This window comes from Granulosicoccus sp. 3-233, assembly GCF_052681095.1.
In genome coordinates, this window is record NZ_JBQYLE010000008.1 from 1 (window position 1) to 51456 (window position 51456).

Here is a 51456-nt window from a genome sequence, read left to right on the forward strand (position 1 = left end):
ACTCAAGATCATCGCATCATTCCTGCCGCCACTACCCAAAAACGCCCAAATCAACCCACACGAATCCGCGTAGACCCATAATAGTTATGTATTGCCTGCATATCTATCGCTTGTCGTGTTTCAGGGACAGAGCTAGCATTTTTTCAACACGATGAAGAACGGAAGACGCCTGTGAATGTAGAGCTCGCCAGCATTGATTCCCCTGTACTGAGCTACGCGACCGAGCGCACGGAGTTGGCCATTGCATTTCGCTCGACAGTACGGCTGAACCTGCATGAGGCGGTGGCCAATCATTTTTCTCTTGCTGTGGATGAGAGCGGCAAACGATTTCTGATGAACCCGAATCAGAAGCATTTCGCCACGATTCGTGCCTCAGACATGTTGTTGCTGGATGCGGACGATGACGAGGTCATGAATCAACCGGGCGCGCCGGACCCCACCGCCTGGGGGCTGCACGGCATGGTCCACAGACTGGTTCCCCACGCGCGTTGTCTGATGCATGCGCATCCGATCTTCTCGACGGTGCTGGCCAGTCTGGCAGATTCACGGCTGCCTGCGATCGATCAGAATACGGCCACCTTTTACAATCGAGTCGTCATTGACGAAGGGTTCGGAGGGCTGGCTTTCGAAGAAGAGGGGCGGCGCATTGCAGCGCAACTGCAGGACCCGAGCAAGCTTGTCATGGTCATGGGGAACCATGGCGTTCTGGTGGTCGGTAGCACCGTCGCAGAGACCTTCAATCGTCTGTACTACTTCGAACGCGCTGCGGAGACCTATATTCGAGCGCTGCAAACCGGTATGCCTCTGAGGGTGATGCCGGACGACATTGCTGCCAGAACGGCAGCTGAAATGGCGGACTACCCCGGACAGGCAGATATGCACCTGGCTGGGCTGCGCGCCCTGCTTGAAAGAGAGGGAAGTGATCATGCTCAATAGACAACAGGCTGACGAATACACCACCATGCTTGATACGGATGCCATTGCCGGCAATGCAACCACGCTACTGCCAGGTGAAAAAGGGCTGAATGTTCCTCTGTCATCGGGTACGCATTACTTCAACTACTACTGGCTGCGCGACGCAGATCCGGAAGCCATGGATCCGGCGACACGCGAGCGGGTTTTCGATATCGCAGAAATTGCCGGTGGACCACGTGCCAGCTCGGCTCGTCTGGACGGAGATTCCCTGCTCATCAACTGGGCCACCGAGGAGCATGAGTCACGCTTGCCACTGGCCACACTGGATGCGTTCGTTCTCGAGGGGCGTACACCTGATCCGGCAGCCATCCCTCGGCGTCTCTGGTATGCCGATTCTCACACGAATTTTTCACGCTTCAAGCAGGCAGAGATCGAGTCGTCCGATGCCCTACGACATGACTTCTCGCGCGCGCTCATTGAAGACGGTGTGGCGCTGGTGACAGAGATGGAGAACAGTGACGAGAGCCTGACGCGACTGGCCAATCAATTGGGACAGGTCACGCCGACAACGGATGGATACTATTTTGACGTCAGGCTGGAGATTGCGCCCACCAACCTGGCCTACACCGCCAGAGCGCTGGAGTTTCATACCGATCTGCCATCGGAGGACGAAGCGCCGGGCATACAATTCCTGCATTGCCGGGAGAACAGTGTTGTTGGCGGTTGCAGCCTGTTTCTGGACGGTGCTGCAGCGGCCGAGGCTCTTCGAGAGGAGGACCCGGCAGCGTTCGAATTACTGGCTCATCACGAGATCCCGTTTTTCCGACGCCACGATGGCTGGGATTACCGGGCGCACCAGAGAGTGATCGAGCTGGATCGTGATGGTCGGGTGTCAGGCTTGACCATTTCACAGCATCTGCAGGATGCCATGGATCTGCCCCAGTCATTGCTGGATGACTACTATCCGGCCTTCTGTCGCTTTCTGAGCATGCTCAGAGAAGAGCGATTCGTGAACCGTTTTCGACTGGAGGCAGGCACTTGTATCGTCTTCGACAACCATCGAGTGGTGCACGGTCGTGAAGCCTTCGAGGCCCGCAGTGGCAAGCGTCATCTGCGTGGTTGTTACGTGAGTCGAGGTTCGGTGCGCAGTACCTGTCGGGTGCTGAGCCGACGCCTGGGCCAGACGTCGCAAGTCGCCACGAGTGACGCTGAACATTGATCCGAGGGCCGATGATGTACCGGGCAGGACTGTCGCAGACGCCTTGCCCGGTGAGTTCCTGACGCCTTTGCGTCTGTACGGCGCGAGCTGATCAGTCGATCGTTTCCAGCAGCGCTCTTGGCGACAGCGCCGTTGGGCTGACCTTCAGATCCAGTATGCTGGGCCTGTTGGCCGCTCGGGCACGTGCAAGCGCAGAGACGAATTCCGCCTGGTTGTTCACGGTTGCGCCAAAGCCTCCATAGGATTCGGCGAAGGCTGCGAAATCCGGATTGACCAGATGGGTGCCGCTGGGCCTTTTCGGATAACGCTTTTGCTGATGCATTCTGATGGTGCCGTACATGCCGTTGTTGGACACCAGCACGATGACATTGGCGCCGTATTGCATGGCGGTACCAAATTCCTGAGACACCATCTGGAAGCAACCGTCGCCTGCCAGGCAGATGACGTCTCTGTCCGGATACTCCAGTTTTGCCGCAATGGCCGCCGGTAGTCCATACCCCATGGAGCCGCTGGTCGGGGCCAGCTGCGTACGCCAGGAGCGGTATCGGTAGTAGCGGTGCAGCCAGGCAGAGTAGTTGCCGGCACCATTGGTCAGAATGGCATCATCTTCCAGCACCTCGTTCAGGTGGGTGATGACTTGCTCCATCTTGAGATCCCCTGGCGTCTCAACCGGCTTTTGCCACGTGTCGAAATCGTTGCGGGCATCGCTCATCCACGACGAGGCTGGCAGCGCAGTGGATGGGGCGGCCGCTGCCAGTTGCTTGGCGAACTCACCGGCGTTGGCAACCACGGCAAGTTTCGGTCGATAAACGCGGCCGATTTCCGACGGGTCCGCGTGTACATGAATCAGCTGCTGGCTGGCAACAGGCGGGGTCAGCAGGGTGTAGCCGCTGGTGGTCATCTCGCCCAGACGTGTTCCCAGTGCCAGTATCACGTCTGCCGACTTGACACGCTCGGCAAGCGCCGGATTGATACCGATACCAATGTCGCCGATATAGCAGGGGTGACGATTATCCAGATAGTCCTGACATCTGAACGATGCGCCAACAGGTATGCCGGTGGCCTTTGCAAATTCGCCCAATGCAAGTCCTGCGCTTTCCGACCAGGCTCCACCGCCAACGATGATGAGTGGTCGTTCGGCTTCTTGCAGCATCTCCAACACGCTTGTCACGTCGGATTCGGCGGCTCTGCCGCTGGGTAGTACCGCGACGGGTACGGGCATCGCGTTCGTATCGGCAGACAGTATATCTTCGGGCAAGGCCAGAATGACGGGGCCGGGCCTGCCGGATTGCGCGACGTGAAAGGCGTGGCTGATGTATTCGGGCAGGCGATCAGTGCGGTCGACTTCACCGACCCACTTGGCCAGGGGGCCGAACATGGCCCGGTAATCGACTTCCTGAAAGGCTTCCCGGTCTCGCTGATCGCTGGCGACCTGGCCGATGAACAGAACCATGGGTGTGGAATCCTGAAATGCCACATGTACACCGGATGAGGCATTGGTTGCACCCGGGCCGCGCGTCACGAATGCCACGCCTGCCTCACCGGTGGCCTTGGCATGGGCTTCCGCCATCATGGCGGCGCCACCTTCGTGTCGGCAGATGATGGTGTCCACATCACTGTCGTAGAGTCCGTCCAGCGCCGAGAGGTAGCTTTCACCAGGCACACAAAACACACGTCGTACGCCCTGGTTTTCCAGGCACTCGACCAGTACTTTTCCGCCATGCCTGACGCTTGAGGTAGTCATCGTTGAATCGGGTTCCGTGTCGTGAACTTGATGATGGAGGTGGCGGGGCAGCCTGAATCAGGCAAAATCCTTGCGGCTGGCCAGGCTTCTGGCCGAGTGCTCGAACCTGAGCCGGGTTGCAACGCGGGCGCCTTCGACATCCTTTGCCTGCAGTGCCGTCAGCACCGCGTGATGTTCAGCAAGTATGTCCGGCCCGAATTCCGACGTCGCAGCGTTCTTCAGAAAGGCCGATCTCAGGTTGGTCTGAAGATTCGACTCGATCATGCCAACGACATCTTCGTAATACCGGTTGGATGATGCCTGCGTGATGAGACGGTAGAACAGTAATTCCGAGTCGACGCGCTCTTCCAGTGCTTCGGAAGGGCCTGTCTGGTCAGCGAGTGCAAGCCGTTCGTAGGCGCTCTCGATTTTCGCCATCTGCTTGTTGGTCCGCATTTCAGCGGCCAGTGCCGATGCGCCAGCCTGCACACCGGTTCTGAGCTGTAGCAGCTGAACGATCTGTTTTCTGATCTCGAAGCAGGCCGGGCTGATTCTGAAGGCCGAGCGATTTTCACTCTGGGCGATGAAGGCGCCCACCCCGCGGCGTGAATCCACCACGCCATCGAATTTCAGCAATGAAATGGCCTCGCGTATCACGGTTCGAGCGACACCGAATTGTTTCGACAGTTCGTTTTCGGAAGGCAGTTTGTCTCCCGGGTTCAGCTGTCTGCTTTCGATGGAGGCCAGGATGGATGAGGCGACCTCATCGGGCAGGCGACGGGGTCGATCGATTCGATCAAAAAGTCCGGTAGTGCTCATGTCGACAGCTCCCGTGTTTTGTAGTCAATCGCTAATGTACCAAAAGCAGATTCCAGATCGTGAGTTAATCACATTTACAGTTGTCAGACAACTGACTATATGATTTACTGGTTTGCAACTGAGAGGAACAGCACTATGTCGAAAGAGAAGGTCGGTTTTGTTGGTCTGGGTGGAATGGGCAGTGGCGTGGTCAAGAACCTCGTCGCCAGATCGGGTTGTCCCGTCACGGTGTTCGACCTTGACGATGGCAAGGTGGAGGCCGCCGTGAACAACGGGGCCGAGCGCGGCAAGAGCATCAACGACATCGCCGCGAATTGCAGCATTTTCGCTATCTGTGTCACCACGGCAGAAGTTGTTCAGGAGTTGTCTCTGGGGCCGAACGGGGTGCTGTCTGCCATGCAGAAGGGCAGCGTGTTTCTCGACCATACAACCGTGTCCCCCGAACATGTGGATGTGATGAGCACCGCCTGTGCAGAACACGGGGTGCTCTATGCAGAAGCGCCCATGACGCGTACGCCGATTCATGCGCAGCGCGGTGAGGTCAATGTGCTGTTTGGCGGTGAGGAGTCATTGCTGGAGCGCTTGCGCCCGGTGTTCGATGCCTACGCAGAAAACATCTTTCATGTCGGTCCCATCGGGCACGCAACGCGTCTGAAGCTGATCCACAACTACATCGCCTTTGCCAATGTCGCGTCCTGGTGTGAGGGCTTTGCGCTGGCAGCTCGTGAAGGTCTGGACATGTCCAAGGTCATCGGCATCATCTCGGCCGCAGGTGGCAAGTCCGGCATGATGGATCTGTACGGTGAGGCGACGTTGAAGCGCGACTTCACACCGCATATGTCGCTGTCCAATGCGCAGAAGGACGTTCGCTATTACGCCGAGTGGATCGAGCAGGCCGGGCTGCCCGGCTTCATGGCGCAGACCGTCCACCAGACCTATGCACTGGCTTCCATCATGGGGCACGGCGATGAAGGATGCTCCGCTGTCATCAAGGCCTATGAATCCCTGTCGGGTGTTGAAGCTTGCCTGGAGGATGAGAAACAGAGCTAGCCCGATCTCTGTCGAACGGTCCGGACCATCGCAGGCATGAATCCCGAGGAATAACCATAAAGCGATTGCAATACACACCACACCACTGGAGATAACGATGTACATGAGAACGATATTGAGCGCAGGCGTGATGCTCGCCGTAACCACTGGCGCCATGGCGCAGGATGTCACCCTGCGCCTGGCGCACTTTGCCGCCGAGAGTCATCCGGGACATACGGCTGCGGTGCAATTTGCAGACAAGGTAGCCGAACGAACCAATGGTTCCGTCACCATCGAGCTGTATCCGGCAAACCAGTTGGGCTCGCCACCAGAACAGTTGGAGCAGACCATTCTGGGTGCCATCGACATGAACCTGCCGACCCATGGCGGTCTCGACAAGTACGAGCGAGCGTTCGGCACGGTCATGACGCCATTTGCCTTTTCAAGCTACGAACACGCCCACGAAGTGCTCGATGGGCCTTTCACCGAATGGACGGCGCCGCTGCTGGAAGCGCAGGGTCTCATCATGCTCTCTCACTGGGAGTACGGCTTCAGGAACATCACCAATTCACAGCGACCCATCAACAGCCCGGACGATGTCAAGGGCCTGAAACTGCGTACTCCGCCAGAACTGCAGATAGTCGCTGCCATGGAAGGCCTGGGGGCTGCCACGACCCAGATTGCCTTTCCCGAGTTGCCCAATGCCTTGAATCAGGGCGTCGTGGATGGTCAGGAAAATCCCATTGGCGTGATCTACCACTACAAGCTGGACGAGTTCCAGAAACACCTGGCTCTGACTCGACATGTGTACAACTCGATGGTGCACGTGGTGAACAAGAACAGCTGGGACAAACTGAGCGCCGAGCAGCAAACCATTCTGCGAGAGGAAAGTGCAGCTGCGGCACAGCTGATGCGCGATGCTGTGCTGGCGCAGGAGAAAGCGGAAATAGCCGAACTGGCAGAGCGTGGTATGGATGTGACCGAACCCGACCTTGCACCATTCGCAGCCTTGATGGGGGCGGCACGAGAACGTGTCGCTGAATACAGCGGCGAAGAGAACATGACAACCTTTCTGGGACTATTGGAATAGTGGCTCGTCCACCTGAGAATTCCGGCTTCGAACCGGCAATCATCAGGTGGACATATCACTACCATCAATCCGGTAGTGGGCTGCATTCCGCTGCCCGCTACCGTCAATCGGAGCTGAATTCCAGATGGTTACCTTCCTGATTCTGGGTGTATTGATCCTGCTGATATTCGCCGGAGTCCCCATCGCGATAGCCCTGGGTCTGACGGCGGCAGGGTTCTATATTTTCCTGGGTGATTACAACATCCTGATGATGCTGCCGCAGCGCATGTACTCGGCGACCACCGGTTTTACCCTGCTGGCCATCCCGTTCTTCATTCTGGCCGGCAACCTCATGAATACCGGTGGAATCACACACCGTATATTCCGGTTTGCCGATGCCGTGGTCGGACAGATTCGTGGCGGTCTCGGGCAGGTCAATGTGCTGGCTTCGCTGTTCTTCTCGGGCATGTCGGGGGCGGCCGTGGCCGATGCTGCAGGTCTGGGTCAGGTTGAACTGAAGGCGATGAAGGATCGGGGTTACGATCCCGAGTTCTCGGCCGCGATCACGGCTGCGTCTTCCACCATCGGTCCCGTATTCCCACCGTCCATCCCGTTTGTACTGTATTCCTCGATAACCGGGGTGTCTGTTTCCAAGCTTTTTCTGGCAGGCGTGGTTCCGGGTTTGCTGATGGCTGTGGCACTCATGTGTGCCGTGTACATCGTGGCTTTGAAAAACGACATGCCACGCCGGGATTACACGGACTGGCCGGAGATCTTTCGCAGCTTTCTGGACAGCGTACTATCGCTCGTCACGCCGATCATCATCATTGCCGGCATATTCGGTGGCCTGTTCACCCCGACCGAGGCGGGCGTTGCTGCATCGGCCTACGCCCTGTTTCTTTCCATGTTCGTGTACAGGGAAGTGAAGCCGGGTGATTTGCCAGTCATCCTGTGGGAGACCCTGGTTCATACCATACGCGTCATGTTCGTGATTGCCTGTGCCGGATTCTTCGGCTGGCTTCTGATTCATCAACGCATTCCTGATCAGCTGGTGAGTGGCATGCTTGCATTTTCAGAGACTCCCTGGGTGGTGATGGCGATCATCGTGATTACCTTGTTGATACTGGGGATGTTTCTCGAGGGGATTGCCGTTATCGTGCTGACCGTTCCCCTGTTTCTGCCGGTTGTGAACGAGCTGGGTATGGACCCCATTCAGTTTGGTGTCATCATGATCATGTGTTCCATGGTCGGTCTGTTGACACCGCCTGTGGGCATGGTGCTGTTTGCCGTGTCGTCCATAGCGGAACTCACGGTGGCCAGACTTTCGAAGGCGTTGACGCCTTATCTGCTGGGCATCATGCTGGTGCTGTTGGCGGTCATCTGCATACCTCAAATATCAACCTGGTTGCCGTATGCGGTGATGGGACAATGATGCTGCAATACATCGATACGGTCGCGGGCAAGACTCTGCGCGCCATCGCCATGTTGTGCCTGGTGAGTCTGTTCTTGCTGCTGTTCATCAACGTGCTGGCCAGAACCTTTCAGTTTGCAGGCTTCGCCTGGTTTGATGAGGTGGTGCAGGGCCTGTTTGCCTGGATGGTCTTCATCGGGGCTGCCGCGTTGTGGCGAGAGCGTGATCATTTCGTGGTCTCCTGGCTGCAGGACTCACTGGGTGATACGCGTCTTGCTGCCGTACTGCGACTACTGGTGACTCTTCTGTGCCTGTGCTTTCTGCTGGTCATGACGTACTACGGCTATCTCATATGGGATCGAAACACCGCGCTGACGCCCATTCTGCAACTCCCCGGTTCGTTGCTGTATGTCGTCATTCCCATCGCCGGCACAGTCATGACCGTCTATTCAGCACGTGACCTTGTTGTTTCGCTACTCGATATTTTCAACTCAAACGGAGATTCCGACGCATGATCTACGATCTACGAACCTATGTCTGCCGGCCAGGTACCATCAAGAAGCACATGAAGCTCTATGAGGATAATGGCTGGGCTCCTCAGTCGAGGCATCTGGGCTATCCGGTTGTCTATGGCGCAGTGGAAACCGGAAATGTGAATTCCTACGTCCACATCTGGGTATACGAGAGTGCGGCAGACCGGGCCGAGAAGCGCAAGGCCCTGGCGGCTGATCCGGATTGGCAGAAGTTCCTGAAGCTCAGTGCCGAGGCAGGCAATCTGGTCAGCCAGACCAATACCATTCTGACGCCGGCTTCTTTCTTTACGCCGCCGACATCGCCGTCCTGACGGCGAATCCCGTCTACCATTGAATTGGTTCGGATTCGGCAAACCGACGAACGGGGCGGGTGGTTGTAGTCCCGTTCGCGCTGTCTGTGCGGGTAGTCTGCAGGATCGTTAGCGAAGGTAGTGGGTGCGGGTATTCGGCAAGAATCGGCCGCGAAGGTAGTCGGTCGAGCCGTTCAGTGAGGCTCGTTGGCAAGAGAAGCCTCAGTCAGGGCAGTCTGTTACGGCCTATCACTCAGCTTCCACGGGCAGGCAGTCATCCACATAACAATGACTGCACCCCGCGACATCCTCAACCGTGTGGGTGTTCTCGCCAGTCGTCGTCAGATATTGCGGACCGATCGGTACCTTGCCGGCGCCACCCGGCAGGTCCAGCACGTAATGTGGTTGGCACAGCCCTGACACCGGTCCGCGTAGTTCCTTCATCAAGGCCTGGCCTTGTGCTATGGATGTGCGGAAATGGCGTGTGCCCTTCGCCAGGTCACCGTGGTGCAGGTAATAGGGTTTGACCCTGTTGACCAGCAGTTTTCTGAACAGTCTGGTCAGCACATCGGCATTGTCATTGATGTTCCTGAGCAGTACCGACTGGCTCAGCAGGGGAATACCGGCATCTGCCAGCAAGGACAGCTTCTCGCACACCGGCGGTGTCAGCTCGTCTGGATGGTTGACATGCAGAACCAGATAGACGGCAGGATGCTGTTTCAAGGCCGCGATCAGTTCGTTGTTGATCTTCTCCGGGGCCACCGTGGGTACTCGGGTATGGAATCGGACAATGCCGATATGCGCCATGTCTCGAAGCTGGCTGATGATGTATTCCAGTCGGCGTGGTGACAGAGTCAGCGGGTCTCCGCCACTGAGAATGACTTCCCACAGGTTACTGTCCGCGCGGATGTAATCCAGCGCATGCTCGAGTTGGGAGGGTGTCAGTCCGGCGTTACCGGAGCCGACATTCTCGCGTCGAAAACAGTACCGGCAGTAAACGGCGCAGGTCTGGACCACATTGAGCAGGAGGCGGTCCTCGTAGCGGTGGATGATGCCGGGGACAGGCGAATGAGACTGATCACCAATGGGATCACTTGATTCGGCGGATGATTCGTCGAGTTCGGCCACCGAAGGCAGGAACTGTCTGGAAAGCCCGGAACCTTCCTTCTGCAACAGGGTGTCCATCACGTGCGGCGTGATCGCCACCGAGAACTTCCTGATCACCTGATTGATCTCGTCGCTCTGACCAGGGGTAATGACGTTATTGTCCAATAACCCTTTCACGTCACGTACCGTTTGTTTCTTCACGACCAATACCCGTTATGTCCGACGATGAATGCAACTGCCGCCGAATGCATGGCCATGTTCAGTTGAAGCGACTGTCGCCGTTTCCGTTACTGTGCATGCCCGCTCATTGGCGATGGGGATGCACGGTACCGCAGAAACCGGTCAATTGGCGTCTGGCACTGTCAGAACCGGGGATATTCCTTGTGAATTGTGTGACACAGAGGCCAGGCTGTGTGCGGTATATGCGATTCTTCCGGATCTCGGCTTCCTTCTATCGGGTCATTGTCTGCTGATGCAGAAGCCCGGTGCATCGTTCCCGGGAAATGCAGACCACCGGCCATCAGCCGGAGAACACGATGAGCGGGTCGAGACCGGACAAGGGGAGGGCAGCCAGCGCTTGCGCTGGTACAGACTGATCAAGAGCGGACGACCCTCAAGGCCGTCCGCAATCTCTGGCCTTTTTCTACTGGGGCGTGCTAGCCCACCAGGCCGTTGTCATCACGCTTGACGGTGATGATGGAAGAGCGCGGCAGCGAGCCGGCATCCGGGAACTCACCACCGGGATGCTGGATGCCGACAAACATCGTGCGACGATCCGCAGACCAGGCCAGTCCGGTGACTTCACTGCCTTTCGGTCCGGTCAGAAAGCGGGCGATTTCACCGGTTGCCGGGTCACCCACCAGCATCTGGTTGTTGCCCATGCCCGCGAAATCCTCTTCATTGCTGTCGTCGCCATCGGTCTGGATCCACAGCAGACCATTGCTGTCGAAGGCCATGCCGTCGGGTGAGTTGAACAGATTGCCGGCGGTGATGTTCTCCGAGCCGCCGTACTGGTTGTTGTACAGCTCCGGATTGCCGGCCATGACGTACAGATCCCAGTCAAAGGTCTCGCTGGCGTGATCATCGTTGTGTGGCCGCCAGCGCACGATCTGTCCGTAATGGTTGGTTTCGCGGGGGTTGGGGCCATTGACCGATGTATCGTCGCCGCCGGCATTGGGCTGGACGCCGCGGTTCTTGTTGTTGGTCAGGCAGCAGTACACCTCGATGGCATGCGGGTTGGCAGAGATCCATTCCGGGCGATCCATGGTGGTTGCGCCAACGGCGGATGCTGCCTGACGGGCGAAAATCAGCAGCTCGGCCTGTTCCATGCCGGTGCTCTCTGGCGTCAGCGCGACCCATTGGCCAGTCTGATCGTCATTGAATTTCGCGGCATACAGGATGCCATCGTCGAGCAGGCCTTCGGTGCTGGCACCCGGTGCATAGGTGCCGTTGGAGACGAATCGGTAGATGAATTCACCGCGCTCGTCATCTCCCATGTAGACAACGATACGACCATCGTGTGCCACAACCACTTCCGCGTTCTCGTGCTTGAAGCGGCCGAGTCCCGTGTGCTTCACCGGTGTGGATTCAGGATTGTTCGGATCGATCTCCACAACCCAGCCGACCCGATGAGGTTCGTTGGGTGTCTTGGCGGTATCGAATCGCTCGTCCCACTTGTGATAGTCGTAGCCCCAGCCATCGGCACCGATGCCGTAGCGAGAATAGCCGGCGCCTACCAGTTCGGAGGCAGGGGCCTTTTCCGCGTCAGTGGAGCCGAAGTAGCCATTGAAGTTTTCTTCGCAGGTGAGGTAGGTGCCCCAGGGAGTGCGTCCAGAACCGCAGTTGTTCATGGTTCCCAGGGACTGGGTGCCACTGGGGTCGGCAGCGGTCTTCAACAGGTCATGCCCCGCTGCCGGTCCCGCTATGCGCATGGGTGAATTGTGAGTGATGCGACGGTTGTACGGGCTGTCCTTGACGATCTGCCAGCCATTGTCACCTTCGGTGATCTCGATGACGGAAATGCCCTGCAGGTTCTGCAGTTTCAGTACATCGTCGGCACTGGCGGGTGTCCCTTCCTGGGCTGCAGGCAGGTTGATGTCATTGTTGGTGTACTCGTGATTGACGACGAGCAGTTGATGACCCTGATAGACGAAGGTTTCCATGCCGTCAGTGTTTTCACCGAAAATGCGATCGGACAACTCGGGCGAGCCGCCGTCAGTGATGTCGTAACCGTCGGCATCGGTGAACAGGGGGTCGCCCCAACGCGTCAGCACTTTCCATTGATAGCCTTCGGGAACATGCACGGTGCCATCAGTCTGGATGTCGATGGGCTTGAACGGGAAGCGGGATACACTGGCAAGTTCTTCGGCGCGCGCTGCACTGGCGCTCAGCAGTCCGGGGCCCATGACGGCAGCGGCCGATCCGAAGGCCAGAACGCCACTGAGAAAGCCACGTCGTGTCAGGGTTGTTTCAAGAACACGGTCGAAGTCGGATTCCGCGCAACGTGGGAAATTCACTTCATCCCAGTCATCGGCGGAGAGGCGGTGCGTATGCTTGTCGGTCATTGAATTCTCTCGAAAATGACAATGAATGGCGTTTGCGCCAGTCACTGCAGGTGTTGGCTGCCTGGACTTTGCAGGCATGACAAGGAAGTGTCACCGCCCAATGTATGACAAATAAATGACAGGTTTGCTACAACCGAAGCAGAGTCAGAACTCTGTGCGCTGGTTGATGGCAAGGGTGGCTGTCTGCGCCGAAAACTGCAAGGTCTGCGCATTCGCCGGCCGAGGCGCGCCAGTCATCGCGGCGGCTCGGCGGCGCATTCTCCCGGGTCGAATACTTGCGAAAGCGGTCCCTTGCGAAAGCGACCACTGGCGGCAGGGCCTGATCAGCAGGAAGCCGGTTTCAAGCTTCCTGACATGTATCGTCTCGCCATGTCCGAGAGCGGAATGGCCGGGATCCTTGACGCCATTCCCGCGCAACCGAACCGTTCAAACCGGTCGAAGCAGACCGCCGACATGGCCTCGACACCCGGTGCCAGGTATTTGCGCGGATCGAACTGCCCCTTGTCTTCTGTCAGCACCTTGCGAATAGCGCCGGTCAGTGCCATGCGCAGGTCGGTGTCGATGTTCACCTTGCGTACCCCGTTCCTGATACCCAGTTCTATCTCTTCCAGGGGCACGCCCCAGGTGGGGGCAATCTCACCGCCATACTGGTTGATGATGTCCTGCAGCTCCTGCGGAACAGAGGATGAGCCGTGCATCACCAGGTGCGTGTCTGGCAGTTTTGCATGGATCTTCCTGAGCGCATCCATTGCAAGGATATCGCCATCGGGTTTGCGGCTGAACTTGTAGGCACCGTGGCTGGTTCCGATGGCTACAGCCAGAGCATCGACCTCGGTGCGTCGCACGAATTCCGCGGCTTCATCGGCATCCGTGACCAACTGGTCACGGCTCAGTTCGCCCTCGAATCCGTGGCCATCTTCCGCCTCACCCTTGCCGGTTTCCAGCGAGCCAAGATGCCCGATCTCGCCCTCGATCGATGCTCCGACCAGGTGGGCCATTTCGCTGACTCTGGCCGTGACGGTGGCGTTGTATTCGAAGTCCGACGGTGTTGAGCCGTCCTCACTCAGGGAGCCGTCCATCATCACTGAAGAGAAGCCGTTCATCAGGGCTGACAGACAGGTTTGCGGTGAATTGCCGTGGTCCTGATGCATGCAGATCGGCAGATGAGGGTACATCTCGATCGCCGCGCGGATAAGGTGTCCAAGAACGATGTCGTTGGCAAATTCCCGAGCGCCGCGACTGGCCTGCATGATGACCGGGCTATCTGCCTTGTCAGCCGCCTTCATGATGGCCAGCATCTGTTCCATGTTGTTGACGTTGAAGGCGGGCAGGCCGTAGTCGTGCTCGGCGGCATGATCGAGCAGTTGGCGAAGGGATATCAGGGGCATGACAGGGGGCTCCTTTGTGGCGCCGCGCGCCAGTGAAGGTACAGGGTTCGGAATGTAGCGCCGGTCAGGCGTCGCGGTGGTATCGGTTCAGTACATCGACTTCTTCCCGCGAACCGAGGATCACGGGCACACGTTGATGATGCGAGCTAGGCTGCAGGTCCAGAATGCGGTCCGAACCGGTGGTGGCCGCGCCACCGGCCTGCTCGACAATCAGTGCCATCGGATTGGCCTCGTACATCAGCCGAAGCTTGCCGCCGGCGTCGGCATTACCAGCGTCTTCTGGATAGAGAAAGACGCCGCCGCGTGTCAGAATCCGGTGCACCTCGGCCACCATCGAGGCTGTCCAGCGCATGTTGAAGGTCTTGCCACGCGGGCCGTTGGTGCCTGCGATGCATTCGTCGTAGTAGCGCCGCACCGGTGGCTCCCACAGCGTGTATCGCGAGGCGTTGATGGCGAACTCACTGGTGGTTTCGGGGATCACCATGTCGGGAAACGTCAGGCGGAATTCGCCGGTGCCCTGCTGGTGGGTGAAGCCATTGACCCCGCTGCCGGTGGTAATCACCAGTGAGGTCGATGGCCCATAGACCGAGTAACCGGCGCAGATCTGTGCGGATCCGGCCAACAGGACCGAGCGGTCGTCGCTGGCGTCGATTGCCGAGGGCAGCTGTGAGATCGAGAAGATCGAACCCACGGAAAGATTGACGTCGAGGTTCGACGAACCGTCAAGCGGATCGAAATAGACCAGGTAGTCACCGGGCTGCGGCCTGGCCTTCAGCCAGTAGACCTCGTCGACCTCTTCGGAGACCAGGGCTGCTACCCGGTTGCAGTTCGAACAGTGTCGGACGAAAACCTCGTTGGCGATCACATCGAGCTGCTTCTGCGTCTCACCCTGCACGTTTGTCGAGTCGGTGGCGCCAAGCTGGCCGGCAAAGGCACCGCCGCGGATCTGGTGCGAGATGACGCGACAGGAGGTCGCGATATCCTCCAGCAGGAAGATCAGGTCCTTGTCCAGCGGGTGCTGACCTTGTTTCGACAGCAGGAATTCGCGCAAGGTGATCTGTTGGGCAGTCATGGCAGGGATTCCTGTATCAATGGTGGCCTACACACTGTCGGCTACCGGCCTGTTGAGCCAGCCAAGCGTGTCGTCGGTGTTGCCACCAGGCTTGTATTCCGCGCCGAGCGGGGAGTCATAGCCTAGCCGACGGGTGAGCTCGAACACGTGGTCGTAGTTGATCTCGCCATGATCGGGAGCACCACGATCCGGCACCGAGGCAAACTGGATATGACCGATCCACGGCAGGAGCGCCTCGATTCTGTGGGTCAGATCGCCCTCCATCAGCTGAACATGGTAGCAATCGAACATCAGCTTGAGGGTCGGCGCCGCCACCGCCTCGATGATCGCCAGCGCCTGCTCGGTCGTGGTCAGAAAATAGCCGGCTGCATCGTATTTGTTCAGCGGTTCGATCAGGATGGTGATGTCGTGTGGGGCGGCTTGTGTGCAGGCGTATTGCAGGTTCGCGACAAAGCATTGATGGGCCTCGTGACCATTGGCAAAACCTGCCATGACGTGAATCTTCGAGGTGCCGATGGCGGTGGCATAGGCGATGGCCTCGTCGATCGCGGCCCGCGCCTCGGCCTCGCGTCCGGGAATGGCGGAGAGGCCGTTGTCGCCGGCGTTGACGTCGCCGCGACGGGTATTGAGTCCCAGCATTGGCAGACCTGTCTCGCGCAGGGCAGCCTTCACCTCGTCGGCGGGTATATCGTAAGGCCAGTGGCATTCCACGGCGTCGAAGCCGGCCGCCTTGGCGGCGCGGATGGCCTCGGGCAAGGGCCGGTCATTCCACAGAAAGCCCAGATTGGCAGAAAATTTCATGCGTCCCACTCCACATCGAATTTGGTGATCAGGTCCCGGACCTGAATCTCGGTCAGGGCGCGCGGATTCATGCCGCGCGTCAGCATTGCCAGGCGCGCGGTGTCTTCAAGTTCCTCGATGGCATTGCAGGCAGCCTCGATGTCCTTGCCTGCCACCACGGGGCCGTGATTGGCCAGCATCACCGCCGTGCGTTTGCCGGCCAGCCCGCGAACTGCCTCGCCCATCCCCGGGTCACCCGGCAGGAAGAAGGGCAGGAGCTTGACGCGGCCCAGTTTCATGATGCCGTAGGGTGTGAGCGGCGGCAGGAAGTTGTCCTCGTCCACATCCGGCATCATCGACAGCGCCACCGAGTGGCAGGAGTGCAGGTGCACCACCGCGCCGGCGGTGCTCCTCGTGTCGTAGAAGGCAGAGTGCAGCGGCATCTCCTTGGTTGGCTTGTCGCCTTCGATGTGCTTGCCTGCTGCATCGAAGCGACTGAGTCGGGCAGGATCGAGCCGCCCGAAACTGGTGCCTGTGGGGCTGACCAGCAGCCCTCCATCCTCGGTCCGAGCCGAAATGTTGCCGGTACTGCCGCCGGTCAGGCCGCGGTCGAACATCGACCGGGCCAGCAGGCAGATCTGCTCTCGCAGGCGCGCCTCGGTGCTCATGATGCAAGCCTTTCCTGGGCGTCGGTGAAGAAAGTCTCGCTGCCGAAATTGCCGGATTTCAGGGTGAGCGCGATCGGGTGCCCGCCCGAGTTGCAATAGGTCCAGGGTACGCCCGGTGCGATCTCGATGCCGATGTCGAGTTGTGTGACCCCCAGCGCCTTGGTGACCGCGCCCGAGGTCTCGCCGCCCGCGACGATCACCCGGCGTGCGCCATTGTCGCGCGCCGCCACCGCACAGGCCGAGAGCGTCGCCTCGACGATCTCGCCGGCGCCGGCGACACCGAGCTTTTCCTGTGCGGCGCGCACGCTCTCGGGATTGGCCGTGGCATAGATCAGCGGGGCCTTTTCCAGGTCTTGCTTCGCCAGCCAGTCCAGCGCCTTCTGCGGGCCGTTCTCGGCCAGGGACAGCGGGTCAAGCTGGAAAGCGGGCACGCCGCGGCTGGTATAGTCTGCCACCTGCTTGTTGGTCATCGCCGAGCAACTGCCCGATAGCACGATGGTTCTGGCGTCAATCTGCGGTGTCTCGGCCTTGGGCGCATCCGCCGACAGCGTGCCATCGGCCAGGTACAGTGCGGGCAAGGGCATGGCGACGGCACTGCCGCCGGTCATCAGCATCATGTCGCGGCAGGCCTCGGCGATGACCGTGAGGTCCTCATTGGCCACCGCGTCGACCACCACATGCGCCACGCCCTGCGCCTTCAGCGCGTCCAGTTCCGCCCGCAGTGCCTGCGGCCCCCGAGACACTGTCAAGCGGTCGGCCAGCCCGACTGCCCGGGTGACTTGCGGCTCCAGAAGCCGCATCAGGTTGCTGTCGCGCATCGGTGTCAGCGGGTGATCCTTCATCGGGCTTTCCGCCAACGGCTGACGCCCGACGAAGAGATTGCCCATGAAGATCGAGCGCCCGTTTTCCGGGAAGGCCGGGCAGTAGATCGTCTGGTCGGTGCCAAGCTCTGCCATCAGCGCTTCGGCGACGGGGCCGATATTGCCCTCCGCCGTGGAGTCGAAGGTGGAGCAATATTTCCAGAAGAACCTTTGCGCCCCGGCCTCCCGCAACCATGTCAGTGCTCTGCGGGTTTCCGCCACGGCCTCATCCACCGGGGCGGTACGCGATTTCAGTGCGATCACCTCGAAGGCGGCCGGGTCGGCAGGGGGCTCGGAGGGCACCCCGATGCGCAGAGAGACACGCACGCCGCTGCGGGCCAGGAGGCCGGCCAGATCGGTAGCACCGGTGAAATCGTCGGCGATACAGCCAAGAACCGTCGTCATTTCTCTTCTCCCGGCAATGTCAGCCCGGCATTGCGGGCATACACCTTGGCCACGGCGGCATCGTCTTCCCAACCATGGCCCATCCCGGCAGCGGCGAGAAACTGCTGCATCGCTGCGGCCGTGATCGGAGCGCTGAACTGCGCCGATTTGGCAATGTCGAGCACGATGCCCAGATCCTTTGGCCAGATATTGACCGAACTGAGCGGCGTGTAGTCGCCGGCCACGATATGTGGCGCGCGATTTTCCAGCATCCAGCTGGTGCCGGCGCACTTGCTGATGACCTCGACGAACTTGTCCGGTGCCACACCCTGGGTCATGCCGAAGGTCAGTGCCTCGGCCATGGTGGCAATATGCACCCCGGCCAGCAGCTGGTTGACTGCCTTCATGGCGCTGCCGGCACCCGGCTCATCGCCGAGCTCGAACACGGTCTGGGCAATGCTGTCCAGCAGCGGCCGTGCGGCGCTGAACGCTTCAGGTGTGCCCGAGGCCATGATGGACAGTTCTCCGCTGGCGGCCTTGGCCGCCCCGCCTGAAATCGGCGCATCGAGGTAGTGGACACCGGTGTCGCTACAACGCGCCGCCATGTCACGGGCAAACGCCGGTGGCACGGTGGCACAGGCCAGAACAACCGACCCGGGCTTCAGCCGAGCCACGATGCCATCTTCACCGAACAGAACGCTTTCGGTCTGGGCGGCGTTCAGCACGACCACGGCGACTGCGTCCAGCTCTCCGGCGGCTTCGTTCAGGGCGCTGCCCTGACCTCCCTCGGCCTGGAACCGGGCCACCTGGTCGGGGTTGATGTCTGCTCCCCAGACCTTGTGTTCACCGCGCAGCGCCGATGCGGCCATTCCGTATCCCATCGAACCCAGGCCGATGACAGCGATATTCTTGCTAGAGTTTTTCATATCAGTTTCCTTTCACCCATTCGGGCAGCCACAGGGCAACGTCGGGGAAGACCAGGATGATGGCGAGTGCCACGACCTGGATGCAGATGAAGGGGATCAACGCTCGGAAGATCTCCGACAGGCTCATGTCCTTGGGCGCCACCGATTTCAGGTAGAAGGCGGCCGGGCCGAAGGGCGGTGAGAGATAGCTGACCTGCATGTTCATCGCGAAGAGAATGCCGAACCAGACCGGGTCCATGCCCAGCTTGATGATGATCGGTACGAAGATCGGCATGGTCAGAAGCGCGATGCCGATCCAGTCCATGAAGAGGCCCAGCACCACCAGGATAGCCATCATGATGAGCACGATGACCATCGGCGATGCGCCGCTGTCGAGGATGGTGCTTTCGATGAAGCGGTTGCCGCCCATCAGGTTGTAGACACCCACCAGAGCTGCCGCTCCGAGACCGATCCAGATGATCATGCCGCAGGTTTCCAGCGTCTGTTTCAGACTGTCACGGATCAGCTCCCAGGTCACTTCGCGTCGGATCGCTGCTGACAGGAACACGCCGACCACACCCATTGCCGCAGCTTCCGTCACCGAGGCGATGCCGCCGTAGATGGAACCGAGAACCGTGACTGCCACACCGACCGGCAGGATCACGCCACGCAACTTGCGCAGTTTTTCAGACGTTGGAATGTCAAGCTCTTCGTCCGAGATCGGCGGACCCATCTCGGGGTTCATGTGGCAGCGCACAAGGATGTAGATGATGTAGAACGACGCCAGCATGAGGCCGGGAGTGACTGTTGCCAGGAACAGGTCGCCAATCGAGACGCTGGCGGTCAGTCCGTAGACGATCAGTACGATCGAGGGGGGGATCATCGTGCCCAGTGAGCCGCCGGCGCATACCGTGCCGATGGCCAGCGCCCGGTTGTAACCAAGCCGCAGCATCTGCGGCAGAGCGATCAGGCCCAGCAGGACGATCTCGCCGCCGATGATGCCGGAGATTGCCGCAAGGAAGACCGCTGCGACCAGCGTCTGCACAGCCACACCACCCTTGATTCTGCCGGCGATCAGGCGCATTGCGTCATACAGATCACGCGCCATGCCCGATCGGTCCAGCAGCGAGGCCATCAGCACGAACATCGGAATGGCGACAAGTACGTATTCGTTGACGAATGAATAGATTCGGCTGGAAACCAGCGGCACGCCTACCGACCCGAACCAGGCGATGGTGAACAGGATCGCAATCAGCCCTGTCACGAAGGCCAGCGGGATGCCGGTCAGGATCAGGATCATGATGGATCCCACGAGCAGAAACGAACCAGACTGAATGCCCAGGTTCCGTCCTTCGGAAAACAACAGGTAGCCACCGATTGCCAGGATGCCAAAGACGATTGCGATGGCGGCAATGGCAAGTTTGCTCGGCGCCTCGCCGGTGCTCTGACGATAGCCGGTGCCTTTCCAGGCGGTCAGGATTTGGCCGACGGACTGGATTGCCAGCACGATCGACGTCACCAGGAGCATCATCTTGATGATGGCTGGCGTGATCGGATTCCACGCCGAACCGGAGCGTTCGAGCCGGAATTCACCCTGCGGGGTCCACCACGACTTTTCGACCATCGTGTAGGCCGCGTAGGCAATCGCCATGGCAAAGAACAGCGCAAGCAGGCCGTTCACGATATCCAGCAGTCTTCGTGTTCCGCCGCTGGTGTTGAAATAGATCAACCCGATGCGAATATGCTTGTCGGCAGCAAGACACTGCATGCCGCCGTACAGGTAACAGGTCGCAATCAGCGCGATGACTGTTTCGTGCACCCAGATTGTAGGGGAATTGAAAAAATAACGGACAACGATCTCGTAGAGCGAGAACACCGTTGCGATGGCAAACAGGAAGCTGAATGCCGAACCAACCGTGATGATGCCACGATCCAGCGCGTTCTGAGGACCGGCGCTGTCTTCTTCATGAACCTTCTTGAGCGCCTCCAGCTGCGCTTCTATTTCGGCGTCGGTCATCGCCGCGTCATTTTGTGCCATTGTTTCCTCCCGGAACGTAAGCGGTGTGGTGTTTGATGAAGGGGCCGAAGCCGGCCCCTTCCGATCTTGCCGTCAGGCAGTCATCACTCGGCCAGAAGACCCTTTTCGGTCAGGTAGGCGGTGACGCTTTCATAGGCCTTGCCTGCCATCTCGGAGCGCTCTGCCCAGTTGGCCCATTGAGACTTGGCAATGCTGCGGAACTTTGCGCGTTCTTCATCGGACCAGTTGATCACGGTGATTTCCGGGTCGGCCTGCGCCTCAGCGACAGCGGCTTCGTTCTGAACATCGAGCTGCGAGATCATGTCCCGGGCAAACACCGAGACCGAATCGTTCAGGATGCTCTGAAGGTCTTCCGGCAGCTCGTCGTAGATCGCCTTGGTCATGGATACCTCGATAACCGGCATCGAGTGGAAACCGGGGTAGAGCGGATACTTGGCGAACTCATGCATGCCCTGCGCGTGGTTGGTCGAGAACACGGTGTAGTCGGCCGCGTCGATCACGCCCTTTTCCAGCGCGGTATAGACCTCGGAACCGGGCAGGTTTACCGGCGATGCACCGGCGGCGGCAAAGACTTCCTGAACCATGCCCTCGGGTGCCCGCAGCTTGACACCCTTGAGGTCATCAACACCGTGGAGCGGCTTGGTCGACAGAAACGCCTCGACACCGGTCGCCGACGCGCCGAGAAATTGCAGACCGTAAGGGTTCACCAGTTCGTTGAACAGCGCTTTGCCCTCGCCGTTCTCCATGTAGTCGAACATCTGTTCCGGATCTGACCAGGCACCCACGAGGTTGCCAAGCATGGCAAAGGCCGGATCCTTGCCGGAGAAGTAGGAGGGGTCGGTAATGTGGCCTTGCAGGATGCCGGCGCCGACAGCGTCGAGCGTCTCTGTGTGCGCCACTACTGTGCCCACCGGTACAACGGTAATCTCGATACGGCCATCGGAAAGCTCGTTGACGCGATCGGCCCAGGCTTCCTCGATCGGGAAGAAGTTGTCACCAGCCTGTGCCGAGGTCTGGAACGTCCATTGGTACTCCTGCGCCATGGCGCCGGTGGCAACAAGCGACGACGCGGCAATCGCGACGCCTGCAACGGTAGTTTTCAGGAATTGGGTCTTCATGTTTTCCCCCTTTGTGCACCCGGATCAGGTGCTGGTAAATGGCTGATGCGAATTATTTCCAATTCGCGTTTGATCGGTTTGGTTAAAACTGATATCCATACCGGTACCGATACCGGTATTGATAACACTACAACATGCTGCAATGATGTGTCAACACCGAGTTGCACATCTCGGGAGTGAGCGATTGGAGCCCTGCATCAGGGATCGAGGAGAGCGGAGAGAGAACGCAAGCGAGTGAAAACAAGAAAAACTCTGGTGGATGTCGCGGCCGCAGCAGGTGTCAGCAAGATGACAGCCTCCCGCGCGCTGCGGGGCGACAAGGACGTGTCCGAAGCCAATGTCGAGAAGGTGAAGCGTGCCGCCCGCGAGATCGGGTACTACGGGAATCACCTGGCCGCGTCGCTATCCAGCAAGCGCACCGACCTGATCGGGGTTGTTGTTCCCAGCCTGACCAACATCGTCTTTCCGCAGGTCATGTCTGGCGTGACCAACGCCCTGAAGGGATCCGCGCTGCAGCCGGTGTTCGGCGTGACTGACTACGATCCCGAGACCGAATACGACATCATTCGCAACATGCTGTCATGGCGGCCGGCCGGGCTGATCGTGGCCGGGCTCGACCAGCCCGGCGAAACACGGAAGTTGCTGACCGATGCCGGTGTTCCCATCGTGCAGATCATGGATTGCGATGGCGACCCGGTGGATGCCTGTGTCGGCTTCTCGCATACCGGGGCCGGTCGCGACATGGCGTCAGCCCTTCTGGCAACGGGCCGACGACGCTTTGGGTATGTCGGGCGTAACCTTGACAAGGACACCAGGGCCGCCAAGCGAAAGAAGGGTTTCCACGAGGCTTTGCGCGATCAGGGGCTCGATTTCATTGACACGATCGATGGGGCCCAGCTGGAAGGGGGCGCGGCAACGGTATCGGCCATCGCCTGCGGACGGCGCATGACGGACGAACTTCTGGCGCGACAACCAGACCTCGATTGCATTCATTTTTCCAATGACGACCTCGCCTTTGGCGGCTTGTGCCACTGCATCGCTGCGGGCATCGATATTCCGGGCAAGATCGCGTTGGCAGGATTCAACGGGCTGAGCCTGCTCGAGGGGTTTCCCGGGAAGATCGCCACGTCCCGCACCGCCCGTCGCGAGATCGGCGAGACAGCCGCCAGGGTGATTCTGGAGACAGTCGAAGGTGCCAGGACAAAGAGTGGCAAGATCCAGATACTGACCCCGACGATCTCGCTGGGAGTTCTGGCGGTGACTGCAGATTGAATTCATCAGCATGCACGCAAAGGTTCAGTATTTGAGCTGCTGCAGTGTACGGTTGATGTTGTCTTCCGCTTCCTTGAGCTTCTCGGCAATCTCCTCCCGCTCTTTCTGATCCTCTGTCTGTAGCGCATGGTGCTGTTCGATAAACTCGGCCACCGTGCTTTCGGTCACCAGGTCATTCTGACTGCTGCGCCGGGATGTCCCTATCTGGATGATATTGGTTTTCGAATCCGGGTCCTGGAAGTGACTGATGGATCTGATAGGTATCTGCCTGTCCAGCAGGCCGCGAGTGATGTCATCGATGATCCTGGTGGGTACTTCCTTGCCGATCCAGATTGCGTTCGATCCCCCTTCAAGATCGCTGCCTTTGACAACGGACTCGGTCTGCGTGGATTTCAGCATATCGACAATGACATCCCCGTCTGCACTTTTCTGGTAGTAGATCACCAGTGGCGGAATGGGGCTGTCATGGATACCTGGCGATGACGGTGACGTGCCTGTATTATCTGCCATTGCATTGGCGATAATGGCCGATCCCAGTGTATCGAGGATGGTGGATCGCAGAGACGTGCTTTGCAAGCCTTCTTCAATGAATTCGAATTGCACGGGAGCAGCAGCGTCACCATCTTCCTCGAGTGCGGGTTCCGGTTGGTCGACCTGCGTCAGGTTGTAGATACTCAATGCCTTGCCACTGAATGGCAGAGGCAGTTTGCCGACATGTTGTTTGGGCTATATCCGGATCTCGCGATGAGTCAAACATCGGTTGATGCTATTTAGCAAGGCATTTTCGATGTAGTCAGCATGTACGGAAGCGGTGTGGGATCTGTGCAGGAATGTCCACGTCCCCGATGGTGAGAAAGATCATGTCTGCAAATGCGTCCAGGTGACGGAAGCCACTGGCTCGGTTCTTCACGATCTTGGCAATGCGGTTGATGCCCTCGCTGATCGCGTTCGTCAGTCGCGTATCGCTGTAGGCAATCACCGCATCGAGATGCTTGCGCACGGTTTTGACAAACCGGCGTATCGGTTCGATGCGGCTCAGTAGCGCACTCCGTGTCCAGCGTTTGAGAAATCGCTTTGCCCCCTCACCGGCTGCGATAGTTCCACAGTTGCTCGAACTCGTCCTTGAGCCGCCAGGCACGATAGATTCGACGATTGCTCCTCTCCAGTGCCTTCAGGGCGACTGTGTCGGCGCGTGAGCGGGTACTCGAATGTCGATAGAGCATCCAGCGCAGCCCCTTGACCGCCTTCTTGTCGTGTTTCGATGCCTCCCGCCAGGCCTGCTTTCTCACCTGATCGACGGCCTCGTTGAGGGCCTTGACGATATGGAAGCGATCGAGCACGAGAGTGGCTTGAGGGCAATGTTCGCGGATGGCGCCGATATAGCTTGCACTCATGTCGCAGCAGGCGGCACGGACCTGCTGGCGTTGCCATGGGCTGAGCGCTTCAGTGAAGAAGCGGTCGATCGTATCTCGGCCTCTACCCTTGCCGATCCAGACCACTTTGGACGTATCGAGATCGTAGATCAGCGTCGCGTACTTGTGGCGCTTGTGGTAGGAGATCTCGTCGATACCGAGGGTACGCAAGCCTCGGATCCTGTGACCATGACGATGTCGCTCGATGCTTCGATGCAGCAGGTCCGAAAGCGTTGAGGGTGCGGTCTGAAGCAGCTTCGCTGCCGCCTTCTGTGTCATGCTCTGGCAGAGGCTGAGCAAGGTGTGCTCGAAGCGGTAGGTGATGAGCGAATGAGGGGCCGCCCAGGGAATATTCTCTTCGCAGCGTCCATGGGTCGGGCAGTGGATCTCCCTGGGGAAATAGCAGAACACCATGCGGTGTCCGCCTACACTCAGATCCCGCCACTCGCGCAGCTTGGGGCGGGTACGGACAATCTTGCACCGGCGGTCGCAGTCTGGGCAGCGGCACCCGTTCTTGAATGGTTTGACGTAAAGCCGAACCGTGCTGTCCCGATGAAATGAAAAGTCGACGAGCTTGAGATCTTTGAGTTTGAGCAATCGTGCGATAGTCTTGAGGCTGGCCATGGGTCCGATGGAGGTTGATGTTTCGCAACTCCAACGTCACCTGAAGATCCATGGCCTCTTCAGCTACCAAGGCTCCTCTGAAGCCGTTGCGAGATCCGGATAGAACCTTTTTTCAACCTTGCTCAGACACCAGAATCAACCATACCTCTCGATCTGGCTCATGAGCGAGATCGCCTCGAGCGATGACGGTGTTCGTAGAGTCACCTCAAGCACCGGGATCCCCGGTGCTTGTTGCACTATCTCTTGCACATTCAGACTCAAGACGACCTTTAACGATAGAATGTGGTCGGCAGCCACAAGGCAATATCAGGAATGAAGACGATAATAAACAGCACGATAATCAATGGAACCAAAAATGGCATGGTCGCCGCAACACACCGTTCGAACCGAACGCCCGACACTTGTGAGAGTACATACAACACCATACCCACCGGTGGCGTCAGTAAGCCCAACATCAGATTCAGGATTACAATGATCCCGAGATGTACCGGATCAATACCCACCTGGTTCGCAATGGGCAGTAGGACCGGTACCAATATGGTGATGGCCGCAATGGTTTCCATGAACAGTCCAATGGCTAATACCAGAACCATCATGATGAGTAAGATGACGTTTTTGTTCTCCGAGATACCCAGTAATATATCGCCCAGAGAGGCTGCTACCTGGTTGGCTGTGAGAATATAGGCAAAAATTGAAGCGGCTGCGATAATCATCAGGATCGAAGCCGAGGTCTCAATGGTATCCATTGACACACGGATCAGGTGTTTGAAACTCAAGGTTCGATAAACTACCAAGCCCAGGAACAAGGCATAGACAACGGCGGCTACTGCAGATTCAGTCGGTGTAAATACACCCGTGACAATACCGCCAATAATGATCAGTGGTGTTAACAACGGCAGAAACGCAGCCTTAAACGTTGATTTGAGACGCGAGAGCTCAAACTTCGAATCACGAGGGTAGTTTCTGCGACGAGAGTACCAGGCCACCATGATCATCAGCGATACGGCCATTAGCAAGCCCGGTATCAACCCGGCAGCAAACAGCTCACCAATGGATACCGACGCCATCACCCCGTAGATAACCAACGGCAAGGAGGGTGGAATAATAGGACCAATTGTGGAGGAGGCTGCTGTAATACCCACCGAAAAATCAATATCGTAACCCGCATCACGCATGGCCTTGATCTCGATCGTCCCCAGTCCACCAGCATCGGCAACAGCCGCACCTGACATTCCTGCAAAGATCACACTGGCACCGACGTTGACATGGCCCAATCCACCATGCATCCAACCGACCAACGCACGAGCGAAGGCGAAGATCTTGTTAGTAATACCGGCGGTATTCATTAAATGTCCTGCCAGTATAAAAAATGGTATGGCCAGTAGCGGGAAGCTGTCCACACCGTTGATCATGGTATGAATCAGTACCACCGCCGGGCGGCCTTCAAGAAGGATATACACGAGCGACGCACCCGCCAATGATACTGCCACCGGTACACCCAAAACCAGCAGGATGACCAGAAGAGCGAACATGAATGTGAGTTCCATGGTCAGATACCTGCCATTTGTGTGGGGTCAAGTTTCTCAGCTGCCACTTCAGCAGCGGGCCTTCGTGCAAGCTTGATGAGGTTGAACATCGACACCAGCGCCATCGCAAAGCAAGCCACAACGACCACCCAGTAAATGATGCCCTTGGGTAGATCAATAGAGATCATGCGCTGCGAGAAAGTCCGCTGTGCCAGACCGATACACAGGTAGCCCGCTGCGCTGTAAAATACGGCCACCACCACCTCACAGAACTGAGCGATCGGCTTGATCATCGTGGCTGGCAGGTAGCGGTAAAAGAATTCAAGATAGATGTGAGAGCCTTTGCGAATGCAGGTTATTGATCCGACAAAGGCCAGAAAGATCAGAAAGAAACGTGCAATCTCCTCGGTCCATGCGAGAGAGTCATTCAGCACATAGCGTGTAAAGAACTGTAGCGCGACAATAAAGAACAAAATCCAGAAAATAAGTAATACCGGTATGTCACTCCAAAGCACATCTGAGATGTCATCAGTGACTTCATCGAATTGCGCCGTGTCCAGATCGAGCGGTGCTGAGTTGTCGTCCGGTGGTGTGGTCATAGTCTCCTCCGTTTGTGAGTGTGGCTGAAGCCCGGTATCGCATACCAGGCTACAGAGTAAGGGCATTGCTTGAAACTGAGCGAGTAAGGCGTGTATCAGGAAGCGTCTGGAATCGCTTGCAGACGTTCGTACACATCCGCCTCCCAAGGCATGTCATCACTGACAAGGCTTGGCTTGACGGCTTCGATAAACGGTGCGCGGTCCACTTCATTCACCGTGTTTCCTTGCTCACGAAACCACTCCACCAACGAGGCCTCTGCGTCGACGATTTGTTGGCTTGCATCAAGTGCAGCTTCCTTTAACACCGTGATGAAAATCTCACGATCTGCCTCGTCCATTTTTGACAAGGTGTGTCCAGCTACGACGGTGATCAGAGAATTGGTGATGTGACCGGTTAAGTTGATATTGCTTTGCACCTCGTAGAATTTCTTGAACTGAATGGTCGGTAATGGATTCTCTTGAGCATCGACGACACCTTGTTGCAATGCCAGATACACTTCAGCGAATGCCATCGGTGTGGGGTTGGCTCCAACTGCTTCGGGAAACAACATGTAGGCTGGCGCATTGGGTACGCGAATCTTCACATTTTCCATGTCAGCAGGGGTTAGGATGGGTTTGTTGGACGTCACGTGCCGTGCACCGTAGTACGTCAGAGCCACGACCTCGTTGCCCGTTGCATTCTTGTAGCCTTCCGACAGTTCAGCGAATAGATCGCTCTCGCCATAGGCTTGCCAATGTTTGAAGCCTCGTAAGGTGAACGGGAAATCAGTAATGGAAATAGGACCGTAGGAATTCGCCGCAAATCCAGCCCCGGTGTAGATGGCATCGACCGTGCCCAGCGACAATCCCTCATTGATTGCGGTCTCCTTTCCCAGCGATGAGGCAGGAAACACCTTCATCTCGTAGCGTCCTTCAGTACGTTTCTCGAGCTCTTCAGCAGCCTTTACAATGGCTTGGTGATAGGGGGTTGCAATCTCATAGACGTGCGCAAATTGCAGTGTCTCAACCGCTTGCGCGGAAGAGGCTATCGTTAGTGCAAGGGTGGCAACCGTTAACGGTTTTACCAGGGTTCGGTATGACATGATCGTACGCTCCTTGATAGCAGCCAAAGGCTGTCTGGTTTATGACGGAATTTGCGGATCCGCCGATTTGGTTTTTTTATGAAAGTGGCATTGACGCCACTAACGAGTTGGTGGTTCTGACTATCGTTCAGCGACCCATCCAGCCACCATCAACGGTGATGATGGTGCCGTGCAGGTAGTTGGATGCTGCCGAGGCGAGAAACACTACGGGGCCACCGAAATCCTGTGTCTCCCCCCAACGCCCGGCTGGAATGCGCTCCAGAATGGCATCGTGTCTTTCCGTGTTGTCTTGCAGGGCTTGTGTGTTGTCGGTGCGAATGTACCCAGGCGCAATCGCATTGACGTTGATCCCTTTGGAGCCCCACTCATTAGCTAGCGCCATGGTCAATTGACCAATACCGCCTTTACTCGCGCTATAACCTGGTACGGTGATACCGCCTTGAAATGTCAACAAGGAGGCTGTGAAGATGATCTTGCCGCTCCCTCGCTCGATCATGCCTCGACCGATTTCGCGCGACAGAATGAACTGTGCCGAGAGGTTTACCTCGATGACTTCGTCCCAGAGCGCGTCGCTATGCTCCGCGGCGGGGGCGCGCTTGATCGTGCCAGCGTTGTTCACCAGGATGTCAATCGCGGTTGATCGCTGTTGCAGAATCTCGATAAACCCTAGCAATGCAGCACGATCTGAAAAATCACAAGCATGCCCTTCAAATTGACGCCCCAATCCGGTGACCGCTTTCTCCACATCACTCCCGTTGGACTCAAGTGTGGCGCTGACACCGATGATGTCGGCACCAGCCTCAGCGAGCGCGATCGCCATGGCCTTGCCGATGCCGCGCTTGCAACCCGTAACCAGGGCTGTCTTACCACTAAGATCGAATTGCTCAAGTACGCTCATGAGGCCTCCGCTGCGTTACAACGAATCAGCGTTTTCATCGCTTTAGGGTTTCCAGCCAACTCCTCGAACGCAGATTGAATGTCGGGCAGTGCCTGAACGCTGGTGATCAGGCGTTTCGAATCAATCGCCTCGGTGGCCACCAGTCGAATAGCTTCTTCATAGTCAGAAGGTTCATACACACGTGCACCAACCATCTCAATCTCCTTCCAGAAGAACTGGAACAGATCTACCGTTGGCTTGTTGGCGTGTATGGCTACCATGACGACTCGGCCACGCGTTGCTGTAACGGCTGTCATCAGGTCAACACCAGGTTGGGTCCCAGAGACCTCGAAGACCACGTCAACGCCTTTACCACCGGTGGACGCCATTAGCGCAGCAGCAGCATCCTCATCCTTTGGGTTGACCGTGTTGATACCCATGGCCTTTGCCATTGACAGCCGATGTGTGTTGATTTCCGAGACCGTGACATCGGCTCCTGCTTGCTTTGCCACCATGGCGATCAACATCCCGATGGGGCCACCACCGATAACCAGTACATCATCACCAGCCGCCACTTGTCCACGGCGGACATCATGAACGGCCACCGCCACCGGTTCGATCAATGCGGCGTGTTCGAGTGAGAGCGTATTGGGCAGTTTATGCACCGTGTGCGCAGGCACGGACCACTGCTGCTGAAATGCCCCGTTGGTGTCCAAGCCCAAGAAGGTCAGTTTTTGGCAGACGTGTGGGAAGCCACGCAGACACGAAGGACACTCACCACAGGCATCCAGAGGACGTACCACGACAGGTTCACCGATGGCGTATCCGTCAACGTCTTTGCCGATCGCACTCACTGTCCCTGACATTTCATGGCCGATTACGCGATGGTCGCCGATGCGTTGATCCATGTGACCAAGATAGACATGCAGGTCGGTACCGCAAATGCCGCAATAGGCCACATCGATCTGTACCTCACCGGTACCGGGTGGCACAGACTCAACGGTTTCGAGTGAGAACTGTTTGTTGCCCGTGTAGAAGGCGGCGTTTAGACTCATGATTCTTTCCTGTAAGTAGTTTGAAGGGAGGGTTTGAGTTTTTCCCAGTCGAACTGCACACCGATGCCTGGTGTATCGGGAGCGATCGCCAAGTGTTGTTCGACGACCAGGGGTCGGTGTGTGTATTGATCGATCGGAAAGGAATGCACTTCGATTAATCCGGCATTGGATTGGGCTGATACCAGGCTGACGTGCAGCTCTTGCATGCCATGGCTGCACACGGGTATGCCGTGTTTGTCAGCCATTTTGGCGGCTTGTAGCCAGCCGGTAATACCGCAACAGTTCGACGCATCCGGCTGAAGATAGGACAATCTCGCCTCGTTAAGTGCGTGTCGGAATTCATGGTGTGTGTGCAGATTTTCACCCATCGCCAACGGCATACCGGTCCGCTCAGCGATAACGCGGAAGCCGTTCAAATCATCCGGCTCGATGGGCTCTTCGAACCAGGTCAGATCAAACGGCTTGAATGCTGCGGCCGCAGCCTGGGCCTGCTCGATGCTCATTGAATAATTTGCATCGACCATAAAACGAATGTCAGAGCCGATCAGTTCGCGAACGGCTGCGACGCGCTCAACATCTGAGGCCAGATCCGGTTGCCCGACTTTGATCTTGACGGCGTTGAAACCGCTATCGAGGTACCCCTGTATGTTGAACAGCAGCTCTTCAAGAGACAGATTCAGATCAATTCCACCACAGTAGGCTTGACAACGGTCGGCGTGTCCTCCGGCCATTTTCCACAGTGGCTCCTGACGGTGCTTACCTCTGAGATCCCACAATGCGATGTCAACGGCCGCTATGGCAAAGCTTGCTATACCACCGCGCCCGACGTAGTGCAGATGCCATTGCATTTGCTCATTCAATGACTCGACATGGGTTGCGTTCTGTCCAACCAGCCAGGGAGCCAGATCATGTTGAATCATCGCAGCGATCGCATGACCGCCTTTGCCACCGGTGTAGGTGTACCCGGTACCGCTCTCTCCGGTTTTCAGCTCCACGGTGACCGTCACCAGCTCGAAATGGGTGTGGTCACCGTGCATTGCATCGCTAAGTACTTGGGCCAGGGGGATGCGAAACACCTGGGTTGTCAGAGCGCAGATGGCGCCTAGCTGAAGATGTGTGGCTTTGCTGTGAATCATACGGCGTCGTGGATCCAAATGAGGCAATGTGTTGCTGCGAAGTATTGTATGACAAAAAATAAGATAAATGTGTTTTTATTGGGCATAAAGCCTCTATTAGGCGCTTTTGGTATGACACAAATGTATTATATGTATACAATGAGCCTAATATGATGGTATTAGATGTACAATTTTCATGAATAACACCTAGAGTCAAAAGTCCTGACCATGAGTTCAATGACCCATGCCGGACACGTTGCGTGTATTGGAGAGGCTATGGCCGAGTTGATGCTCGGTCAGGATGCTCAGTATCCAGCGGGGTTAGGCTTCGCCGGCGACACGCTCAATACTGCTGTGTATTTGAAACGCTTCCTGGCAACACCTGCTGAAACAGCTTTCATTAATGTTCCAGGGCAGGATCCGCTGTCGGGCCGAATGCTGAGTTTTATAGAGGCGGAAGCGATCAGCACCGGGCGGATTCGACGCTCATCCGATTGTTTGATCGGGCTGTATGCGATCGCCGCTGACGACACCGGTGAGCAAATGTTTAACTACTGGCGCAACAAGTCGGCCGCGCGGACGCTCTTTCAAAGTACCGTTGGTGTCGAGTTCACAGCGTTGTCAGGCTTTGATGTTCTGTGTCTTTCAGCGATCACTTTGGGCATTCTTCAATCGCATGTGCGCACGTTGCTGATTAGGGCATTCGACAAGCTGCGTCGTGAGCACAATGTCAAAGTGGTGTTTGATTCGAACTATCGGCCAACGCTCTGGGAATCGGTTGAACAAGTACAGAACAACATCGCGGACGCGTGGCGTGTCACCGACATCGCGCTACCGTTCGTGGATGATGACATGGCATTGTTTAACGACTCTGATGAAGTTGCTGTGCTAGCCAGACTCAAAAGCTACGGCATCATTCGAGACGCGATGAAGTGTGGAGTCTCAGGTCCGTGGTCTTTGGGTGAGCCAGGCAGCAACGACACTTCTTGTATGACAAACATGGATACTGAAAACATAACGATCGTCGACATGACAGCCGCCGGTGACAGTTTCAATGCAGGCTACCTGGCGGCTACTCTCAACAGTGCCAACGATCAGGATGCCATGTCGGCAGGGCGCCAATGTTCGCTACGAGATATCGCCCACGCTGGCGTTATTTTTACTTAGGAGAAATGGTGAAACAAGAACGAGCAGCGGATGCTATCGCTCGCGATCTAGAGCGACGTATCATTACCGGTGCGTTGCCGGACAATAGCCCATTGCCTGCTGAAAAAGAGCTCGGTGTAGAGTACGGGGCCAGTCGTACCGTCATTCGTGAGGCGATTACAGCATTGACCAATCGAGGCATGTTGGAAAACCGACCTCGTTTTCGTCCGACGGTTAGAAAGCCTGGCTATGAGGCAGCGTTCGACACAATGGGTGGGGTGGTTCAGCATCTGACCCATGGACGCTCCGGAGTCAAGACGCTCTACCAAAGTCGGATATTTCTGGAGCGCGCCTTGGTTCGTGAAGCAGCGCTTCGTGCGCAGACTGACGATATACGCCAGCTGCGTACTGCGCTGGGTAACAACCATGACTCAATTGATAGCTCGGAAGACTTCTATGCAACCGATGTTGCCTTTCACCAAGTCTTCTATCGAATACCTCGCAATCCGATCTTTCCGGCCTTGCACCAAGCCTACACTCAGTGGTTGGCTGAGCACTGGCAAAAAATGGAGCGCTCGCCAGAGCGCAATGCATTGAACTATGAATATCATCGAACCATATTCCAGGCGATACTCGAACGAGACGTCGACTCGGCAGAGTCAGCACTGGAGCAGCATCTAAACAACGCATGGGAACATGTGAAGACCACGTTTGATGTGGATTGAGCGCTTCCACGCTAATTGAGGGCCTATCTTTCACGCTAATCGAGGGTCATTGTCCCGTCGCTTGAGCGGAACGACGATCCTGTTTTTCAGAACGGGGACGGTTTCTCCACAAAGTCATCGAACAAATCCGGCCGTTCACTGCGCAACTGCTGCTGAAGCTGAACCTGATGATGCGCAACGAACGCATCCGTGATCACGCTCAGCACCCGGATCATGTCGATGAACTTCCCCCGGTTTCGTGGACACCCATTTCCAGTCCTGACCTATCGAAGCGGCCTGTCAATTCCCATCGACTGATCCTGTACATTCGTTCAGCGCACACCGTCATTGAACAGGCGCGTGAATGGGCTGAGACGGGCTGAGACGGGCTGAGACGGGCGGAGACGGGCGGAGACGGGCGGAGAGACGAGCGGAGACGAGCGGAGACGAGCGGAGACGAGCGGAGACGAGCGGAGACGAGCGGAGACGAGCGGAGGCAAGCGGAGGCAAGCGGAGACAAGCGGAGACTGGATGCTGATGGGGCAGGGCGATCTGCCGGTTTCCTGCTTGAATGAATAGCGGGAAGCGGGGGATGACAGCATCATCCCGGAGCTATCGGAACCGTGGTGTCGGTCTGGTCAAGTAGCGCGCCAGCGGGGGGGGGGTAGCTGCGTCGCTGAAGAGGGGGCGTGGATGTCTGGTGAGAGGTTGGCGCAGAAATCATGGATCAGTCGGAGAGGTCTCGACATGCCATTGATTCCATTGCGCCACCACAGACTCATGGTGGCGCAACATTTCCAGAACTCTATCTGAAGCAGTCAGATAGAGTCGATCTGCATCAGCAAGAGTAGTACATATCGAATTCAACCGGATGCGTGGACATGCGCATGCGAGTGACTTCTTCCATCTTCAGGTTGATGTAGCCATTGATCTGATCGTCAGTGAACACACCACCGGCAGTCAGGAAGGCACGATCGGCGTCCAGAGCTTCCAGAGCCTGATCCAGAGAAGAGCAGACCTGTGGAATGTTGGCTGCTTCTTCGGCTGGCAGGTCGTACAGATCCTTGTCGGCAGCGTCGCCAGGGTGGATCTTGTTCTGGATACCGTCGAGGCCAGCCATCATCAGAGCCGAGAATGTCAGGTAAGGGTTGCCGGTTGGGTCAGGGTAGCGAACCTCGATACGACGACCTTTGGGGTTGCCTACATAAGGAATACGGATGGAGGCAGAGCGGTTACGAGCGGAGTAGGCCAGCATGACCGGGGCTTCGAAGCCTGGAACCAGTCGCTTGTAGCTGTTGGTAGAGGCGTTGGAGAAGGCGTTGATGGCACGCGAGTGCTTGATGATGCCGCCGATGTAGAACAGGGCAGTTTCCGACAGTCCGCCATACAGTTCACCGGCGAACATGTTGTTGCCGTCCTTGAACAGAGACTGATGCACGTGCATGCCGCTGCCGTTGTCGCCAACGATCGGCTTGGGCATGAAGGTGGCAGTCTTGCCATACTGGTGAGCCACGTTCAGTACCACGTACTTGAGGATCTGAGTCTGGTCGGCACGCTTGACCAGAGTGTCGAATTTGGTGCCGATCTCGCACTGGCCGGCAGTACCGACTTCGTGGTGATGAACTTCAGGCGTCACACCCATCTGCTCCAGAACCAGGCACATGGTGGCGCGCAGGTCGGACAGTGAATCGACAGGAGGAACCGGGAAGTAGCCGCCCTTGACCTTGGGACGATGGCCTGTGTTGCCGCCTTCGATCTTCTTGTTGGAGCTCCACGCCGCTTCATCGGAATTGATGGCGAAGCTCATGCCCTGCATTTCGGTTGACCAGCGAACATCGTCGAAGACGAAGAATTCAGGTTCTGGACCGAAGTAGGCTGTGTCTGCGATACCGGTGGATTGCAGGTAGGCTTCGGCACGACGGGCAACCGAGCGAGGGTCACGCTCGTAGCCTGCCATGGTGTCGGGCTCGACGATGTCGCAACGCAGGTTCAGAGTGGCCTCTTCGGTGAACGGGTCGATGACCGCAGTCTCCGGGTCGGGCATCAGCAGCATGTCAGAGGCGTTGATGCCTTTCCAGCCAGCAATGGAAGAACCATCAAAGGGTTGGCCGTCTTCGAAGATGTCCTCTTCGAACATGGCGACCGGGATTGCTGTGTGCTGCTCCTTGCCGCGCGGGTCTGTGAAACGAAAGTCGACAAACTTTACGTCGTTTTCCTTGATGGTCTTGAGAACGTCACTGGCAGACATGTGTAGTTTTCCTGTGAAATATAATTTGAGTATGGCCACGCGCGCGTGGTGCGTGCTCCCACCTATATGGTGCAGGGTACGTACCAACCCGGTTGAGGATAAAAATACCTGTTAAATCAATGAGATAATATTTTCATGGGTACATGTTACGCACCAGAATGGCGCATTTTGATTCTGAATGCACCAGAATGGGGCGCAAATTTGGTGCGGCAGGCCATGCAGGACCGGACGTAACGGACGAATCCGGCCCGGCCAATGCATTCTACCGTATCGTCGCACGTCGCCGGATTAAGTACACTGACACACTTTTTACAGAACCCAGAGCTGGAACCGACCATGACCGAAGCTGCAAAGCAGCCTGATGTGAAAACCTTTCAGGGCATGATTGCCGTGCTGCAGAACTACTGGGCTGCCCAGGGTTGTCTGGTGCAGCAGTCCTATGACATGGAAATGGGGGCAGGTACCTTCCACCCCTCGACCTTCCTGCGCGCCATCGGGCCAGAGCCCTGGTTTGCCTGTCACACACAGTCTTCCAGACGTCCCACGGACGGACGTTATGGCGACAATCCCAACCGCCTGCAGCATTATTACCAGTTCCAGGTGGCCATGAAACCCTCACCGGAAGGCATGCAGGATCTGTATCTGGGCTCTCTGGAGGCGCTGGGATTCGATCTGCTGGAACACGATGTGCGCTTTGTGGAAGACAACTGGGAGTCTCCGACGCTCGGTGCCTGGGGGCTGGGCTGGGAAGTCTGGCTCAATGGCATGGAAGTTACGCAGTACACCTATTTTCAGCAGTGTGGCGGCCTTGTCTGCAAACCTGTGCTGGGGGAACTGGCCTACGGTATCGAACGTCTGGCCATGTACATTCAGGGGGTGGAAAGCGTTTATGACCTGGTCTGGGGCAACACGGCCGAAGGTCCGGTGAGCTACGGTGACGTGTTTCACCAGAACGAAGTAGAGCAATCGGCCTACAATTTCGAACACGCCGATGTCGATGCCCTGTTCCGGCAATTCGACCAGTGCGAGAACGATTGCGCACGTCTGTGCGATCTCGAATTGCCACTGCCGGCCTATGAGCAGGTACTGCGTGCCTCTCACTCCTTCAATCTGCTGGATGCCAGACATGCAATATCGGTGACCGAACGCCAGCGTTACATTCTACGGGTGCGTACCCTGTCCCGGCAGGTTGCCGAAGCCTGGGTCAACAAGCGTGAGGCCCTGGGCTATCCCTTGCTGAAAACCGATACCGCAAGCCCGGCTCAAGAGGGTGTCGTCAATGTCTGATCTGATCATCGAACTCGGCTGCGAGGAACTGCCAGCCGGATCTGTCGTGCCGATGGCAGAGCATCTGGGCAAGGTGCTCGCGGCAGCGCTGCAGGAGAATCAGCTGTGCAACAGTGACGCGCAGATCTTTGCCACCCCCCGGCGCATCGCGGCCCGCTTTACCGATGTCGGAGAACGCCAGCCCGATACCGAAGTGGAGCGTCGCGGACCAGCCAGTGCGGCGGCCTGGAAGGAGGGAAAACCCACCAAGGCGCTGGAAGGTTTCATGCGTTCGGCAGGTGTCACCGTTGAGCAACTGTCCACCATCGAGACCCCCAAGGGAGAATGGGTGGTGGCCCGTCAGGTGCAGCCCGGCAAGACCCTGACCGAGGTCATGGAGAGCTGTGTAGCGGAGGCGATCAAGACCATGCCCATGCCGCGACGCATGCGCTGGGGACGCTCCACGCACGACTTTCTGCGACCGGTCAGCTGGTTGCTGGCGATGCATGGCGAAGCTGTATTGCCATTGCAGGTTCTGGGACTCGAGGCGTCCAACCGCACTCATGGACATCGTTTCCATGCACCCGATGCCATCACGCTGGCCTCTCCTGCCGAGTACGAAGCTCGCCTGGAGGCCGTCAAGGTAATGGCCGATCCGATACGTCGACGCGCCTGCATCGAGGACGCGGTCAGGGGAGTGGCGAAATCGCTCGACGGTGAACCCGTCATGGATGAAGAACTGCTGGATGAAGTGAATGCCCTGGTCGAGTGGCCGGTGGCGCTGGCTGGCCGTTTCGATGCGACGTTTCTGGAGATTCCCAAGGAAGCCCTGATCCAGACCATGCAGGAGAACCAGCGTTACTTCGCACTGCTCGATGGCAAGGGTGCATTGATGCCGGCCTTCATCACCATTGCCAATATCGAGTCCAACCACCCGGAAACGGTGGTCGATGGCAATGAGCGTGTCATACGTCCGCGTTTCGCCGATACCATGTTCTTCTGGAATCAGGACAAGAAGCAGCCATTGTCTGCCCACCAGCCTCAGCTGGATCGTCTGCTGTTTCAGGAAAAGCTCGGCAGTGTGGCCGACAAGGTGGCGCGCATGACCACGCTGGGTGAATGGCTGGCGGCCGAGCTGTCGCAGGATGCCGCCGACGTCGCGCTGGCCGTGAGTCTGTGCAAATGCGATCTGAATACCGAGATCGTCAAGGAACTGCCCAAGATGCAGGGTATCTGTGGCCGGTATTATGCAACCCGTGATGGTCATCCGGCCTCGGTGTGCGAAGCCATGGAGCAGCATTATTTTCCCAACAAGGCCGGTGGACCTCTGCCAGCCGGACTTGTCTCGCAGATCGTGTCATTGGCTGACAAGACCGACACGCTGGCGGGCATCTTCGGTCTGGGCATGAAGCCTACGGGGGCCAAGGATCCGTTCGCACTGCGCCGCGCATCTCTGGGTATCGTGCGCATCATGATCGAACAGCGGCTCGACCTGGATCTGGAGCAGGTACTGGAGCAGGCTCTGAGCATCTACGGTGATCGCCTCGAGGCACCGGACAAGGCCGGCATGCTGGCCTATGTCATCGAGCGCATGCGCGGATACCTGATCGATCAGGGCTATGCCGCTGATGCCATCGATGCGGTACTGGCCAAGGGCCTGACCCGTCCGCTGGATATCGTTGCAAGGCTGGCCGCCATGCAGGAGTTCCGTTCCACCGAGGCTGCCGTTTCACTGGCTGCGGCCAGCAAGCGCATCGGCAATCTGCTGAAGAAGGTGGACGGTAGCGTGCCCGATGAGGTGGATGACGCCCTGTTGAGTCAGGGGGCTGAAAGCGCCTTGCTGGAGCAGTTGCTCAGCCGCCGGCCCATCATCGAACAGCATCTGCAATCTCGCGACTATCAGGCATCCATGCAGGAAACCGCCTCACTTCGCCAGCCGGTGGATACCTTCTTCGATGAGGTCATGGTGATGGATGATGATCTGGCTCTGCGAGCCAATCGCCTGGCCTTGCTGCGACAAGTCAATGAACTGTGTTGCAGTACCGCTGAGCTGAGTCTGTTGCAACCTGCGGATTCGGCTTCATGAAGCTCATCGTGCTGGATCGCGATGGCGTCATCAACGAGAATCTGGAGCGTCCGATCAGCGAGCCCAGGGAATGGGTTCCCATCCCGGGTAGTCTGGAGGCAATTGCCCGTCTGCATCAGGCAGGCTGGCATGTTGCCGTGGCGACCAACCAGAGTGGTATCAGCCGTGGGCTGATCACGCTGGAGGAGTTGCATGCCATTCATCAGCGCATGCAGGAAAAAGTCGTGCAGGCCGGTGGTCGAATCGATGTCGTTGCCTTCTGTCCGCACAGCGATGGCGATCAATGCGACTGCCGCAAGCCGGCGCCCGGCATGCTCTATACCATCAGTGAACGGCTGGATATCGATCTGAGTACGGTCGTGGTGGTGGGTGATTCGCTGCGTGACATGCAGGCGGCAATGGCGACGGCTGCCACACCCATCATGGTACGTACCGGCAAGGGGCAGCAGACACTGGACAGCAACAAGGGCCTGGAACATGTGCCGGCCTATGACAATCTGGCCAGCTGTGTGGATGCCTTGTTGTCCCCGAAGGAGGAAACCTGACGTGTATCGTTACTGGCTGTTGTTCAGGAGTGTCGTGTTCTGGCTTTGGCAGATCATCATGACCCTGATACTGGGCATTCCGGTGGTTGTCATCGGATTGTTCTCGTTTCGCATGGGCTATGCCCTGGCGATTGTCTGGAATCGCAGCAACATCTACGGGCTGAAATACATCTGTGGTGTCAACTGGCAGGTGGATGGTCTGGAGAATACGCCTGACACTCCCTGCGTCATCATGTCGAAGCATCAGTCCACCTGGGACACCTACTTCCTGCCGACGCTGTTCTATCCCAGTGTCTTCGTGGCGAAGCGGTCCCTGTTGTGGATTCCCATCTTCGGGTGGGCGCTGTACGTACTGAAGTTCATCATGATCGATCGCAAGAGCGGCCGTTCGGCGATGTCACAGATGTGCGAACAGGCCGCCAATCGCCTGTCTCTGGGGCGCTGGGTGGTGGTGTTTCCGGAGGGAACGCGGCGTCCAGTGGGGGCCGAGCCGCAATACCGCATCGGTGGTGCCATGATTGCGCACAAGGTGCCCTGTGATGTGTTGCCCGTTGCGCTCAATGCCGGTGAATTCTGGCCGCGCATGGGCTTCATCAAGTGGCCCGGTACGATCACGGTCAGCATTGGTCCCGTCATTCGCAGCGAAGGCAAGTCGGCGGCGCAGATCCTGGCCGAGACGCAGGCCTGGATTGAAGGGCGGATGGAAGAGATCACGGTCAGGAACCGGTTTCCCTACTGATCGCGCCCATTGCGGCATTGCCGCTGCCGCTGACATTGGCGTCAGGTCATCTAGGGCCCTGCATCTCGGGACAGGCTTGTATCAGTGGCGGAGCGGCAATCTGAACAGGTCGATGGCATTGCATGTCGTGGCGTGAGCAATGGCCTCCGGGTCTTCCGGGCGCATGGCACTGATGCTTTGCCAGACATCCAGCAGGTAGGCCGGCTCGTTGCGTTGGCCGGCATGTCCGGCGTCCGCCTGGTCGGGGGCGTCGGTCTCCAGTAGCAAGGCATCCAGTGGCAGTCGGGACACCAGTTCTCGCAAACGTGTGGCCCGATCGTAAGTGACGGCACCCCCGAAGCTCAGGTAGTAGCCCAGATCGATCAGGCGATCGGCCTGCTGGGCCGAGCCATTGAAACTGTGAACCACGCCGCGCTGGTGGCCCGAGGCACGGATCAGGCGGATGACATCCTCAACCGCCTTCCTTGCGTGAATGACAATGGGCAGATCGAACTCGCGGGCCATGGCCAGCTGCGCACTGAACAGGTGTTGCTGGCGGCGTTTGTCGGCATCGGCAATGAAGTAGTCGAGTCCGCATTCACCGACCGCGACCGGGCGTTCGCGACCCAGCCACTGCGACAGCTCGAGCAGATGGGCATCGTCATGCTCATCGCAGAAGCAGGGGTGCAGACCGTAGCAGGCATACAGCTCCTGCTCGGCCGCGCAGATTTCCCTTGTCCGTGGCCACAGTCGCTGCGAGATGGCCGGTACAATCTGGGCAATGATGTTGGCCTCGCGGGCAGACTGCAGAATCCTGCTTCTGTCCGAGGCGAAACGCTGGTCATCGGTGTGCACATGACTGTCGATCAGTGCGGGGGTCGGTTGCCGGGACATGAGAGTTTTCGTGACTGGAAATATGAGTCGGGAAACGTGCAACAATCTAACCTCAATGAGACATGAAGACGCGAACCAGAAACGCGATAGATCGGTGAATGCAGTCGCGCACGGAGGTTTTTTCGAGCCGTGGCCTGGTTATCCAGGTGAGGCTTGGAAAAACCGAGTACGCGGCTGTGGCGCCGGTATAGCGCGAGCGGATCGCCGCCCGACCGAAGGCGATTTCCGGTCGTGGATTTGTGTCTCATTGAGGTTAACATGCAGACCCTTGCGGGGCGCCGGCTGTATCGTGGCGTAATGACAATGACGGGAGGCCAACCATGCGTTGGAGACAGGGCAGGCGCAGTAGCAATGTAGAGGATCGACGTGGCATGGGAGCGGGCAGACGCCGCCTGCCCGGCGGCGGCGGACTGAAGATCGGTGGCGGCGCAGGCATCATCGTGCTGCTGATCAGCCTGTTTCTGGGAGTGGACCTGAGCGGCTTTCTGGGATCCGGCTCTGGTGGTGGGGCATTGCCTCAGTTGTCTCCGAGCTCGCAGGGTCAGACACGCAGCAATGATGAGGCAACCGACTTCGTCTCGACCATGCTGGCCTACAACGAGGATGTCTGGACCAAATTGTTCCGCGATGCCGGTCAGCAGTATCAGCCTGCCAAACTGGTGATTTTCGATGGTGGGGTGAACTCGGCCTGCGGCTACACTTCGTCGGCGGCCGGACCTTTCTACTGCCCGGGAGACTACCAGGTCTACATCGACCTGAATTTCTTCCGTGAACTGCAGAAAATGGGCGCAGGTGGTGACTTCGCACAGGCCTACGTCCTGGCTCACGAGGTGGGTCATCATGTGCAGAATCTGCTCGGTGTTTCCATGGCGGTGCAGAAGCGGCAGCGATCGGTCGGCAAGCTGGAGTCCAACCGTCTGTCGGTGCTGACCGAATTGCAGGCCGATTGTTACGCGGGTGTCTGGGCACACCATGCTCACAAGGACAATCAGCTGCTGGAACCCGGTGATCTGGAAGAGGGCATGAACGCGGCTGCACGCATCGGCGACGATGCACTGATGAGTCGTGCCGGCGCCAAGGTGCGACCCGAGGCCTTCACGCACGGATCATCGAAGCAGCGCCAGGAGTGGTTGTACGTCGGTCTCAATACCGGCGATCCGAATCAGTGCGATACCTTTGGTAGTTAAGGGCCGATAGACATGAGAATGGATCGTCAGGAGTTTCTGGACTGGCAGCAGAAGCGCGTCACCTTGCTGGGTATGTCCGGTGTGGGCAAGACTCGTCTGGCCAACATGCTGCGTAATGATGACTGGTTCCACTATTCGGTGGATTACCGTATCGGTACGCGTTATCTCGATGAGCCGATACTGGACAACATCAAGCAGCAGGCCATGCAGGTACCTTTCCTGCGCGATCTGCTGCGTTCGGATTCCATCTATATCAGCAACAACATCACCGTCGACAATCTCGAACCACTGTCCACTTTCCTGGGCATGCTGGGCAATCCGGATCTTGGCGGTCTGGCCCTGTCGGAATTCAAACGCCGGCAGGCGCTGCACCTGGAAGGGGAGATCGCCGCCATGCGTGATGTCGAAGCCTTCGCCGAAAAGGCTCGCAGCATCTATGGCTACGATCATTTTCTGAATGATGCCAGTGGCAGCTTCTGCGAGATCGATGACGCCTCCGTCATCGAGTCAGTGGCCGACAACACGCTGATGATCTACATCCAGACGAGTCCTGAGGACGAAGCCTTTCTGATCGAGCGTGCTGCGCGTAACCCGAAGCCCTTGTATTACCGCGACAGCTTTCTCGATGCACAGCTGGCCAACTTCTATACCGAAAGGGGCGTCGAGTATACGGCGCAGATCGATCCATCCGACTTCGTTCGATGGGTATTCCCGCACCTGTTCAAGTCACGCATTCCACGTTACGAAGCCATTGCCGACAAGTATGGATACGTCATCTCGGCGCGCGATGCCTTCGAAGTGCAGAATGCGGAAGAATTCCTGTCGCTCATCGGCGACGCACTGAGGGTCTGAGCCATGCCACTGGTCGCCCATAACGATCTGCCTACCTATGAGCGCTTGCGCGAAGAAGGTTACCGCATACTGTCGCCGGAACGTGCACGGGATCAGGATTACCGGGCACTGCATATCGGATTGCTGAACATGATGCCCGATGCGGCGCTGGCAGCAACCGAGCGACAGTTCTTCCGTCTGGTCGGTTCCAGCAATCCGATTTCCCAGTTCTGCATCCACCCGTTCACACTCGACGAAATTCCCCGTGGGCCGGCAGCTCGAAGTCATATCGAGCAGCACTACGAGTCGTTTTCGCAGTTGCAGGAGCTGGGGCTGGATGCACTGATCATCAGCGGTGCCAACGTCACCCAGCCCGATCTGAGCAAGGAGGTGTTCTGGGAGCCGTTGCTGAAGGTCATCGACTGGGCCGATGAACATGTCACCTCGACATTGTGTTCCTGTCTGGCCACGCACGCCGTGGTGCTGGCACGGCATGACATTCAACGTCGTGGCTTGCCGAAGAAATGCTGGGGCGTCTACGAGCACGATGTGGTCAGAAAGGATCATCCGCTGGTGCAGGACATCAACACGCGGCTGTTCGTGCCACATTCTCGCTTCAACGAAATCACCGAGAAGCAGTTGCAGGACGCCGGCCTGCATGTACTGATCGCCGGTGAGGAACCGGGAGTGCAGCTGGCGGTCAGCCCGGATGGCTTCAGAACCGTGTTCTTCCAGGGGCATCCCGAATACGACAGCATCAGCCTGCTGAAGGAATACAAGCGTGATATCGGCGCGTTCATCAATGGGCAGCTGGCAAGTTATCCACCGATACCACAGCATTACTTCGATCGCTACAACAAGGCCTTGTTCGATGAATACAAGGAGCGAGTACATCAGGCGCGTGCCCGGGGGATGGCCGTGCCGGTGTTTCCGGAGCATCTGGCGGTGGATCGTTTGTCCAACACCTGGCATGACAGTGGTGAGGCACTGGTTGGCAACTGGATCGGTCTGGTGTATCAGGTCACACACCGACAACGGGAGTTGCCGTTCATGGACGGTGTCGATCCGGACGATCCACTGGGCTGGCTCGCCGGAGATGTGTCCCGGCTCACGTAAACGAGGGTCCGCTACCAACAATTCGCCAGTCCCGCCGACAAGTGACGTTAGAAACTCGAAACAGTCGCTGTAGACATCATGGCTTGTAGAGCAATTGCCTGCTTGGCAGAACCCGGTGCGGGCCGTATCGCCCGGTTTGCCACGCTGGCACTGATCCTGATGGTGAAGACGGTGTCGGCATCACCGGAGCCGTTCTCCATTGCTGCCGTGCCCGATTGGGTCAAGCCACTGCCGGCCTTCGATCCTGCCTTGGAGAGAACAGCGGAGCCTTTTCAGGGCTATCGCGCACGGCTCCGGGACTTCCAGTTCAACGGCTTGCAAGCCGGCCAGAGCCGCTGGTTTACGGCGGTGGAGTATGAGCTGACCAATCGCCATGGGGTCGAGAATCATTCGAATATCGAACTGTCCTTCGATCCCGGCTACGAAACCCTGCTGCTGCACGAACTGTGGGTTCTGCGCGGTGACACGCTGATCGACAAGCTGCCCACCGCGCGTCTCGATCTGCTACGCACCGAAAGCGACCGGGATGAACTGATCTACAACGGAACCCGGACGCTGGCAATCGTGCTTGATGATGTGCGTCGTGGCGATCTGATTCGCTATTCCTATTCGGTCGAGGGGGAGAACCCCATCTTCGATGATCAACGGGAATTCCAGGTGTTCACCGAATTTGCAGTACCGATGGATCGCAATCACGCCCGTATCCTGACGACCACGGATCGCCCACTGAGTCGGCGGGTGCGCGGTGCCGATGTTGCCGTGCAGGTCAGCGAGGAGAACGGTGTGCAGGAGCTGATCGTGGATCAGCAGGGAGTCCCTGAATTCGTTCAGGAAGTCGATGTGCCCAGTTGGCATTACGATCGAGGCACGATGGTATTCAGTGACCTGACAGACTGGCGTGCCGTGGTTGACTGGGCGGAGCCTATGTACCGCCTGTCCGACGTGCACAATGCGGAGATCGCGACCATCGCCAGTGTGATTCGCAGTTCCCGGGACGATCTGCAGGGACAGATCGGCGCGGCATTGCGTTGGGTGCAGGAAGAGGTTCGCTATTTCGGCGTGGAACTGGGCAAGAACTCGCACTGGCCGTCACGACCGGAAGAGACGCTGGCCCGGCGATTCGGTGATTGCAAGGACAAGTCGCTGTTGTTGATGGCCTTGCTGCGTGAACTGGGCGTGGAGTCACAGGCCGCACTGGTGAATACCAACCGAGGGCTGGAGTCGGGCAGTTATCCGTATCGACTGCACGCTTTCAATCATGTGGTCGTGCACCTCAGGCTCGGCGATACCGTGCATTATCTGGATCCTACCCTGCGCAATCAGGGTGGCGCTCTGGGCCAGTTGCGAGAACCGGATTATGGCCGGGCACTGGTGCTCTCGCCCGAAACGAGCTCCCTGAGTGACATGAGCAGTGTTCAGCCGCTCTACCGGATGTCCGTTCACAAATCCCTGACTCCCGGAGTCGAGGAAACGCAACTGACCGTGGTGACCAGCAAGCAGGGAAGCTGGGCCGAGAATGTCCGTCACGACCTGGAAACCGAAGGCAAGCGTGGGCTGGGGCGGGTCTTTCATTCCTACTATGCCGATTATTTCGATTCCATCGTTTCCGGCGGAGAGCCTGAGTTTGCCGATGGTCCTGGTGACAGCGTTCTGGTCACCGAACACTACCGCATACCGCAGCTGTGGCAGTCGGATGAGAATGTGAGTCGCTATCGCTGGATATACGCCGATGAGATCATTGCCTATCTGGACATGCCGGAAACCACGACCGGCAGACGACAGCCGTACGAGCTGATTCACCCGATCAGCATCGATGAGCGCTGGGATGTGTCTCTGACCATGCCACTGCGTCTGGACGATCTGGATGCCATTGTCGAGAATGACTGGTTCCGCTTCAGCAAGCAGTCGGAACTGGATGACGATGGTCAGTTGTTGAGCGTGACCTTCCGCTACCGTACGCTGGCCAATGAGGTGGCCGCCGCGAGTCTGGACGAGTACTCGGCGGCAGTGGCCGAGGTCTACGACCTGGCCTCATTCTACATCGAGGAAAAACCATCTCTGGGAGCTGCCGTGAAGGAAGCCACCAGCGAGCTTGCCCAGGCTGGCAGCCTGCATCCACTGCTGGTGCTGCTGATCATGCTGACAGGGCTTTTGCGACCTCTCATCCTGCGCTCATGAGGCCGGTTCTGGCCTGGCTGAGCGCCAGTGCGATTGTGGTTTTCGCCCGGCTGATCACGGCGGTCCATGCACGCTGGCAGGGCTGTGAACCTCGGGCCAGGCAACGCATCTATTACGCCAATCACTGCAGTCATGGCGATTTCGTGCTGTTGTGGACCGTGTTGCCGGCATCGCTCCGCCAGCTCACACGCCCTGTTGCCGGTGCCGACTACTGGTCCGGATCGGCGCTGAAGCGATTCATCGGTCGTGATGTTTTCCGATCGGTACTCATCGAGCGCAATCCGGCTCACAGAGAGCAGGATCCTGTTACGCAGATGACGCAGGCGCTGGATGCCGGTGACTCACTGATCCTGTTCCCGGAGGGGACGCGCAATACCGGTAATACACGCCTGTTACCCTTCAGGAGTGGACTGTATCATCTGTCCGAGTCTCGGCCGGAAGTCGAGCTGGTACCGGTGTGGATCAGCAACCTGAACCGCGTTCTGCCCAAGGGAGAAGTCATTCCCGTGCCCTTGATCTGCAGCGTCACCTTCGGGGTGCCTCTGGCACGCATACCCGAGGAAGGCAAGGCCGCCTTTCTGGCGCGTGCCGAACAGTCCCTGCTGGCACTGGCCATGATGGAGGCCGGTATCGACAACGAGAACCAATCATGAACGAATCGCGCTCCGACCTGCTGTTGCTGCTGGCAGGCGTGGGAGGGGTCCTGATCATTGCCACGATCATTGGCCAGTGGCTGGCCATGCGGCAAAGAGCCAGTAGCACGGACGATCAGACGCAGGTATCGGTCATCGACAATCTCAATGCCAGGATCAATGCCTGGTGGGCCATGGTCATTCTGATCGGACTGGCTTTCATGGGAGGCAAGGCCGGGGTCATCATCCTGTTTGGTTTCTGTTCCTTTGCGGCCTTGCGCGAGTTCGTCACGCTGACGCAGACCCGGCGTGATGATCACTGGGCGTTGGCAGCAGCGTTTTTCATCGTGTTGCCCGTGCAGTACGCTCTCGTCTGGTACGAGTGGTACGGTCTGTACTCGATATTCATACCGGTGTATGCCTTTCTGCTGTTGCCGATGCTGGCGGCCGTGCGTGGCAGTACGGAACATTATCTGGTGAGGGTGGCGGAAACCCAGTGGGCGCTGATGATCTGTGTGTTCTGCGCCTCTCATGTGCCGGCGCTGCTGACCTTGCAGATTCCCGGCTATGAAGGGCGTCAGGTGCTGCTCATCGCCTATCTGGTGGTGGTCGTGCAGATCAGTGATGTGTTGCAGTATGTCTGGGGCAAGCTGATGGGTAAACGGCGTATCGCCCCGGCACTGTCTCCGTCCAAGACTGTGGAGGGTGCTGTCGGTGGCATCCTCAGTGCAACCCTGATCGGTGCTTTGCTGTGGTGGATCACGCCGTTCACACCATTTCAGTCTGCACTCATGGCACTGGCCTGTACGCTGATGGGATTCATGGGAGGGCTGGTGCTCTCGGCCATCAAGCGTGACCGCGGCGTCAAGGATTGGGGACACCTGATTGCCGGACATGGTGGCTTCATCGACCGCATGGATTCGGTACTGTTTTCCGCGCCGGTGTTCTTTCACCTGGTGCGTTACGGCTGGGACGTATCATGAGCGGTCAGGGAAAGCAGCCGGACCTGATGCCTGGAGACAATACAGGAGACAAGGCGCCTGGGAAACCGGTGAGAGAGCCACAGGGGATACAAGGACCCGCTGGAGAGAGAGAGACGTCGCCGGATAGAGCGCAGGAGCAACGGGAGCAACGGGAGCAACGGGAGCAACGGGAGCAACGGGAGCAGCGGGAAATGCAGGTGCGGATAGCCATACCTGCGGACAGGCGTCCACTGGCCAGTCGCTCCACACGGTGGGCCGTGAGTCTGTCGCGCCGTCTGGCCGCCACGACGATCACACCCAACCAGATTTCGTTTGGCAGTATCCTGGCCGCCTCCCTGGGGCTGTTGCTACTGTTGACAACGAACCATCTGGAGTCGGCTGGCTGGATCTGCCTGTGCCTGCTGCTGGCAGCTGTGACCTGTCAGCTACGGCTATTGTGCAATCTGATGGATGGCATGGTGGCCATCGAGGCTGGCAAGCAGACTCCTGATGGTGCGGTGTGGAACGAACTGCCGGACCGAATCGCCGACGTGCTGTTGCTGGTGGGTGCCGGCGCTGCTGCGGGGGTAATCTCGCTGGGGTGGGGCGCTGCCACATTGGCGGTATCTACAGCCTATGTACGTGAGCTGGGCAAGGGCATCGACGGGGTGGTCGACTTTGCCGGGCCCATGGCCAAACCTCATCGCATGGCACTGCTGACAGTGGCGTTGTTGCTGTCCGCCGCCGCCAGTATCCTGGTGGACTCAGGAATCCATCAGCAGATTCTGGAGTGGGCCTTGTGGTTACTGTGTGGCGGCTGCCTGCTGACCCTCTACCGACGAGTCAGTGTCTTGCTGCATCGCTTGCAATAGATGCCTGAAACAGACATTTGACCAGCTGAACTTGCGGCTCTGGCCTCATCATCGATCACGGCCATCGACAACAGCGGGGTTCGCCCGGAAACGATGCCGGGCGTCCCTTTCCGGCATCATCAGGGCAGAGGGGCAATCATCGTGTCGCCCATGCAACACTTACCCTGCCGACAATCAGAGCTCAATCAGAGCTCAATCAGAGCTCAATCAGAGCTCAATCAGAGCTCAATCAGACCGTGGAAGCCGGTTCGTCAGTCTTCGAATCCAGCTTCTTATCAGCCTTGCTCAGGGCATCACTTGCCGATTCCCTGACATTCTCGGCGGTGTTCTGCAGCTGCTCACGAGCAGCGCTTGCACCTTGTTTCAGTTTTTCATCGGCCAGCTGTTCCACGTCATCGGTGATGGCGTCGGATTGCTGCCCTGCCAGGCGATCCTCCACGCGGGTTGGCGGCAATAGCGCACCGATGAAGGCACCGAGTGCAATGCCGGCTGCGCCGACGACCAGTGGCTGTTCGCGCATGAAGCGTGATGCATCATCGGCTGTAGAGCGCATGGAGCCTCGGAAGTCCTGCATGTGATCGCCTGCGCGATTGCGCCAGTCCTGAGCGGCATGACGCGCACGCTCGGCTTCTTCCCGATAACGATAGCCGGCTTCGTCTCTCACATCCGCCAGAGTGTCGAGCGCATCGTTGCCAGCCTCTTTCGCCTTGTCGATCAGTGATTGATCGTCATCCTGTGAGCGCGTCGCGTCCACCGAGGCGGACTGCATGCCGCTGTCAGTATGGGTTGCCGGGCGGCCAGTAGTATTCTGGCCGGGTCGGTAGCTGTCCGTGTCAGCACCGTAAGGTGTTCCACCTTGCCGATAGCTGCTGCGACCCTGCAGGTAGCGAGGATCTCTCTGGCGATAATCCGTGTCGGAGTATCGATCGAATTCACTCGCACGATAATCAGGGTAATCATCATACCCTCGGTCATGCATCCTCGAGCGCGACGAATTCTGCGACAAGGCCATCCAGGCCAGGCCAACGCCGGTCAGAATCACAGGGACCGGGTTGTCCCGAACGGTGCGTCCCAGGTTGTTCGCCATCTCGCCACCGTTGCCTCGGAACATGCCCATTGCCTGATCAATCATCTGGCTGGGTGAGAAGTGATCTTCTATCTGTGACAGCGTCCGGTTGATTTCGGAGCGCTTCTCATCGGCATGCTGTTCAAGATCGCGGGGATTTTCACTATGTGTATCGGAAATGCTCATGACAATTTGTTCTCCACCAGTCGTTTGTCCTTTTGCAAGGCATTCTGAGTTCTCGAGGGTGTCAGGTTCTCTGCAGACAGTTTTTTCTTGCCGGCCTGCAGCATGATCACGCCGACGATCGTGACGATCGCGCCGACGATGAGCGTGGCTACCCAGGGCGCCATTTGAGTCAATTGCGCCAAGGCAAGACAGGCCGCTGCCAGCAATACCATGACGCCAGCCAACAGTACGACACCCGACATCAGCAGACTGACGGCACCGGTCTTCAGGTCGTCCACCGAGTTACCGATTTCCGCCCTCGCCATGCGCATCTCGGTACCAACGAGATCGCTGATGTCGGTGCCAAGTTTGGACAGCAGGCCACCTATCGATTTTTCGTCACTATTCGTGGCGTGACGGGAGTGTGGATCCAGAGTTGCGTTTTCATCATGCATCATGTTCAGGCTCCTTCAGGCTCTTTGACAGGCTTGTTGCCAACACTCTTCTCGGTCGGCGAGACAGGTGTATTGACCCGAGGTTTTTCCTCGGTCACACTCGATCCCGCAACCGGGGCTGTAGCGCCCGCACCACTGTCTCGGGTCCGGATCTCTGCCTCTCGATCCTGCTGGCGGGATGAGGCTGTGTAACGATGCGATCCGGAATGAGGAGGGGTGCTCCTGACGCTGGTACTGCGGCCATAGTCCGGCGCGTACCGCTGACTTTGGTCTGCATCACTGCCAGGATAATCGCGCGGGTCGCGATCGGCACTGGCCTTGAAGAAGCGGGATGCAGCGACGCCGATTGCGATACTGCCCAACATGAACAGGCCGGGATTTTCCCTGGCCAGTCTGCGGGTGTCATTGGCCAGTTCATCCAGCGAACTGTTGCTGATCTTTTCGGACAGACCCGACATCGAGTCGGCGATTTCCCGGGTGTAGTGCCCCAGTGGATGATCCTGCTCGTTCAGGGTGCTGGCTGCATCGTCCATTGCCGATGATAGGGTGTCCACCTGTGAGGCGATGACATCCTGACCTTTTTCGAACTGCTTTTCGGCCTGCTGTCGTGTACTGTCCTTTGCTTCCCTGGCCAACTGGTCCGCCTCTGAACGGATGGTGTCCTTCGCCTTGTCGGCTTCCTCAGCGATATGAGCCGAGGTATCTTTCGTTGGATTCTTGTCGTTCGTCATGACTGTTTCCTCTGCTGAATCAAGTGTTCAACTTCTCAACGGTATAGAGAGTCCGGCCATGTCCGGCTCTTCCACAGTCATACTGAAGACCTTTGTGAGCTGTTTCACATGGCTTGCAAATTATTCGCGAGACCGTGTAATAGCTTCACTTTGATCAGGCAAGCGCCTTGCGAGCCGGTGCAATCACGACTCTTGGCAAG

The 51456-nt window shown here is 57.9% G+C and carries 47 protein-coding genes; 21 read left to right on the plus strand and 26 right to left on the minus strand.

All coding sequences use genetic code 11. The annotated features are described in order from the left end of the window. Positions 1 to 171: 171 nt before the first annotated feature. Together ACUNV4_RS19655 and ACUNV4_RS19660 are read left to right on the plus strand one after the other, a co-directional pair. Positions 172 to 936 (plus strand): class II aldolase/adducin family protein, encoded by a 765-nt coding sequence (locus ACUNV4_RS19655; protein WP_430880311.1) that lies wholly within the window; start codon positions 172 to 174, stop codon positions 934 to 936. After that, positions 926 to 2134 carry a TauD/TfdA family dioxygenase gene (locus tag ACUNV4_RS19660; protein ID WP_430880312.1) on the plus strand — a complete coding sequence of 403 codons (1209 nt, stop codon included), beginning with the start codon at positions 926 to 928 and terminating at the stop codon, positions 2132 to 2134. The genes ACUNV4_RS19655 and ACUNV4_RS19660 overlap by 11 nt, the downstream gene beginning before the upstream one ends. Positions 2135 to 2225: 91 nt before the next feature. On the opposite strand, the gene ACUNV4_RS19665 is transcribed toward ACUNV4_RS19660, so the two are convergent. Further along, a complete protein-coding gene (locus tag ACUNV4_RS19665) occupies positions 2226 to 3878 on the minus strand; it encodes a thiamine pyrophosphate-binding protein (protein WP_430880313.1) in 1653 nt (550 codons plus the stop codon). Positions 3879 to 3935: 57 nt separating this feature from the next. Next, positions 3936 to 4676, minus strand: a complete 741-nt coding sequence (locus tag ACUNV4_RS19670) for a FadR/GntR family transcriptional regulator (protein WP_430880314.1) — start codon at positions 4674 to 4676, stop codon at positions 3936 to 3938. A 135-nt stretch (positions 4677 to 4811) separates the two neighbouring features. Between ACUNV4_RS19670 and ACUNV4_RS19675 the strand changes: the two genes are divergently transcribed. The 5 genes from ACUNV4_RS19675 (at position 4812) to ACUNV4_RS19695 (ending at position 9029) form a co-directional block, all read left to right on the plus strand. Continuing rightward, positions 4812 to 5726 (plus strand): NAD(P)-dependent oxidoreductase, encoded by a 915-nt coding sequence (locus tag ACUNV4_RS19675; protein WP_430880315.1) that lies wholly within the window; start codon positions 4812 to 4814, stop codon positions 5724 to 5726. A gap of 103 nt (positions 5727 to 5829) precedes the next feature. Next, positions 5830 to 6795 (plus strand): TRAP transporter substrate-binding protein, encoded by a 966-nt coding sequence (locus tag ACUNV4_RS19680; protein WP_430880316.1) that lies wholly within the window; start codon positions 5830 to 5832, stop codon positions 6793 to 6795. 124 nt (positions 6796 to 6919) lie between these two features. Continuing rightward, the gene (locus ACUNV4_RS19685; RefSeq protein ID WP_430880317.1) at positions 6920 to 8206 is read left to right on the plus strand and encodes a TRAP transporter large permease; all 1287 of its coding nucleotides are present in this window, start codon (positions 6920 to 6922) and stop codon (positions 8204 to 8206) included. Further along, positions 8203 to 8700: a TRAP transporter small permease gene (locus ACUNV4_RS19690; protein WP_430880318.1), complete on the plus strand. Its 498-nt coding sequence runs from the start codon at positions 8203 to 8205 to the stop codon at positions 8698 to 8700. Before ACUNV4_RS19685 ends, ACUNV4_RS19690 begins: the two co-directional genes overlap by 4 nt. Beyond that, complete coding sequence (locus ACUNV4_RS19695; protein WP_430880319.1) at positions 8697 to 9029, plus strand: NIPSNAP family protein; 333 nt, start codon at positions 8697 to 8699, stop codon at positions 9027 to 9029. Before ACUNV4_RS19690 ends, ACUNV4_RS19695 begins: the two co-directional genes overlap by 4 nt. A 228-nt stretch (positions 9030 to 9257) precedes the next feature. Here ACUNV4_RS19695 and ACUNV4_RS19700 read toward each other — a convergent pair whose 3' ends face one another. The 10 genes from ACUNV4_RS19700 to ACUNV4_RS19745 form a co-directional block, all read right to left on the minus strand. Next, positions 9258 to 10316: a lysine-2,3-aminomutase-like protein gene (locus ACUNV4_RS19700; protein WP_430880320.1), complete on the minus strand. Its 1059-nt coding sequence runs from the start codon at positions 10314 to 10316 to the stop codon at positions 9258 to 9260. Between the two features lie 455 nt (positions 10317 to 10771). After that, positions 10772 to 12679, minus strand: coding sequence for a PhoX family protein (locus ACUNV4_RS19705; RefSeq protein ID WP_430880321.1), 1908 nt, complete (start codon positions 12677 to 12679; stop codon positions 10772 to 10774). Positions 12680 to 13002: 323 nt separating this feature from the next. Then, positions 13003 to 14067, minus strand: a complete 1065-nt coding sequence (gene fba / locus ACUNV4_RS19710; RefSeq protein ID WP_430880322.1) for a class II fructose-bisphosphate aldolase — start codon at positions 14065 to 14067, stop codon at positions 13003 to 13005. 64 nt (positions 14068 to 14131) lie between these two features. Beyond that, positions 14132 to 15118 (minus strand): class 1 fructose-bisphosphatase, encoded by a 987-nt coding sequence (locus ACUNV4_RS19715; protein WP_430880323.1) that lies wholly within the window; start codon positions 15116 to 15118, stop codon positions 14132 to 14134. 48 nt (positions 15119 to 15166) lie between these two features. Continuing rightward, positions 15167 to 15940 carry a hydroxypyruvate isomerase family protein gene (locus ACUNV4_RS19720; RefSeq protein ID WP_430880324.1) on the minus strand — a complete coding sequence of 258 codons (774 nt, stop codon included), beginning with the start codon at positions 15938 to 15940 and terminating at the stop codon, positions 15167 to 15169. After that, on the minus strand, positions 15937 to 16587 hold the full coding sequence (gene otnC / locus ACUNV4_RS19725) for a 3-oxo-tetronate 4-phosphate decarboxylase (protein WP_430880325.1): 651 nt from the start codon (positions 16585 to 16587) through the stop codon (positions 15937 to 15939). The genes ACUNV4_RS19720 and otnC overlap by 4 nt, the downstream gene beginning before the upstream one ends. After that, on the minus strand, positions 16584 to 17852 hold the full coding sequence (otnK, locus tag ACUNV4_RS19730) for a 3-oxo-tetronate kinase (RefSeq protein WP_430880326.1): 1269 nt from the start codon (positions 17850 to 17852) through the stop codon (positions 16584 to 16586). Before otnK ends, otnC begins: the two co-directional genes overlap by 4 nt. Further along, the gene (ltnD, locus tag ACUNV4_RS19735; RefSeq protein ID WP_430880327.1) at positions 17849 to 18757 is read right to left on the minus strand and encodes an L-threonate dehydrogenase; all 909 of its coding nucleotides are present in this window, start codon (positions 18755 to 18757) and stop codon (positions 17849 to 17851) included. Before ltnD ends, otnK begins: the two co-directional genes overlap by 4 nt. Position 18758: 1 nt before the next feature. Beyond that, positions 18759 to 20774, minus strand: coding sequence for a TRAP transporter large permease subunit (locus tag ACUNV4_RS19740; RefSeq protein ID WP_430880328.1), 2016 nt, complete (start codon positions 20772 to 20774; stop codon positions 18759 to 18761). A gap of 83 nt (positions 20775 to 20857) precedes the next feature. Then, the gene (locus ACUNV4_RS19745) at positions 20858 to 21892 is read right to left on the minus strand and encodes a TRAP transporter substrate-binding protein (protein ID WP_430880329.1); all 1035 of its coding nucleotides are present in this window, start codon (positions 21890 to 21892) and stop codon (positions 20858 to 20860) included. Between the two features lie 234 nt (positions 21893 to 22126). Between ACUNV4_RS19745 and ACUNV4_RS19750 the strand changes: the two genes are divergently transcribed. Beyond that, positions 22127 to 23164, plus strand: a complete 1038-nt coding sequence (locus ACUNV4_RS19750) for a LacI family DNA-binding transcriptional regulator (RefSeq protein ID WP_430880330.1) — start codon at positions 22127 to 22129, stop codon at positions 23162 to 23164. Positions 23165 to 23188: 24 nt separating this feature from the next. Here ACUNV4_RS19750 and ACUNV4_RS19755 read toward each other — a convergent pair whose 3' ends face one another. The 9 genes from ACUNV4_RS19755 to ACUNV4_RS19795 form a co-directional block, all read right to left on the minus strand. Next, positions 23189 to 23842, minus strand: a complete 654-nt coding sequence (locus ACUNV4_RS19755; RefSeq protein WP_430880331.1) for a hypothetical protein — start codon at positions 23840 to 23842, stop codon at positions 23189 to 23191. Between the two features lie 115 nt (positions 23843 to 23957). Continuing rightward, positions 23958 to 24302, minus strand: coding sequence for a transposase (locus ACUNV4_RS19760; protein ID WP_430880332.1), 345 nt, complete (start codon positions 24300 to 24302; stop codon positions 23958 to 23960). Beyond that, a complete protein-coding gene (locus tag ACUNV4_RS19765) occupies positions 24247 to 25200 on the minus strand; it encodes an ISL3 family transposase (protein WP_430880333.1) in 954 nt (317 codons plus the stop codon). The genes ACUNV4_RS19760 and ACUNV4_RS19765 overlap by 56 nt, the downstream gene beginning before the upstream one ends. Positions 25201 to 25469: 269 nt before the next feature. Next, positions 25470 to 26747, minus strand: a complete 1278-nt coding sequence (locus tag ACUNV4_RS19770; protein WP_430880334.1) for a TRAP transporter large permease — start codon at positions 26745 to 26747, stop codon at positions 25470 to 25472. A gap of 2 nt (positions 26748 to 26749) precedes the next feature. After that, a complete protein-coding gene (locus tag ACUNV4_RS19775) occupies positions 26750 to 27325 on the minus strand; it encodes a TRAP transporter small permease (RefSeq protein ID WP_430880335.1) in 576 nt (191 codons plus the stop codon). 95 nt (positions 27326 to 27420) lie between these two features. Next, on the minus strand, positions 27421 to 28407 hold the full coding sequence (locus ACUNV4_RS19780; protein WP_430880336.1) for a sialic acid TRAP transporter substrate-binding protein SiaP: 987 nt from the start codon (positions 28405 to 28407) through the stop codon (positions 27421 to 27423). Between the two features lie 127 nt (positions 28408 to 28534). Further along, positions 28535 to 29305, minus strand: a complete 771-nt coding sequence (locus tag ACUNV4_RS19785; protein WP_430880337.1) for an SDR family oxidoreductase — start codon at positions 29303 to 29305, stop codon at positions 28535 to 28537. Next, the gene (locus tag ACUNV4_RS19790; RefSeq protein ID WP_430880338.1) at positions 29302 to 30339 is read right to left on the minus strand and encodes a zinc-dependent alcohol dehydrogenase; all 1038 of its coding nucleotides are present in this window, start codon (positions 30337 to 30339) and stop codon (positions 29302 to 29304) included. The genes ACUNV4_RS19785 and ACUNV4_RS19790 overlap by 4 nt, the downstream gene beginning before the upstream one ends. Further along, positions 30336 to 31475 (minus strand): mandelate racemase/muconate lactonizing enzyme family protein, encoded by a 1140-nt coding sequence (locus ACUNV4_RS19795; protein ID WP_430880339.1) that lies wholly within the window; start codon positions 31473 to 31475, stop codon positions 30336 to 30338. The genes ACUNV4_RS19790 and ACUNV4_RS19795 overlap by 4 nt, the downstream gene beginning before the upstream one ends. 207 nt (positions 31476 to 31682) lie before the next feature. On the opposite strand from ACUNV4_RS19795, the gene ACUNV4_RS19800 reads away from it, so the two are divergent. Together ACUNV4_RS19800 and ACUNV4_RS19805 are read left to right on the plus strand one after the other, a co-directional pair. Continuing rightward, positions 31683 to 32621, plus strand: coding sequence for a PfkB family carbohydrate kinase (locus ACUNV4_RS19800; RefSeq protein ID WP_430880340.1), 939 nt, complete (start codon positions 31683 to 31685; stop codon positions 32619 to 32621). A gap of 8 nt (positions 32622 to 32629) precedes the next feature. Next, positions 32630 to 33325: an FCD domain-containing protein gene (locus ACUNV4_RS19805; RefSeq protein ID WP_430880341.1), complete on the plus strand. Its 696-nt coding sequence runs from the start codon at positions 32630 to 32632 to the stop codon at positions 33323 to 33325. 817 nt (positions 33326 to 34142) lie between these two features. Here ACUNV4_RS19805 and glnA read toward each other — a convergent pair. Further along, complete coding sequence (gene glnA, locus ACUNV4_RS19810; protein ID WP_430880342.1) at positions 34143 to 35552, minus strand: glutamate--ammonia ligase; 1410 nt, start codon at positions 35550 to 35552, stop codon at positions 34143 to 34145. Positions 35553 to 35888: 336 nt separating this feature from the next. Between glnA and glyQ the strand changes: the two genes are divergently transcribed. From glyQ to ACUNV4_RS19830, 4 genes are read left to right on the plus strand one after another with little or no spacing between them, the layout of a single operon-like run. Then, the gene (gene glyQ / locus ACUNV4_RS19815; RefSeq protein ID WP_430880343.1) at positions 35889 to 36839 is read left to right on the plus strand and encodes a glycine--tRNA ligase subunit alpha; all 951 of its coding nucleotides are present in this window, start codon (positions 35889 to 35891) and stop codon (positions 36837 to 36839) included. Beyond that, positions 36832 to 38904 (plus strand): glycine--tRNA ligase subunit beta, encoded by a 2073-nt coding sequence (gene glyS, locus ACUNV4_RS19820; RefSeq protein WP_430880344.1) that lies wholly within the window; start codon positions 36832 to 36834, stop codon positions 38902 to 38904. The genes glyQ and glyS overlap by 8 nt, the downstream gene beginning before the upstream one ends. Further along, on the plus strand, positions 38901 to 39449 hold the full coding sequence (gmhB, locus tag ACUNV4_RS19825; protein ID WP_430880345.1) for a D-glycero-beta-D-manno-heptose 1,7-bisphosphate 7-phosphatase: 549 nt from the start codon (positions 38901 to 38903) through the stop codon (positions 39447 to 39449). The genes glyS and gmhB overlap by 4 nt, the downstream gene beginning before the upstream one ends. A gap of 1 nt (position 39450) precedes the next feature. Beyond that, positions 39451 to 40188: a lysophospholipid acyltransferase family protein gene (locus ACUNV4_RS19830; protein ID WP_430880346.1), complete on the plus strand. Its 738-nt coding sequence runs from the start codon at positions 39451 to 39453 to the stop codon at positions 40186 to 40188. Positions 40189 to 40269: 81 nt separating this feature from the next. Here the strand turns inward: ACUNV4_RS19830 and ACUNV4_RS19835 are convergent, their stop codons facing one another. Further along, on the minus strand, positions 40270 to 41061 hold the full coding sequence (locus ACUNV4_RS19835; protein WP_430880347.1) for a TatD family hydrolase: 792 nt from the start codon (positions 41059 to 41061) through the stop codon (positions 40270 to 40272). Between the two features lie 320 nt (positions 41062 to 41381). On the opposite strand from ACUNV4_RS19835, the gene ypfJ reads away from it, so the two are divergent. The 7 genes from ypfJ to ACUNV4_RS19870 all read left to right on the plus strand — a co-directional run bounded on the left by ypfJ (position 41382) and on the right by ACUNV4_RS19870 (position 48839). Beyond that, a complete protein-coding gene (gene ypfJ / locus ACUNV4_RS19840; RefSeq protein ID WP_430880348.1) occupies positions 41382 to 42248 on the plus strand; it encodes a KPN_02809 family neutral zinc metallopeptidase in 867 nt (288 codons plus the stop codon). Between the two features lie 12 nt (positions 42249 to 42260). After that, positions 42261 to 43100, plus strand: coding sequence for an ATPase (locus ACUNV4_RS19845; RefSeq protein ID WP_430880349.1), 840 nt, complete (start codon positions 42261 to 42263; stop codon positions 43098 to 43100). A 3-nt stretch (positions 43101 to 43103) separates the two neighbouring features. Further along, positions 43104 to 44195, plus strand: coding sequence for a homoserine O-succinyltransferase MetA (gene metA / locus ACUNV4_RS19850; RefSeq protein WP_430880350.1), 1092 nt, complete (start codon positions 43104 to 43106; stop codon positions 44193 to 44195). A 102-nt stretch (positions 44196 to 44297) separates the two neighbouring features. Then, positions 44298 to 46373, plus strand: a complete 2076-nt coding sequence (locus tag ACUNV4_RS19855) for a DUF3857 domain-containing protein (protein WP_430880351.1) — start codon at positions 44298 to 44300, stop codon at positions 46371 to 46373. Beyond that, positions 46370 to 47026, plus strand: a complete 657-nt coding sequence (locus ACUNV4_RS19860; protein ID WP_430880352.1) for a lysophospholipid acyltransferase family protein — start codon at positions 46370 to 46372, stop codon at positions 47024 to 47026. Before ACUNV4_RS19855 ends, ACUNV4_RS19860 begins: the two co-directional genes overlap by 4 nt. Next, the gene (locus tag ACUNV4_RS19865) at positions 47023 to 47988 is read left to right on the plus strand and encodes a phosphatidate cytidylyltransferase (RefSeq protein WP_430880353.1); all 966 of its coding nucleotides are present in this window, start codon (positions 47023 to 47025) and stop codon (positions 47986 to 47988) included. The genes ACUNV4_RS19860 and ACUNV4_RS19865 overlap by 4 nt, the downstream gene beginning before the upstream one ends. Beyond that, positions 47985 to 48839 carry a CDP-alcohol phosphatidyltransferase family protein gene (locus ACUNV4_RS19870; RefSeq protein ID WP_430880354.1) on the plus strand — a complete coding sequence of 285 codons (855 nt, stop codon included), beginning with the start codon at positions 47985 to 47987 and terminating at the stop codon, positions 48837 to 48839. Before ACUNV4_RS19865 ends, ACUNV4_RS19870 begins: the two co-directional genes overlap by 4 nt. Before the next feature lie 229 nt (positions 48840 to 49068). Here the strand turns inward: ACUNV4_RS19870 and ACUNV4_RS19875 are convergent, their stop codons facing one another. Genes ACUNV4_RS19875 through ACUNV4_RS19885 form a run of 3 tightly spaced genes read right to left on the minus strand, consistent with a single transcriptional unit; the run spans position 49069 to position 51256 of the window. Next, positions 49069 to 50091, minus strand: a complete 1023-nt coding sequence (locus ACUNV4_RS19875; RefSeq protein WP_430880355.1) for a hypothetical protein — start codon at positions 50089 to 50091, stop codon at positions 49069 to 49071. Next, positions 50088 to 50528, minus strand: coding sequence for a phage holin family protein (locus ACUNV4_RS19880; RefSeq protein WP_430880356.1), 441 nt, complete (start codon positions 50526 to 50528; stop codon positions 50088 to 50090). The genes ACUNV4_RS19875 and ACUNV4_RS19880 overlap by 4 nt, the downstream gene beginning before the upstream one ends. A gap of 2 nt (positions 50529 to 50530) precedes the next feature. Next, on the minus strand, positions 50531 to 51256 hold the full coding sequence (locus tag ACUNV4_RS19885) for a hypothetical protein (RefSeq protein WP_430880357.1): 726 nt from the start codon (positions 51254 to 51256) through the stop codon (positions 50531 to 50533). Positions 51257 to 51456 lie beyond the last annotated feature (200 nt).

Bases quoted from the DNA above. Each gene is read 5' to 3' on its own strand.
- glnA (WP_430880342.1), bottom strand. From the start codon at position 35,552: ATGTCTGCCAGTGACGTTCTCAAGACCATCAAGGAAAACGACGTAAAG.
- ACUNV4_RS19720 (WP_430880324.1), bottom strand. From the start codon at position 15,940: ATGAAATTTTCTGCCAATCTGGGCTTTCTGTGGAATGACCGGCCCTTG.
- ACUNV4_RS19785 (WP_430880337.1), bottom strand. From the start codon at position 29,305: ATGAGCGTACTTGAGCAATTCGATCTTAGTGGTAAGACAGCCCTGGTT.
- ltnD (WP_430880327.1), bottom strand. From the start codon at position 18,757: ATGAAAAACTCTAGCAAGAATATCGCTGTCATCGGCCTGGGTTCGATG.
- ACUNV4_RS19685 (WP_430880317.1), top strand. From the start codon at position 6,920: ATGGTTACCTTCCTGATTCTGGGTGTATTGATCCTGCTGATATTCGCC.
- glyS (WP_430880344.1), top strand. From the start codon at position 36,832: ATGTCTGATCTGATCATCGAACTCGGCTGCGAGGAACTGCCAGCCGGA.
- fba (WP_430880322.1), bottom strand. From the start codon at position 14,067: ATGCCCCTGATATCCCTTCGCCAACTGCTCGATCATGCCGCCGAGCAC.
- metA (WP_430880350.1), top strand. From the start codon at position 43,104: ATGCCACTGGTCGCCCATAACGATCTGCCTACCTATGAGCGCTTGCGC.
- ACUNV4_RS19870 (WP_430880354.1), top strand. From the start codon at position 47,985: ATGAGCGGTCAGGGAAAGCAGCCGGACCTGATGCCTGGAGACAATACA.
- ACUNV4_RS19795 (WP_430880339.1), bottom strand. From the start codon at position 31,475: ATGATTCACAGCAAAGCCACACATCTTCAGCTAGGCGCCATCTGCGCT.
- ACUNV4_RS19670 (WP_430880314.1), bottom strand. From the start codon at position 4,676: ATGAGCACTACCGGACTTTTTGATCGAATCGATCGACCCCGTCGCCTG.
- otnC (WP_430880325.1), bottom strand. From the start codon at position 16,587: ATGAGCACCGAGGCGCGCCTGCGAGAGCAGATCTGCCTGCTGGCCCGG.
- ACUNV4_RS19780 (WP_430880336.1), bottom strand. From the start codon at position 28,407: ATGTCATACCGAACCCTGGTAAAACCGTTAACGGTTGCCACCCTTGCA.
- ACUNV4_RS19675 (WP_430880315.1), top strand. From the start codon at position 4,812: ATGTCGAAAGAGAAGGTCGGTTTTGTTGGTCTGGGTGGAATGGGCAGT.
- glyQ (WP_430880343.1), top strand. From the start codon at position 35,889: ATGACCGAAGCTGCAAAGCAGCCTGATGTGAAAACCTTTCAGGGCATG.
- ACUNV4_RS19705 (WP_430880321.1), bottom strand. From the start codon at position 12,679: ATGACCGACAAGCATACGCACCGCCTCTCCGCCGATGACTGGGATGAA.
- otnK (WP_430880326.1), bottom strand. From the start codon at position 17,852: ATGACGACGGTTCTTGGCTGTATCGCCGACGATTTCACCGGTGCTACC.
- ACUNV4_RS19765 (WP_430880333.1), bottom strand. From the start codon at position 25,200: ATGGCCAGCCTCAAGACTATCGCACGATTGCTCAAACTCAAAGATCTC.
- ACUNV4_RS19880 (WP_430880356.1), bottom strand. From the start codon at position 50,528: ATGATGCATGATGAAAACGCAACTCTGGATCCACACTCCCGTCACGCC.
- ACUNV4_RS19875 (WP_430880355.1), bottom strand. From the start codon at position 50,091: ATGAGCATTTCCGATACACATAGTGAAAATCCCCGCGATCTTGAACAG.
- ACUNV4_RS19885 (WP_430880357.1), bottom strand. From the start codon at position 51,256: ATGACGAACGACAAGAATCCAACGAAAGATACCTCGGCTCATATCGCT.
- ypfJ (WP_430880348.1), top strand. From the start codon at position 41,382: ATGCGTTGGAGACAGGGCAGGCGCAGTAGCAATGTAGAGGATCGACGT.
- ACUNV4_RS19835 (WP_430880347.1), bottom strand. From the start codon at position 41,061: ATGTCCCGGCAACCGACCCCCGCACTGATCGACAGTCATGTGCACACC.
- ACUNV4_RS19800 (WP_430880340.1), top strand. From the start codon at position 31,683: ATGAGTTCAATGACCCATGCCGGACACGTTGCGTGTATTGGAGAGGCT.
- ACUNV4_RS19865 (WP_430880353.1), top strand. From the start codon at position 47,023: ATGAACGAATCGCGCTCCGACCTGCTGTTGCTGCTGGCAGGCGTGGGA.
- ACUNV4_RS19690 (WP_430880318.1), top strand. From the start codon at position 8,203: ATGATGCTGCAATACATCGATACGGTCGCGGGCAAGACTCTGCGCGCC.
- ACUNV4_RS19790 (WP_430880338.1), bottom strand. From the start codon at position 30,339: ATGAGTCTAAACGCCGCCTTCTACACGGGCAACAAACAGTTCTCACTC.
- ACUNV4_RS19665 (WP_430880313.1), bottom strand. From the start codon at position 3,878: ATGACTACCTCAAGCGTCAGGCATGGCGGAAAAGTACTGGTCGAGTGC.
- ACUNV4_RS19775 (WP_430880335.1), bottom strand. From the start codon at position 27,325: ATGACCACACCACCGGACGACAACTCAGCACCGCTCGATCTGGACACG.
- ACUNV4_RS19680 (WP_430880316.1), top strand. From the start codon at position 5,830: ATGAGAACGATATTGAGCGCAGGCGTGATGCTCGCCGTAACCACTGGC.
- ACUNV4_RS19860 (WP_430880352.1), top strand. From the start codon at position 46,370: ATGAGGCCGGTTCTGGCCTGGCTGAGCGCCAGTGCGATTGTGGTTTTC.
- ACUNV4_RS19660 (WP_430880312.1), top strand. From the start codon at position 926: ATGCTCAATAGACAACAGGCTGACGAATACACCACCATGCTTGATACG.
- ACUNV4_RS19845 (WP_430880349.1), top strand. From the start codon at position 42,261: ATGAGAATGGATCGTCAGGAGTTTCTGGACTGGCAGCAGAAGCGCGTC.
- ACUNV4_RS19770 (WP_430880334.1), bottom strand. From the start codon at position 26,747: ATGGAACTCACATTCATGTTCGCTCTTCTGGTCATCCTGCTGGTTTTG.
- ACUNV4_RS19740 (WP_430880328.1), bottom strand. From the start codon at position 20,774: ATGGCACAAAATGACGCGGCGATGACCGACGCCGAAATAGAAGCGCAG.
- ACUNV4_RS19695 (WP_430880319.1), top strand. From the start codon at position 8,697: ATGATCTACGATCTACGAACCTATGTCTGCCGGCCAGGTACCATCAAG.
- gmhB (WP_430880345.1), top strand. From the start codon at position 38,901: ATGAAGCTCATCGTGCTGGATCGCGATGGCGTCATCAACGAGAATCTG.
- ACUNV4_RS19745 (WP_430880329.1), bottom strand. From the start codon at position 21,892: ATGAAGACCCAATTCCTGAAAACTACCGTTGCAGGCGTCGCGATTGCC.